Annotated in this window: 54 protein-coding genes, 1 tRNA gene and 2 pseudogenes (1 of these 57 cut by a window edge); 29 read left to right on the top strand and 28 right to left on the bottom strand. The window is 61.1% G+C overall.

Annotated features, from left to right (window positions below; translation table 11 throughout):
- A protein-coding gene (gene pepT / locus BN1800_RS31280) for a peptidase T (protein WP_027509961.1) crosses the window boundary here: on the bottom strand, nt 1-83 show its 5' end (the start). Its footprint begins 1,150 nt before the window's first position; the window shows 83 of its 1,233 coding nt (coding positions 1-83); its start codon is at nt 81-83; its stop codon lies off the left edge, out of view.
- Nucleotides 84-554: 471 nt separating this feature from the next.
- Between pepT and BN1800_RS31275 the strand changes: the two genes are divergently transcribed.
- The 3 genes and pseudogenes from BN1800_RS31275 to BN1800_RS31265 form a co-directional block, all read left to right on the top strand.
- A complete protein-coding gene (locus tag BN1800_RS31275) occupies nt 555-1,931 on the top strand; it encodes an alpha/beta hydrolase (protein ID WP_087003131.1) in 1,377 nt (458 codons plus the stop codon).
- A 45-nt stretch (nt 1,932-1,976) separates the two neighbouring features.
- Nucleotides 1,977-2,771, top strand: a complete 795-nt coding sequence (locus tag BN1800_RS31270; RefSeq protein ID WP_143534184.1) for a hypothetical protein — start codon at nt 1,977-1,979, stop codon at nt 2,769-2,771.
- 89 nt (nt 2,772-2,860) lie between these two features.
- A pseudogene (locus tag BN1800_RS31265) lies at nt 2,861-3,257 on the top strand (transporter); the annotation flags it as partial.
- A 434-nt stretch (nt 3,258-3,691) separates the two neighbouring features.
- On the opposite strand, the gene BN1800_RS31260 reads toward BN1800_RS31265, so the two are convergent.
- From BN1800_RS31260 to BN1800_RS31230, 7 genes are all read right to left on the bottom strand, one after another.
- Complete coding sequence (locus BN1800_RS31260; RefSeq protein WP_087003128.1) at nt 3,692-4,711, bottom strand: HupE/UreJ family protein; 1,020 nt, start codon at nt 4,709-4,711, stop codon at nt 3,692-3,694.
- The gene (locus BN1800_RS31255; RefSeq protein ID WP_179213935.1) at nt 4,708-5,562 is read right to left on the bottom strand and encodes a peptidyl-prolyl cis-trans isomerase; all 855 of its coding nucleotides are present in this window, start codon (nt 5,560-5,562) and stop codon (nt 4,708-4,710) included. The genes BN1800_RS31260 and BN1800_RS31255 overlap by 4 nt, the downstream gene beginning before the upstream one ends.
- 8 nt (nt 5,563-5,570) lie before the next feature.
- The gene (locus tag BN1800_RS31250; RefSeq protein WP_087003122.1) at nt 5,571-6,323 is read right to left on the bottom strand and encodes a hypothetical protein; all 753 of its coding nucleotides are present in this window, start codon (nt 6,321-6,323) and stop codon (nt 5,571-5,573) included.
- Between the two features lie 16 nt (nt 6,324-6,339).
- Nucleotides 6,340-8,298, bottom strand: coding sequence for a DUF3604 domain-containing protein (locus tag BN1800_RS31245; RefSeq protein WP_087003165.1), 1,959 nt, complete (start codon nt 8,296-8,298; stop codon nt 6,340-6,342).
- A 195-nt stretch (nt 8,299-8,493) separates the two neighbouring features.
- Nucleotides 8,494-8,829 carry a hypothetical protein gene (locus tag BN1800_RS31240; protein WP_087003119.1) on the bottom strand — a complete coding sequence of 112 codons (336 nt, stop codon included), beginning with the start codon at nt 8,827-8,829 and terminating at the stop codon, nt 8,494-8,496.
- A complete protein-coding gene (locus BN1800_RS31235; RefSeq protein ID WP_087003117.1) occupies nt 8,826-9,638 on the bottom strand; it encodes a DUF2092 domain-containing protein in 813 nt (270 codons plus the stop codon). Before BN1800_RS31235 ends, BN1800_RS31240 begins: the two co-directional genes overlap by 4 nt.
- Nucleotides 9,639-9,741: 103 nt before the next feature.
- Entirely contained in the window at nt 9,742-10,035 is a 294-nt protein-coding gene (locus tag BN1800_RS31230; RefSeq protein WP_027509969.1) for a hypothetical protein, read from the bottom strand.
- A gap of 249 nt (nt 10,036-10,284) precedes the next feature.
- Here BN1800_RS31230 and BN1800_RS31225 point away from each other — a divergent pair, with 249 nt between their 5' ends.
- From BN1800_RS31225 to BN1800_RS31215, 3 genes are all read left to right on the top strand, one after another.
- On the top strand, nt 10,285-12,474 hold the full coding sequence (locus tag BN1800_RS31225) for an adenylate cyclase (protein ID WP_244564720.1): 2,190 nt from the start codon (nt 10,285-10,287) through the stop codon (nt 12,472-12,474).
- Nucleotides 12,475-12,675: 201 nt separating this feature from the next.
- On the top strand, nt 12,676-13,188 hold the full coding sequence (locus tag BN1800_RS31220) for a hypothetical protein (protein WP_179213934.1): 513 nt from the start codon (nt 12,676-12,678) through the stop codon (nt 13,186-13,188).
- A gap of 57 nt (nt 13,189-13,245) precedes the next feature.
- Entirely contained in the window at nt 13,246-15,411 is a 2,166-nt protein-coding gene (locus BN1800_RS31215; protein WP_087003159.1) for a mechanosensitive ion channel family protein, read from the top strand.
- Between the two features lie 643 nt (nt 15,412-16,054).
- Here BN1800_RS31215 and BN1800_RS31210 read toward each other — a convergent pair.
- A complete protein-coding gene (locus BN1800_RS31210) occupies nt 16,055-16,387 on the bottom strand; it encodes a transposase (protein WP_143534182.1) in 333 nt (110 codons plus the stop codon).
- A gap of 73 nt (nt 16,388-16,460) precedes the next feature.
- Here BN1800_RS31210 and BN1800_RS41665 point away from each other — a divergent pair, with 73 nt between their 5' ends.
- A complete protein-coding gene (locus BN1800_RS41665; RefSeq protein WP_179213932.1) occupies nt 16,461-16,598 on the top strand; it encodes a hypothetical protein in 138 nt (45 codons plus the stop codon).
- A gap of 266 nt (nt 16,599-16,864) precedes the next feature.
- On the opposite strand, the gene BN1800_RS31200 is transcribed toward BN1800_RS41665, so the two are convergent.
- A tRNA-Gln gene (locus BN1800_RS31200) sits at nt 16,865-16,938 on the bottom strand.
- Nucleotides 16,939-17,186: 248 nt separating this feature from the next.
- Here BN1800_RS31200 and BN1800_RS31195 point away from each other — a divergent pair.
- From BN1800_RS31195 to BN1800_RS31185, 3 genes are read left to right on the top strand one after another with little or no spacing between them, the layout of a single operon-like run.
- On the top strand, nt 17,187-18,782 hold the full coding sequence (locus tag BN1800_RS31195; protein WP_087003108.1) for a Ppx/GppA phosphatase family protein: 1,596 nt from the start codon (nt 17,187-17,189) through the stop codon (nt 18,780-18,782).
- 6 nt (nt 18,783-18,788) lie between these two features.
- A complete protein-coding gene (locus BN1800_RS31190) occupies nt 18,789-19,508 on the top strand; it encodes an RlmE family RNA methyltransferase (protein ID WP_087003105.1) in 720 nt (239 codons plus the stop codon).
- 58 nt (nt 19,509-19,566) lie between these two features.
- Nucleotides 19,567-19,950, top strand: coding sequence for a VOC family protein (locus BN1800_RS31185; protein WP_027509975.1), 384 nt, complete (start codon nt 19,567-19,569; stop codon nt 19,948-19,950).
- Nucleotides 19,951-19,953: 3 nt separating this feature from the next.
- Here BN1800_RS31185 and BN1800_RS31180 read toward each other — a convergent pair whose 3' ends face one another.
- Nucleotides 19,954-21,375, bottom strand: a complete 1,422-nt coding sequence (locus tag BN1800_RS31180; RefSeq protein ID WP_087003102.1) for an MFS transporter — start codon at nt 21,373-21,375, stop codon at nt 19,954-19,956.
- Nucleotides 21,376-21,620: 245 nt separating this feature from the next.
- On the opposite strand from BN1800_RS31180, the gene BN1800_RS31175 reads away from it, so the two are divergent.
- From BN1800_RS31175 to BN1800_RS31155, 5 genes are all read left to right on the top strand, one after another.
- Nucleotides 21,621-22,613, top strand: a complete 993-nt coding sequence (locus BN1800_RS31175; RefSeq protein ID WP_027509977.1) for an MBL fold metallo-hydrolase — start codon at nt 21,621-21,623, stop codon at nt 22,611-22,613.
- A gap of 178 nt (nt 22,614-22,791) precedes the next feature.
- The gene (guaB, locus tag BN1800_RS31170; RefSeq protein WP_027509978.1) at nt 22,792-24,273 is read left to right on the top strand and encodes an IMP dehydrogenase; all 1,482 of its coding nucleotides are present in this window, start codon (nt 22,792-22,794) and stop codon (nt 24,271-24,273) included.
- A gap of 2 nt (nt 24,274-24,275) precedes the next feature.
- Nucleotides 24,276-24,836 carry a hypothetical protein gene (locus tag BN1800_RS31165; RefSeq protein WP_087003099.1) on the top strand — a complete coding sequence of 187 codons (561 nt, stop codon included), beginning with the start codon at nt 24,276-24,278 and terminating at the stop codon, nt 24,834-24,836.
- A gap of 67 nt (nt 24,837-24,903) precedes the next feature.
- The gene (locus BN1800_RS31160; protein ID WP_027509980.1) at nt 24,904-25,323 is read left to right on the top strand and encodes an MAPEG family protein; all 420 of its coding nucleotides are present in this window, start codon (nt 24,904-24,906) and stop codon (nt 25,321-25,323) included.
- A gap of 83 nt (nt 25,324-25,406) precedes the next feature.
- Nucleotides 25,407-26,282: a dienelactone hydrolase family protein gene (locus BN1800_RS31155; protein WP_087003096.1), complete on the top strand. Its 876-nt coding sequence runs from the start codon at nt 25,407-25,409 to the stop codon at nt 26,280-26,282.
- Here BN1800_RS31155 and BN1800_RS31150 read toward each other — a convergent pair whose 3' ends face one another.
- Nucleotides 26,283-27,188, bottom strand: coding sequence for a hydrogen peroxide-inducible genes activator (locus tag BN1800_RS31150; protein WP_087003093.1), 906 nt, complete (start codon nt 27,186-27,188; stop codon nt 26,283-26,285).
- Nucleotides 27,189-27,514: 326 nt separating this feature from the next.
- Here BN1800_RS31150 and BN1800_RS31145 point away from each other — a divergent pair.
- A pseudogene (locus tag BN1800_RS31145) lies at nt 27,515-28,220 on the top strand (TetR/AcrR family transcriptional regulator).
- Nucleotides 28,221-28,223: 3 nt separating this feature from the next.
- Here BN1800_RS31145 and BN1800_RS31140 read toward each other — a convergent pair.
- On the bottom strand, nt 28,224-29,180 hold the full coding sequence (locus BN1800_RS31140) for a LysR substrate-binding domain-containing protein (protein WP_037141876.1): 957 nt from the start codon (nt 29,178-29,180) through the stop codon (nt 28,224-28,226).
- 204 nt (nt 29,181-29,384) lie between these two features.
- Here BN1800_RS31140 and BN1800_RS31135 point away from each other — a divergent pair, with 204 nt between their 5' ends.
- Nucleotides 29,385-29,684: a DUF1127 domain-containing protein gene (locus tag BN1800_RS31135; protein ID WP_087003090.1), complete on the top strand. Its 300-nt coding sequence runs from the start codon at nt 29,385-29,387 to the stop codon at nt 29,682-29,684.
- An 88-nt stretch (nt 29,685-29,772) separates the two neighbouring features.
- Here the strand turns inward: BN1800_RS31135 and BN1800_RS31130 are convergent, their stop codons facing one another.
- The 6 genes from BN1800_RS31130 to BN1800_RS31105 all read right to left on the bottom strand — a co-directional run bounded on the left by BN1800_RS31130 (nt 29,773) and on the right by BN1800_RS31105 (nt 36,260).
- Nucleotides 29,773-30,633 carry a DUF937 domain-containing protein gene (locus tag BN1800_RS31130; protein WP_027509986.1) on the bottom strand — a complete coding sequence of 287 codons (861 nt, stop codon included), beginning with the start codon at nt 30,631-30,633 and terminating at the stop codon, nt 29,773-29,775.
- Nucleotides 30,634-30,718: 85 nt separating this feature from the next.
- A complete protein-coding gene (locus BN1800_RS31125) occupies nt 30,719-32,092 on the bottom strand; it encodes a glutamate--cysteine ligase (protein WP_087003088.1) in 1,374 nt (457 codons plus the stop codon).
- A 148-nt stretch (nt 32,093-32,240) separates the two neighbouring features.
- Complete coding sequence (locus tag BN1800_RS31120; protein WP_027509988.1) at nt 32,241-32,978, bottom strand: 16S rRNA (uracil(1498)-N(3))-methyltransferase; 738 nt, start codon at nt 32,976-32,978, stop codon at nt 32,241-32,243.
- Between the two features lie 15 nt (nt 32,979-32,993).
- Nucleotides 32,994-34,493, bottom strand: coding sequence for an inorganic phosphate transporter (locus BN1800_RS31115; RefSeq protein ID WP_087003085.1), 1,500 nt, complete (start codon nt 34,491-34,493; stop codon nt 32,994-32,996).
- A gap of 62 nt (nt 34,494-34,555) precedes the next feature.
- Nucleotides 34,556-35,068 carry an NUDIX hydrolase gene (locus tag BN1800_RS31110; RefSeq protein WP_087003082.1) on the bottom strand — a complete coding sequence of 171 codons (513 nt, stop codon included), beginning with the start codon at nt 35,066-35,068 and terminating at the stop codon, nt 34,556-34,558.
- A 295-nt stretch (nt 35,069-35,363) separates the two neighbouring features.
- Complete coding sequence (locus BN1800_RS31105) at nt 35,364-36,260, bottom strand: LysR family transcriptional regulator (RefSeq protein ID WP_087003079.1); 897 nt, start codon at nt 36,258-36,260, stop codon at nt 35,364-35,366.
- Between the two features lie 136 nt (nt 36,261-36,396).
- On the opposite strand from BN1800_RS31105, the gene BN1800_RS31100 reads away from it, so the two are divergent.
- From BN1800_RS31100 to BN1800_RS31080, 4 genes are all read left to right on the top strand, one after another.
- A complete protein-coding gene (locus tag BN1800_RS31100) occupies nt 36,397-37,836 on the top strand; it encodes an FAD-linked oxidase C-terminal domain-containing protein (protein ID WP_087003077.1) in 1,440 nt (479 codons plus the stop codon).
- Nucleotides 37,833-39,032 carry an FAD-binding protein gene (locus BN1800_RS31095; protein ID WP_087003074.1) on the top strand — a complete coding sequence of 400 codons (1,200 nt, stop codon included), beginning with the start codon at nt 37,833-37,835 and terminating at the stop codon, nt 39,030-39,032. Before BN1800_RS31100 ends, BN1800_RS31095 begins: the two co-directional genes overlap by 4 nt.
- A 216-nt stretch (nt 39,033-39,248) precedes the next feature.
- A complete protein-coding gene (gene glcF, locus BN1800_RS31085) occupies nt 39,249-40,559 on the top strand; it encodes a glycolate oxidase subunit GlcF (RefSeq protein WP_087003070.1) in 1,311 nt (436 codons plus the stop codon).
- A gap of 38 nt (nt 40,560-40,597) precedes the next feature.
- Nucleotides 40,598-41,029 carry a hypothetical protein gene (locus tag BN1800_RS31080; protein WP_087003067.1) on the top strand — a complete coding sequence of 144 codons (432 nt, stop codon included), beginning with the start codon at nt 40,598-40,600 and terminating at the stop codon, nt 41,027-41,029.
- A gap of 96 nt (nt 41,030-41,125) precedes the next feature.
- On the opposite strand, the gene BN1800_RS31075 is transcribed toward BN1800_RS31080, so the two are convergent.
- Complete coding sequence (locus BN1800_RS31075; RefSeq protein WP_027509996.1) at nt 41,126-41,797, bottom strand: L,D-transpeptidase; 672 nt, start codon at nt 41,795-41,797, stop codon at nt 41,126-41,128.
- A gap of 137 nt (nt 41,798-41,934) precedes the next feature.
- Nucleotides 41,935-42,678, bottom strand: coding sequence for a L,D-transpeptidase (locus tag BN1800_RS31070; RefSeq protein WP_087003064.1), 744 nt, complete (start codon nt 42,676-42,678; stop codon nt 41,935-41,937).
- A 213-nt stretch (nt 42,679-42,891) separates the two neighbouring features.
- On the opposite strand from BN1800_RS31070, the gene BN1800_RS31065 reads away from it, so the two are divergent.
- On the top strand, nt 42,892-43,521 hold the full coding sequence (locus BN1800_RS31065; RefSeq protein WP_087003061.1) for a DNA-3-methyladenine glycosylase I: 630 nt from the start codon (nt 42,892-42,894) through the stop codon (nt 43,519-43,521).
- Nucleotides 43,518-44,021: a hypothetical protein gene (locus BN1800_RS31060; RefSeq protein ID WP_087003058.1), complete on the top strand. Its 504-nt coding sequence runs from the start codon at nt 43,518-43,520 to the stop codon at nt 44,019-44,021. The genes BN1800_RS31065 and BN1800_RS31060 overlap by 4 nt, the downstream gene beginning before the upstream one ends.
- A gap of 1 nt (nt 44,022) precedes the next feature.
- Here the strand turns inward: BN1800_RS31060 and BN1800_RS31055 are convergent, their stop codons facing one another.
- On the bottom strand, nt 44,023-44,727 hold the full coding sequence (locus BN1800_RS31055; RefSeq protein ID WP_087003055.1) for an HAD family hydrolase: 705 nt from the start codon (nt 44,725-44,727) through the stop codon (nt 44,023-44,025).
- Nucleotides 44,728-44,967: 240 nt separating this feature from the next.
- Between BN1800_RS31055 and BN1800_RS31050 the strand changes: the two genes are divergently transcribed.
- Nucleotides 44,968-46,017, top strand: a complete 1,050-nt coding sequence (locus BN1800_RS31050; protein WP_087003052.1) for an aldo/keto reductase — start codon at nt 44,968-44,970, stop codon at nt 46,015-46,017.
- A 63-nt stretch (nt 46,018-46,080) separates the two neighbouring features.
- On the opposite strand, the gene copM is transcribed toward BN1800_RS31050, so the two are convergent.
- The 3 genes from copM to BN1800_RS31025 form a co-directional block, all read right to left on the bottom strand.
- Nucleotides 46,081-46,455, bottom strand: a complete 375-nt coding sequence (gene copM, locus BN1800_RS31045; RefSeq protein WP_087003049.1) for a CopM family metallochaperone — start codon at nt 46,453-46,455, stop codon at nt 46,081-46,083.
- A 74-nt stretch (nt 46,456-46,529) separates the two neighbouring features.
- Nucleotides 46,530-46,886, bottom strand: coding sequence for a hypothetical protein (locus BN1800_RS31040; RefSeq protein ID WP_087003152.1), 357 nt, complete (start codon nt 46,884-46,886; stop codon nt 46,530-46,532).
- A 452-nt stretch (nt 46,887-47,338) separates the two neighbouring features.
- Nucleotides 47,339-48,097, bottom strand: a complete 759-nt coding sequence (locus BN1800_RS31025; RefSeq protein ID WP_087003046.1) for a hypothetical protein — start codon at nt 48,095-48,097, stop codon at nt 47,339-47,341.
- Nucleotides 48,098-48,233: 136 nt separating this feature from the next.
- Between BN1800_RS31025 and hisS the strand changes: the two genes are divergently transcribed.
- From hisS to hisG, 3 genes are all read left to right on the top strand, one after another.
- Nucleotides 48,234-49,835, top strand: a complete 1,602-nt coding sequence (hisS, locus tag BN1800_RS31020) for a histidine--tRNA ligase (RefSeq protein WP_087003044.1) — start codon at nt 48,234-48,236, stop codon at nt 49,833-49,835.
- Nucleotides 49,836-50,051: 216 nt separating this feature from the next.
- A complete protein-coding gene (locus BN1800_RS31015; RefSeq protein ID WP_087003041.1) occupies nt 50,052-51,173 on the top strand; it encodes an ATP phosphoribosyltransferase regulatory subunit in 1,122 nt (373 codons plus the stop codon).
- On the top strand, nt 51,170-51,865 hold the full coding sequence (gene hisG / locus BN1800_RS31010; protein ID WP_027510007.1) for an ATP phosphoribosyltransferase: 696 nt from the start codon (nt 51,170-51,172) through the stop codon (nt 51,863-51,865). The genes BN1800_RS31015 and hisG overlap by 4 nt, the downstream gene beginning before the upstream one ends.
- Before the next feature lie 75 nt (nt 51,866-51,940).
- On the opposite strand, the gene BN1800_RS31005 is transcribed toward hisG, so the two are convergent.
- Nucleotides 51,941-52,387 carry a DoxX family protein gene (locus tag BN1800_RS31005; protein WP_087003038.1) on the bottom strand — a complete coding sequence of 149 codons (447 nt, stop codon included), beginning with the start codon at nt 52,385-52,387 and terminating at the stop codon, nt 51,941-51,943.
- Between the two features lie 217 nt (nt 52,388-52,604).
- Between BN1800_RS31005 and BN1800_RS31000 the strand changes: the two genes are divergently transcribed.
- On the top strand, nt 52,605-53,318 hold the full coding sequence (locus BN1800_RS31000; protein WP_027510009.1) for a glutathione binding-like protein: 714 nt from the start codon (nt 52,605-52,607) through the stop codon (nt 53,316-53,318).
- Nucleotides 53,319-53,467: 149 nt separating this feature from the next.
- A complete protein-coding gene (locus BN1800_RS30995) occupies nt 53,468-54,292 on the top strand; it encodes an isocitrate lyase/PEP mutase family protein (protein ID WP_087003035.1) in 825 nt (274 codons plus the stop codon).
- A 102-nt stretch (nt 54,293-54,394) separates the two neighbouring features.
- Here the strand turns inward: BN1800_RS30995 and BN1800_RS30990 are convergent, their stop codons facing one another.
- Together BN1800_RS30990 and BN1800_RS30985 are read right to left on the bottom strand one after the other, a co-directional pair.
- Nucleotides 54,395-54,847: a hypothetical protein gene (locus BN1800_RS30990; RefSeq protein WP_027510010.1), complete on the bottom strand. Its 453-nt coding sequence runs from the start codon at nt 54,845-54,847 to the stop codon at nt 54,395-54,397.
- A 643-nt stretch (nt 54,848-55,490) separates the two neighbouring features.
- Nucleotides 55,491-55,813, bottom strand: a 323-nt coding sequence (locus BN1800_RS30985) for a TCP-1/cpn60 chaperonin family protein (RefSeq protein ID WP_280173980.1), incomplete at its 5' end; no start/stop codon positions are given.

The raw sequence follows: 55,813 nt of genomic DNA, 5'->3' as shown, positions 1-55,813 counted from the left end.
GAAGGCTGCGTCGACGATGCGGGATCCGATTGCGTGTCGATAACGACATAGCGGAGGAAGCGATCGGTAACAGTGTCGGTCATGGGCGAGGTCCAATGCATGATCGTCAGCGATGGATTGCTGTAACCTTCATCCGCGTCGTGGTGAAGGAATTTTTGATTTCCAGCGCGCTTTGCAAGAGAAAGGACCAGCTTGTAAGTCTTTTAAAATTAAATCTGAGATTGTAGATTTACATAATACCCGTGCGAATATGAACTCAACCTTGGAGAGCCGGACGGCGATCTGCTCTGTACCGCGGTCAGGTATGGACTGAAGCTCAGACGCTTTCCGGAGAGACTGGAATATGCCGAGGCGCTTGCCAGCCTGCGGCTAGGCGGTCCACAGATTGCAGAGGTGGTCAGGCAATTGCGGGAAGTAACCGGCACGAAATGATGACAAAGAAATACGGCGGGGCCGGTCGCCTCAGCACGAGCAAGTATTGCTGTGCTTCTGCCGCAATACTTGCTATTTGAAGAGAGCTGATTTGTCTTTGCGAATGCGCAGACGGCTTGGGGATGCTTGCTGCGCTCAATGAACATGACTTAGGCTCGGGGGGAAGCGTGAGCAGTCTACGCAGTGGTGGCATCCGCGTCACCGTATCATCGTCTCTCCGTTGTCTTCGGCGGCTGTCGCTTTGCGTTGCGCTCATCGTCCCTGCGGGATGTGGCGGGCATCCAAAGCACGTGTTGGCGCCCGTTGCCGACGCGTCGCCTGGTTCGAGCCGGGTCAGCATGCTGATCACCACCACGCGTGGCCGCTCGGAGCATGCCGGAGAGATGTTCACAGGCGAGCGGGCGCGGGCGCCTGCGTTCGCAGACATCACGGTGTCGATTCCTCCGATCCGCAAGGTGGGCGATGTCGCCTGGCCAAAGAGGCTTCCTTCCAATCCAGCGACTGATTTCGCGACGCTCAAGGCGGAAGAGATCAGCCAAGAGGAGGCAAAGACCTGGCTCAATGCCGCGGTGAAGAAGAGCCCCGATCGCAGCGTGCTCGTCTTCATCCACGGGTTCAACAACCGCTTCGAGGACTCCGTCTACCGCTTCGCGCAGATCGTTCATGACTCAGGCGTCAAGAGTGCGCCTGTGCTGGTGACGTGGCCATCGCGGGGTAGCTTGCTTGCCTATGGCTACGACCGCGAAAGCACCAATTACACGCGCAACGCCCTGGAGAAATTGTTTCAGTATCTGGCCGCCGATCCGGAAGTGAAGGAGGTCTCTATCCTCGCGCATTCGATGGGCAACTGGCTGGCCCTCGAAGGGTTACGCCAAATGGCGATCCGCAACGGTGGTCTGCCCCCGAAGTTCAAGAATGTGATGCTTGCTGCTCCGGACGTCGATGTCGACGTGTTCCGCTCGCAGATCGAAGACATGGGCAAGCGGCAGCCACGATTCACATTGTTCGTATCCCGCGATGACCGCGCGCTCGCCTTTTCGCGCAGGGTCTGGGGCGACATCCCGCGGCTGGGCTCGATCGATCCTGAATCCGATCCGTACAAGCAGGAACTGGCCGACAACAGCATCACCGTCATCGATCTGACGAAGGTGGAGGCCGGCGACGGTCTCCACCACAGCAAGTTCGCAGAATCGCCGCAGGTGGTCCAGCTCATCGGCGCACGCATCTCCGAGGGCCAGACGCTGACCGACAGCCGGATGGGCCTTGGGGATCATCTCATTGCGGGAACGACGGGGGTAGCGACAGCGGCCGGCAACGCCGCAGGTCTGATCCTTGCCGCCCCGGTCGCCGCGGTGGATCCGGATACCCGAGACAACTACGCCCACCACGTACCCGGGATGGCTGGACACGTCGGTGGAGAGCAGAAGATTGCGGTGAACGATTGCACATCGAAGCAGGCAGCGACACGGGATCCGGCATGCCGCCCGGCGCGGAACTGAGGAAGCAACGGGGCAGCGGCGCCTTCCGACAGAAGGGATAGGACGATGACGAAGTGTTTGAAACTCGGGCTCTGCGCGGCTGTCGCCGCCATGATTTGCGGCGGTGCCCAGGCGGCCGACATAGCGCCTCTCCTGACGCAGGAACCAAAGCCAGCGGAAGCCGCGGATGGCTGGACTTTTTCGATCGCTCCATATTTCTGGATAGCCGGCATCTCGGGTGATACGGCGCAATTCGGGATTCCCACCACGGTGCACATCGATGCCGATTTCGGGGACATCCTGAAAAACCTCGATTTCGCCTTCATGGCGGCGGGCGAAGCCCGGTACGACCGTTTTAGCGTCATCGGCGACGTCATCTACACGAAGCTCTCCGCCGACGGCGAAACACCATTCGGAGTATTGGCGACCGATGTCGAGGTGAATTCGAAGACGTTCGCGGGCCTGCTCGGCGTGGGCTACGCCGTCCTTGACGGCCCGTCGGGACACCTGGACGTCGTCGGTGGCGTGAGGCTCTGGTCGGTCGACACGACGCTGTCGTTCAATGGCGGTCTGCTCGGCGGTGTTGATGTAAGCGACAGCGCCACATGGGCAGATGGCATGGTCGGCTTGCGCGGGAAATACTCCTTCACGCCGGAGATCTATCTGACGGGCTGGGGACTGGTCGGCGGCGGTGGAGCCGACATCGACTGGGATGTCGCCTTGGGCGTCGGCTACGATTTCAACGACAGGATTTCAGCCATCGCCGGATATCGAGCGCTTGGAGTTGATTATAGCGATGACGGTTTCATTTTCGACGTCGTCCAGCAAGGACCGATCCTGGGGCTGGCCATAAAGTTTTAGCCCACCGGTCAAAGCGGATCACCAATGAAAAAGGGTCCACAGATAAAGGGGAAGCAGTGTCGATCACGTCCTTCAAGCACCTCGCCTCTGTGCCGGTATTCATCGCTTGGGCGGGTTCGCTTCATGTCCAGGATTCGAGTACTGAACTCGCAAAGAAGCTTTCAAACCCGATCGCATCGCTGATCAGCGTACCCTTTCAGTTCAACCGCGACCACGGCCACGGCCCCCTCGATGGCGATAAGGCGACGCTCAATATCCAGCCGGTCATTCCATATCGCTGAACGAGACTGGAACGTCCTTTCGCGCACCATCCTTCCTGTGACATGGCAGAATGACATAGCAGGCCCATCCGGCTCGCAGTTCGGCCTGGGCGATCTCGTGCAAAGCTTCTTCCTGTCGCCGGCAAAGCCGACCGGGAGTGGCATCATCTGGGGTGCCGTCCGGTGTTTCTGATTCCGACGGCGACGGACGACTTGCTTGGCGGCGCGATATCAGAAGCACGTTCGTCCAGCCCTGCCTGTCGTACGCCACCGGCGAGGCCACGCATCCGGTTTTCGCGTGGGCATCACTTGTGGGCCACAGTTGGGCATCAGGTCGCTGACCCCGAAACGGATTCAGGCACGTCCGAAAAATCAAGGAAATAACGAGATTTAGCAAGAATTGGCTGGGGAAACCTTGGATTCTCACATGAATTCAAAGGCTTAGTAAAAAAGCCTTTGAATTCCCAATGTTTTTCCGTCGCGAGCGACCGTGGGTGCCCACCTTTGTGCCCTGGCTTTGGGCCTCAGTCAACCAGTGTACAAAACGATAATAATTTCCGCTCTTGAGGCCCAGAGCGGACTCACACGTCAGGGTGTTAAGGTCCGAATCGGTGGAAAGCTGACATCCCTGAAGCAAGAGGCCGCCGAGAGCGCTCCGCTTCATGTCCAAAATCCGTAGACGCGCTCGATCAACCAAAACGAAGCCACGCCACCGATGCAGTAGGCTCCGACAACCAGTGGCATAGAGTGCGACCAGCTTGCGTCCGGACGGACGACGCGAACCCAAGGCCGGCGCAGGATCGCGAACAGAGCCATCACGATCGCGATGAAGAGGAGCTGCCCAAGCTCCACTCCAACATTGAAAAACAGCAGCGCGACCGGGATGGCGTGGTTCGGCAACCCGACCTCGCTCAGCGCGCCGGCGAAGCCAAGGCCGTGAAGCAGGCCGAAAGCAAAGGAGATGAGCCACGGAATGCGAGCACCGAGGCTCTCCTGACCTCTGCTGACATTCACGATCTCGACGGCAACGAGAGCTATGCTGAGCGCGATTGCGGCCTCGACCGGCGGTCCCGGCACATTGAGGTAGCCGAGCGTCGCCGCGCCAAGCGTGATGCTGTGGGCGACGGTGAAGGCGGTCACAGTAAGACATATGCGTTTCCACCCCCGCACCAGCATGATCAGCGCCAGAACAAAAATAAGATGGTCGACGCCAAGGAGGATGTGCTCGACGCCGAGCCCGAGATAGGCGGCGGCCACCTGCCTCAACCCCATCGAAGCCGGAACCTCGAAGGAAGGACTGGCCGGTGTCAGGCGCGCCGTGCTGGTGTCTCCGTTCAGCCTCTCTATGCGCACCAGAACGTCGGTTCGGCTCTCGGGAAGACCGTCGATCGTTATCGTTTCGCCGGCGAAGCCGGTTGGCGCATGAACGGTCCACCGCTCGACATAAGCATCGCTCAGGAAAGCGCCCTCGCGCGGCGTCGTCTCGACCGCGCTTTTGGGCAGCCGCGGATAGATCGCAAGCCGCCGCTCGCCCAGCGCCGGCGCTTTCCAGGTGGCCGCATAGATTTCGGGCGCGCTTTCGGTGATGGCGAGATAGGCTGGGCGCAGGTCATGAGCTTGCGCCTGTCCGGAGATCGCGGCGGCCAAGAGAAGAAGGCCTATCCCCAGCAGGCGGATCATTCCGCCACCCCAACAATTGTCTCTGTAGAGGCGCCTGGCATTTTCTCGACCTTGATGACGTAGCGAGACCGAAGTTTCTTGTAGAGGGCATCGTTGGCCGCGACCTTGCGGGCATGGAGCCATTCCCTGCGCGCGGCGTCGCGGACTTGCTCGAACGGGAGTTCGCGCGCTTCGACACGCTCGCTGACCCGTACCAGATGCGTGCCGTACCCCGAGATTACTGGGCCCTGCCAGGTACCTGGCGTGGCGCGGTCGATCCAAGCTGCGAAATCAGCCCCAAATGTCTGCGCCACTTCCGACTTCGTCAGGTCACGGAAATCGGAACCTGCGAGCAACGGGCTGCCGGCCGTCGAGGCGTCCGCTGTCCCTGCATCCAGGGCCAGGCGCAAACGTTCCACCTCTACTTCGTTTGCTGCTTGCGCGCCTGACGGGAAGTAGACCTGCGTGAAGGATACGCTTGGCTTGCCGCTGAACCGATCCGGATGATCGGCCACAAACGCCCTCAATTCGGCGTCGGTCGGTTGGACATCGGCGGCGAGGTCGGCGACGAACTCCATCTTCTGCCGTATCCGGCGGCGGACAATGGCGTCGTCGCGGTCGAGGCCCATGGCGATGCCCTCGCGATAGAAAACATCGTCGCGGATGTATTCATCCACCAGTGCTTCCGTTTCCTTGGCGGTGGGCCGCCGCTGCCAGGTCTGGCTGAAGATCGCCTGCAGACTGGCGATCTGGCCGGCGCTGACGACGATCTCGTCCGGAGCCGTCTCGTCACCGGTCGCCCATTGGTACACTCCGAAGAGGACCGCGCCGATGACGAGGAAATGCAGCAGCGGTTCGCGCAGCAGCTTCATGACACTCCTCATTTCTGCTCGACCGAAGGCAACGAGTACAGCCGGGCTGGTTCCCCCGCCTGCAGAATCAACACGTCGTGGTCGCCTGGTCCACAGTAGAGCGGGTCGGATTCCTCTGCCTGCAGCGCCGGCATGCCGTGATCGCCCAGCCGGCGTAACGCCGTCGGCGGGGCTGCAAGCGCCGCTCGGACCTGATCCTGGCCGTTCGCCGGACCATAGAACCGAACCAGGCCGTGTCTTTCTGCAGCGGCGGAATCGAACGATCCATCGACAAGCGCGCGGACGACCTTTTCGTCCGTTACGATGACAATATCGCCCTTCGCCGGCCCGTCGGCATGGACGTGGACGGAATAGCCCCCTTCCGTCGGCGTGTAAGTTGTCCACATCACGGCCGGTATCAGCACGACCGAGAAGCTCGGGCTCTTGCCGGTCGCCGAAGCGGCGGCGTTCATCCGCGCGCCGAGTCCGGTCATGCTCTCGGCGGCCCGGCGGAATCCGCTCCCGAACAGATCCTTTTTTGCTGGATTCTCTGGGCGCGGCGGCAGCATGCCGGCCTGCTCTGCCTGGGAGACCGCGGTGCGTACATAGAGCGACTTCGGAAAAACCCAGTTCAGCAGGCCGAGGGCTATATCGTTGGGGTTTTCATAGCCGCAAGCGGCGGCGGAGGGCGGGGCGACGGCGGCGAGAAGAGCCGCCGCCGCGAGCAGCCGGGACCACCGTCGGTGACGTGGGACCGTGCTTGCTGGAGCATTTTTCCACATGGCGTAGCCTCCGCAGTTATCCTTCAGGCGTGTACCAGATCGGCGAAGTGTAGGCCCGTTCCTGCCCGATCATCGGCACTTCGGCAGGCATCTTGATGCCGAAGCGCACCGCGTCATAAGCGGTCCAGCGCGGCGTCGGGATCTCAAGTACGCGGGCGTAATAGACTGCCCGCAGCGCGGCATCGAATTCCGGGTCGGTCCACGTCTTGATCAGTTCGGAAGCGCCGATGGTGTTCGTCCAGGTGGCCCTCGCCACGTCGACCGTATTGCCGACCGCAGGCAGCTTGCCGTCGGCGCCCGGTGCCCGATCATCGGACCAGACAACGTCGTACACCTTCTCCTGGCGTGCGCCGGCGTCGTCGATCCAGCCCTTGACGATCTGGATACGGTCGAGATTGCCGCCAAGCGGATCCTTAAGCGCCGCGACGAGGAAGGTCGGGGACTTGCCGGTCGGCGCCGCACTGAGGTCGCCGCCCATCGGCACGCCCTTGGTATAGCCTGCGAAGGCTGGGCTGCGCGATTGGGCGTCGGCATCTGTAAAGTCCCAGCCGCCGAAGAACCGCACCAGCATGCGCGGACCGGTGGTCGCGTAGACCTCCTTGCGGCGCATGGCGTCCCAGATCGCCTCGCGCGTGTTCTCCGTCGCCCAGACGCCGGCATAGCCGGACGCGACCTGCTGCCAACCCATCAGGAACACGTCGCCGTTGCGCATGAACTCGTGATGCGCGCGATCAGGGCTCGGTTCCGCGCCGGTGTGCTTGCCGAAGAAGTTGTCCTCCTCGGCGGTGGCGAGGGACGTGTGGCTGTCGGTCGAGCCGATCATGCCGAACTTGTAGGGGTTGACGCCAAGCTTCGCCTCGAGCTGAAGGCCGGTCTGCAGCGCCGTGCGCGCATACTCGCTCTGCAGCATTTCCGGCTTCTTCACTTCGCTGAGATTGAGGTTGCCCTTATCCCAGAGTTCGTAGCCGGCGAATTCGTCGGTGGGCGAGAGATAGGGGTGCGCCTCGCCGTCGCCCTTGATCTGCGTTACCTCGTAGAGTGGTTCCCAATGGGCGCGCTTCTCCGCATAGTCCGCCGACAGCGGCTGGCCGGTGGAGGGATTGGTCTCCGTCGGGAACATCCAGCCGTTCGAGAGGTTGCCGTTGTGCGAAATGGCAAGGATCCTCCCACCGGTCTTGTCTTCATAGGCCTGGAGATGTTTCCACAAATCCTCCGGGGTCGTACTGCCGAGCGGAGGATAGGTCGTAAAAGGAAGGGTCTGCGCCGCCTTGTCTCCACCGTCGCGGTAGATCACGACACGATGAAGATTGTTGCCAGGCGGCACCTGCGAGGTCCACTCATAACCGATGAAGGCGGTGAAACGACCCGGCTCGTTGTATTTTTCCGCCGCGGCGATGATCTGATCCCAAGTCGAGCGAAACCCCTCCGAGCCTGGCAAAAACTCCAGCGCCTTCGGAAACTTGCCGCGTGAGAAGCTGTCGATGATCTCGAGGGCCGCGGTAACCCCGTCCTGGCCGCCCGCTTGCACCAGGTCGTACCAGCGCCGGCCCGTCGGGTCTGCGAGCATTTCGGGCTTCCCGGCGAAGAGAGCCGGAAAGAAGCCCATATTGTCGGAGTGGTCGGTGATGGCCAGGAAGTCGAGGGGGCGCGACAGTTTCACCCGCTCGCCGCCGGAAGCGGTCAGCTCCTCGCCGCGGGCTAAGCGGTAGGCGTCCTCGAAGCCGAGCCGGGTGCCGAAGGCGCCTGCGTCCAGCGACGCGCTGGTGTGCAGATGCGTGTCTCCCCAGAACACGCGGCTCGGGAAATTGCGTTGCGCGTAGGGCGAATAGCCCGGCGCCTTACCCGGCGCGGCGGACGAAGGATCGAGGGTGCCGGCATCGGTGTTCGTCGTCTGCGCAGCCGCCGGTGACACGACGAGGACGCTTGCGATAGTCAAAGCGCGATAGAGGCGCGATTGGTTACGGATAGACCTCATGGTGGTGTTCCTTCCCCTATTGAGACCGCGCATCGTCAATTCGCGCGCGGCAGTCACCCCGGCGAAACCACCGCCGACGATCACGGTATCAACTGTTGATCGTCTCAACGGCGGGCGAATGGATTACTCCGCCAGCTCGAAATCGCGCGGCTGCCAGGTCTTGTTGAACCGGTGGGGCCGCAAAATCGCATTCGGTCAGTCCACGTAGACAACGACGTAGCGGCCTCCATAGGACTGATAGTAGGTGCCGCCGCACCGCCAGACGGAGACACCGCTGATGCTCGTCCTAACGCAGGCGGCCGGCAGCGCGGCGACGTAGATCGCCGAGCGACGGACCGTGCGGCGCGTTGTGCGCCTTGCGACGCCCGCCACGCTGCCAGGAGTCAACGGCCGGCCGACCCGAGCCTCCGCCTCGGTGATGATGAAACTGACGTGGCCTGATTGTCCGGCCACCCAGCCGTCGGTCACCACGAGGGCGGCGACGATAGCCGCGGCCGAGACGTACTTTCGGAAGGTTCGCTGCGTGCTCATTCATGTGACTCCAGTACGAGGTCGCCGATCGCGTCGGAGTAGACTGCATCGAGCTTCTTGGCCTCCGCCGGCGGGGTGAAGGAGAACGTCTTGGCATCAACCTTGTTGGTGCTCCAGTCGCGCAGACGAAGCGTGTACTGCGGCGCGCCGGTCACCCATTTCGTGGTGATCACGTATTTCATCGGCAGCTTCTGATCGCCCTTGCTGATCCAGAGCTGCCAGTCGACCACGTCGTTGCGGAACGCCAGATGGTCGCATTCGATGCCTCCGACATAGGAGGTTCCAACAAGCGATCCCGATATTACCCCGTCGGTCAGGGCGGCATAGGGATCGGCAGCCAGCAGGTCGGCGCCGACGGCATCGAGGCCTGTCAGCATTCGGAACTCCTGAACAGCCTCGTCGATTGAAGGTCCGGGGCTGTCAAATTGCGCGTAGACGTTCAAACCTTTCCCATAGAGCGACACGACCTTGCCGTCGAAGGTGACCTGAACGTCTGCATATGGTCCCTTCCGCGTCATCGACAGGCCGCTGGGACGCGAGATGGCCATGGATCCGGAGGCGCTGTACTGGATCTTCTGGCCCTGCCTGTCGACGATCTCGTGATCGGTGTCGTATTCGACATTGAGCTCCTTGAGCGCCTTCAACTGGTCGGCCATGGCACGCAGGACGGAATCCGCGTCGGGATCGATGACGCTCTGGCTCCAGGCCGGCGCAGCCGCCAGGCCCGCAGTGATCACCGCAGCCGCCAGGCCGACGGCTCGACGCCGTGATCGGACACAGACACTGGCACTGATGTTCTCTTGCTTCATGTCATTCAACCTCCGTTTCAGGGTATGTTCACTGACTTGCCCTAGAACTTCCCACGCGTCGGGTGTCGGTTTTCCAGCGCCTCGCCTATGGCGGCATCGGCGGTCATCCTGTCGGGCGCGGCCCCCGACCTTCGCTTTCTCCTATCGCTTCGGCGACTTCGTTGACGAGATGGTCGATCAGCTCCTGCCATTCACGCCGTCGCTCTTCGCAAAGTGCGGCCGTTGTCTCCACGACATTGGCGAGCGCCCGTTCGGCCTCGGCCAGGTCCGCGCAGAGATCGCAGAAGTCCTCGCTCCTGCCCATCAGTCTTCGGATCGACAGTTCCGCCTGCGGAAACCGTCGGGCCGCAGCCGAGAATGCCTGCTCTTTGCGAGTCACTTCGTCATTCGTCGCCATCGCGCCACCGTTGAAGGGAGACTAGGCGCGATTTTGCCGCCAGCGTAGAGAACTGCTGTAGTTTACGTGGTGTATCGGGAGCAGACTCCCCAATCCGGGTCGATGCCCGGCCTCATGAAACCGAACATTAGCTATCGCTATTTGGACCATGCGCGTAGTATATAGCTTGCAATTGGACGATGCGGGCGAACCATCGTGCACGCACTGGGGGGTGCCGTGACTCATGCAGGGGCATTAGAACCGGGTGACATGCGGCCCGCCGAAGGGGCCTGCCGCGAGCAGCTTTCGCGTATCCAGCAAAGCACCGATTTCCGCGCGACGGAACGAGAACATCGATTTCTTGACTATGTGGTCGATGAGAGCCTGTCCGGTCGAGGAGAACGGATAAAGGCATATTCAGTCGCCGTGGAAGTATTCGGGCGGAACAGCACGTTCGACCCCCAAAATGATCCGATCGTACGCATCGCTGCCAGTCACATTCGCCGGTCCTTGGAGCACTACTACCTGACTGGCGGGAGGGCAGATCCTGTTGTCCTCAGCATTCCGAAAGGTAGCTATATACCCGTGTTCTCTGTTCGGGCGCCGACGGAAGACACTGCTTCAGCCATGGCGGTGGACGTGTATAAACCGATGCGGCCATCAACAAGCGAGCAAGCTGGATCGAACATTCCGGCGGGCGCCGTCCCCAGTTCGCAAGACGTCCTCGCTCAGCTTCAGCGGATCGTCTCAAGCCCTGAATTTCGCAGGGTAGGACGCACAGGCGTCTTCCTTAGTTACCTCGTCGAGGAGGCCCTCGCCGGACGTGGACACCGGATCAAGGGCTATTCGATTGCGATCGAGGTGTTCAAGCGACCCGAGAGCTTCACCCAGGACGATCCTGTCGTGCGGATCGAGGCAGGCACGCTGCGCCGGGAACTCGAACGCTACTATCTGGTGGCTGGCCGGAACGATCCAGTCAGGATCGGCCTTCCCAAGGGCGGATACGTTCCGACGTTTGCTTGGAACGAACCTGCCGAACCCATCATCGCCGAGGCTGTGCCACGGCCCAGGCCATCGGATCAGATCGCCGCTCCTTGGTGGCGCATGAGATGGCCGATCCCGACGGCTCTCGCCGTCGTCGCCGGTCTTGTCGGATCTGCCTATTGGATCAACGTCCGACCTATGATTGATTCCGTGAGGATGACCGGCATACCGGTTCGTCCAACCTTGGTGGTCGCACCGTTCGCGAATCTTGGGGATGGACCTAGTGCCGAGCTTTATGCGCGGGGGTTGGCCGAAGAACTCCTTACTGCCCTTCCACGCTTCAAGGAGATCAAGGTGTTCGGACGTGAAACGTCGGCATCTCTCTCGCCAGGCGTTGGTGTGTCGCAAATCCGGAATGAACTCGGCGCGCGCTATCTGCTGGATGGTAGCGTGAGGACGTCTGGCAGCCGCATTCGAGTGACGGCGCGGCTTCTCGACACCTCGGACGGCTCCATCCTATGGTCCGAGGACTACGAGAACGACCTGCAGACACGTGATCTGTTCGCCATCCAGATGGCGGTCGCAAACAAGGTCGCGGCAACTGTCGCCCAACCATACGGCGTCATGGCGCAGGTCGATTCCGCAAAGCCTCCTCCCGACGATCGCGGTGCTTACGAATGCACGCTGAGCTTCTATGCCTATCGTGCCGAGCTGAGCGTCGAGCGTCATGCGGACGTCGGGGCGTGTCTCGAGAAGGCGGTGACACAGTACCCGAGCTATGCAACCGCATGGGCGATGTTGTCCATCGTCTATCTGGATGAGGAGCGGTTCAAGTTCAATTCGCGATCCGAGATGCCTCCGCCTATGCAGCGGGCGCTTCAGGCGGCGCGACGCGCAATCCAGCTCGATCCCGACAACACCCGCGGTCTTCAGGCGTTGATGACCGCATTGTTCTTCAATCAGCAATTTGCCGAGTCCATGCGCATCGGAGAGCTGGCGCTTGCGACGAACCCCAACGACACCGAACTCATGGCGGAGTTCGGAACCCGACTGGCCATGGGTGGGCAATGGCAGCGCGGCGCGGCGCTTCTGGACCAGGCCCTTCCCCTCAATCCAGGTGCTGCCGGTTACTACCATGGAACCCGCGCGCTCGCCGCCTTCATGCTGGGAGATTATCCGGCTGCGGTCGCCGGGATCAGACAGGCGGATCTGCAGAAATTCCCGCTTTTCCATGTGGTGGCGGCGATCATCTACGCCGAGGCTGGGATGCCGGAGGACGCCCGCCGGGAGGGGGAGACGTTCATGCAGATGCGGCCCGACTTCGTTCCGAACATTGCGGCCGAACTCAAGATCAGAAACATCCAGCCGGGGGATCAACTGCGCTTGATCACGGGAATACGCAAGGCGGGAATGCCGGTTCCGGATGGCGTGGAAGCCGTCATCACGGATTCGACCGTGGTGTCGGACGGCCACTGATGCTCGAGCATGGGTTTCGCTGGCCGCTTTGATGCCCAGTCGCGACTGCGGGCGCGCGGGTCGGCAGGGGAAACGCGGCAAGCCACCCCGTAACCTACAGGATGTTACGGGCGTGCGGCTTCGTCGTCGCGTAGTGTTTCAGAGCCCGGCATCGGAACGGGGCGCGGGACAGACACCGCGCGGTCACTACGGGGGAGCTGGGTGAACAGCAAAAATAGCCGCACGATGACGTCGGCACCTGCCCGACATCTTCAACGGATATTCGTATGCGGGATGCTCATCGTCCTGTCGGGTTGCAGATGGCATCCGAAGGGTGTCCTGACGCCGGTCGCAGACACGTCTTTCAAATCCAGTCGCGTCGATATGCTGATCACGACGACGCGCAGCCGGTCTGCGATCCCCGGCGAGATGTTTAGCGGCGAACGCGCCCGCGCTCCGGCCTTCGCCGACATCACCGTGTCCATCCCTCCAGCGAGCGCCCGAAAGGTCGGGGACGTCGCCTGGCCAAACAAGCTGCCTTCCAATCCGGCGACAGATTTCGCGGTGCTGAAGGCGGAAGAGGTGGACGTGAACGCCGCCAAGGCCAGGCTCAGTGCCTCTGTCAGCTCGACGCGCTCGGCGGTAAAAATACTTCGCGGCCGAAGCGGCCGCCAGACTGTCGGCTCGGGTCGGATCCGCACTGCAGGAAATAGACGACAGGCGCAATCGGTCTGACTTGAGGCAAATGCCCGAAAATAGAGAAACACGATGGAAATGTTGCTTTCAAAGGGAATGTTCGCGTTCATCCGAATGGCCGTTGCCGGCGTTGTCATTGCGGTCGGCGTTCTTCTGGTTTCTCCGTCGGCCTTCGCGCAGGCGGTGGCTCCGGACGCGGCGCAGGCGGAGAAAGTTCGGCGCTTTCTCGAACTGGTCGACGATCCGCAGGTGCGATCCTGGTTGCTGAGCGCCAATCCTGCCGCCACGGCTTCGGCCCCTGCAGCAATACCGGAGGGGCCGAGCGTCTCGTATGCCGAATTCGCGACGAGGTTCCGCGCCCACGCCGCCGACCTGCTGGAGGGTGTCCGCTCGTTTCCGTCGGAAACCGGAGGTGCGGCCGCCGTCCTGCAGCGCGAGCTCGACTCGAGCCAGAGCGCGCGACCGATCTTCTTCGTTCTTGCTTTCGTCGCTGCCGGTTTGGCGGCTCAATGGAGCTTCCGGTGGATCAGCAGGGGCTGGCGCGCATGGATCGCATCGGGTCAGCTTCTGACCGTGCGCTGCAGGCTCGCCGCAATCTCCGCAAGACTGCTGTGGTCGACATGCTATGTGCTGGCCTTCGCCCTCGGCAGCATCGGCTTCTTCCTCGCCTTCGAATGGCCGCCGCTCGTCCGTGAGATCGTCGTCGGCTACCTGTTCGCGGTGATGATCTTCCGGCTCGCGGGCGTCGCTTTCGATTTCCTGCTTGCGCCGTCCGGATCGGGTAATTTCGCCGATGCGCAGCGTTTCCGCGTCGTCCCCATCACCGACCAGGCCGCGGCCCATTGGACAAGGCGGCTCGGCTATGCGGTGGGATGGTTCGCCTTCGGTTCGGTGACGGTGCATCTTCTCGTAACTCTCGGCTTTTCGGAACCCGCCCGGCAGGTGGCGGCATACGCGCTCGGGATTGTTCTCCTCGTTCTCGGCATCGAGGCGGTTTGGCGGCGTCCGGTGACGCTCCAACCGACGGATCAGGCAAGTCGCTTCGGCCGCATCGGCCAACATGCGCGCAACTGGCTGTGGACGGTTTACTTCACCGCGCTCTGGCTTCTGTGGGTGGCAGGGGCCATGAAGCTGTTCTGGATCGCCGTCGTCGCCGCGGCACTACCCGGCGCGATTGCCCTGACACGGGCGGCGGTCGACAATTTTCTGCAGGGCAGCATCCCCGATTCGGAGGAGAAGACCAGGCCGGGTGTCGTCTCGGTCATGGTTGAACGGGGAATTCGCGCGGCGCTCATCGTCGGTGCTATCATTCTGCTGGCGGACGTCCTCGACGTTAATCTGACCTCGATCGCCGCCCAGGATACCGGGGCCTTGCGGCTGATGCGCGGAGCGCTGAGTGCCGGCATTATCCTGCTTGTGCTTGACCTTATCTGGAATGTCGTGAAGGTACTGATCGACAGGAAGCTTGGTGAGACGGAATCAGCGCACGAAGCCGGCAGCGAGCGGGAGCGGCGGCGGGCCCGGATCAGAACGCTCCTGCCGATCCTGAAGAATGTCCTGATGATCCTGTTCGTCGCAGTCGCGATCATGATGGCGTTGTCGTCGCTCGGCGTCGAGATCGCGCCCCTGATCGCCGGGGCAGGGGTCGTCGGCGTCGCCATCGGCTTCGGCGCGCAGACCGTTGTCAAGGACATCATCAGCGGCATGTTCTACCTGCTCGATGATGCCTTCCGGGTTGGAGAATACATATCAAGCGGCAGCTACAAGGGCACCGTCGAGTCGTTCAGCCTAAGGTCGGTGAAGTTGCGCCATCATCGCGGCGCGATCTATATCGTTCCGTTCAGCGAGCTTGGCGCGGTCCAGAACCTCAGCCGCGACTGGGTCGTCGAAAAGCTCACGGTCACGGTCGGTTACGATACCGACGTCGACAAGGCGCGCAAGATTATCAAGAAGATCGGACAGGAACTGCTCGTCGATCCGGAACTGGCTCCGATCACCATCGAGCCCCTCAAGATGCAGGGCATCGACAGTCTCGGCGACTCGGGCCTGATCCTGCGGATGAAGTTCACGACTGTTCCTGGCGAGCAGTTCACCCTGAAGCGGCGGGCGCTGATGATGATCAACAAGGCCTTTCACGACAATGATATCAAGCCGGCCTTTCCGACGGTTCAAGTTGCAGGCGACAGGGGACAGGACGTCGCCGCGGCGGCCCAGCAGGCCTTGGCCAAACACAATGAGGCAATCGCGGCTGCGTCGACCTGAGCGCAGGGCGACAGGCGAAGGGTCTGCCATAGGAGGCGCGAAAATCTTTGGGAGTCAGCATTTGGGCGCATTCCGAAAGCGGTTTCGGATGCTCAGGATCGGATCCCCAGCCATCATTTTGTGTGATCGCAGATTGCTACGAACTAGAATGACGTTCGCGCCAGCGCCGCGTGGGAAAATCCAACCAAATAGCTGAAAAAACTGCAGAATTACTGGGAATACTTAGTACAGCGAGAAGAAGCGTTACAGGCCTAAATTGCGCCTGCCTGGGATCTTGGATCCTCACATGATTTCAATGGCCTATCAAAATCGCCTTGAAATTCCCTCTGTTTTCCCATCGCGAGCGACCGTGGATCCCAGCTTTGTGCCTGGCTTTGGGCCTCAGTCAACAGGAGGGATCTTGCGGCAATTATTTTCGCTTTTGGGGTCCCAACTTTCCTCTAGCGATCACCGCGCGTTTCTCCGCCTTGCGTCCCAATCTGCCGTTGCCATGCGATGTTTCATCTCGAGAAGCAGACGTTGTCTTTGTGCGACCAATCCATGCAACCTTCCAGCTTCGCGGTGCGCGCGACGGCAACCGCGAACGGGGCATTGGAAATGCGGCCTGAAATATTCTGCGTGGAGGTCCGTGCTCGGAAGCCGATCATGGCAAGGCTTTGAAATCCGACCTTTGATAGCCATTAACTGGGGTCTGCAGTCCCTTGGGCGCGATCACCTCAACCTTGTCGCCCCATTGATAGAGATGCCAGTCATCTCGAGCCATCCCGATCCCTTGAACCAGCTTGCCCTGCCGCGCCATCGTTCGCCAGGTGGACAAGTGGTTTGGGTTCAAACCATGCCGCTCTGCCACTTCTTTCACCATCGCACCAGGCCGAAGGCTCTCCGAAACGATCTGCGCCTTGACCTCGTCCGGCCATTGCCGGTGAACCTCACGTCCAGACTTTCTGGTCGTGAGAACCTCCAATGTAGTCTCCATGGAGAATCCCCGTCGCTTGTCCATGGAAAGGCGATCACAGATTAGGGCGGCAAGGACAACGTGGGAGCAGAACATGCTCGAAGAGTTTTTGAAGCTGATCCTTCGTCGACATGACTTCCCTCGGATCTGTCTTCAGTTCGGCCAGGCGCAGGTTGAGTTTTCGGCCAATCATCTGCGCCTTTTTATGATCGGAACAATGAAGGCTCAGTGAAAGCCGGCCGCCTAGACGGCACCTGACAAATGAAGTGGGAACACGTGCGCACCAGTAAAAGATATTGCCGCGGCGAATAAGGTTCTCGACGTCGTGGCGGACCGCCATGGGAAAGTTGCCCTTGCCTGCCACCTGCGACGCCGCTACGCAGTTTTCGCGTCGGCATCACCTGTGGGCTACAGTTCTGGGCATCAGGTCGCCAATGATGCCAAAACGATATCCGGCACGACTGGAAAATCAAGGAATTAAAGGGATTTAGAGAGAATTGGCTGGGGAACCTGGATTCGAACCAAGATCGACGGAGTCAGAGTCCGCTGTTCTACCATTGAACTATTCCCCAGCAGCGTGCGGCCGGCAAAGCGGCTCCGCTGGTGTGCGGCGCTTATAAACAAAAGCCGGAGGAATGCAAATACCTGTTTGGAAAAATTTCCACACCCTGATCGGGTGAGGTTGAGCAGGTCTCTATTTTTGAATCCAAAAAGAATTTGGCGATTTTGCATCGCGCTGGTATTCTCGCGGCAACGCAAAAATCTAATGAGCGCCTGCTGCATACCGTCATGGACTTGCGCGGCGCGTGGAAAACGAAACGTGGAAGACCCCGAAGGCGGCGCAAAGCCGCAATTTGACGGGGCGTCAGCGGCAGTGCGCAGGGACGGCAAGAAATCCCGGCGCCGCAAGGGCAAACGGGGCGACCAGCCCCGCAACGCGCCTCATGCCGCTTCGCAGGCCTCCTCCGAGACATCCGGAGAGGCAGCGCGCCCGATGGAAGCTGCGGCCGGGAACCCGGCCCGCAAGCGCAAACGCCGCCGCCGCAGTAACGGCGGCCAGCGCCGTGACGACGCATCCCCAGCGATCCAGCAGCATGAAAAGCCGGCTCCAGTCGCGCGGACAGATGGTGAGGCTTCGTCCAGCCGCCGCAACCGGCGCAAGCACCGCGGAAAACGCGGCCTGCAGGGACGACCACTGGCGCCCGGCAAGGCCGTCGATCAGCCAGCGATCGCGGCCGAGCTTACTGCCACTGCCAAGAATTCCGCCATTGCGAGAGCTCCAGCTATCGCGAAAGCCCCAGTGATCGCAAAAGCCAATGGGCATTCCGAGCCTCGAGACGATGGCTTCAATCGCAGCGGCCGGCCGCCTGAACGCGAGCGCCGCGATCGCGCCGGCGAGCATCCCTGGCCGGACGAACTCTATGCCGCGCTTGACCTCGGCACGAACAACTGCCGCCTGCTCATTGCCCAACCCACCCGGCCGGGCCAGTTCCGCGTCGTCGATGCCTTTTCGCGAATCGTCCGCCTCGGCGAGGGGCTTGCTGCCAGTGGCCGCCTTTCCAGCGAGGCGATGGACCGCGCCGTCGATGCGCTGCGTGTCTGCGCCTCAAAGCTCAAGAGCCGCGAGATCCGCCGCATGCGGCTGATCGCTACCGAAGCCTGCCGTCAGGCCGCAAACGGCGACATCTTCCTTGAGCGCGTCGTGGCGGAAACCGGCCTCGAACTCGAAATCATCGACCGCGAAACCGAAGCGCGCCTTGCCGTATCCGGCTGCTCGTCACTGGTCGGCCGCGAAACACGTTCAGTCGTGCTTTTCGATATCGGCGGCGGTTCCTCGGAAATCGCTGTGATCCGTATCGGCGAGAGCCGCTTCAGCCGCCTTGCCAATCACATCACCCACTGGACCTCGCTGCCGGTCGGCGTCGTCACGCTGTCCGAGCGCCATGGCGGGCAACATGTAACACCCGAGAGCTTCGAGACCATGGTGTCGGAAGTGGGCGGCATGCTTGCGCGCTTCGACTGCCCAGAAATTGAGATCGCACATTCGGGCGACTTTCACCTGATCGGCACGTCCGGCACGGTAACGACGCTGGCTGGCGTCCACCTCGACCTGCCGCGCTACGACCGCCGCAAGGTGGATGGCATCTGGCTTTCGGATGACGAGGTCTCGGCCATGCAGGCGAAGCTCCTCTCCTGGGATTTCGAAAGCCGCGCCGCCAATCCCTGCATCGGGCCGGACCGCGCCGATCTGGTGCTCGCCGGCTGCGCCATTCTGGAGGCGATCCGCCGCCGCTGGCCGAGCCCGCGCATGCGCGTTGCCGATCGCGGCTTGAGGGAAGGCCTCTTGACCGACATGATGGCGGACGACGGCGTCTGGCGGCGTCATCGAAACCGCCGCGGCCAGCGCGCAAGGTAGGAATGAATGACAAAGGCACCGATCGCAGGCAACCGCACCGGCCGCAAGCTCGGCCAGCGCGTCAAGAAAAAGAAGCTCAAGGCCTCATCGCGCCAGTGGCTGCAGCGCCATATCAACGATCCTTACGTGCAGCGCGCGCAGCTCGAAGGCTATCGGGCCCGCGCTGCCTTCAAGCTGCTGGAGATCGACGAGAAGCACAATATCCTCAAAGGCGCCCGCCGCATCATCGATCTCGGGGCCGCACCGGGCAGCTGGTCGCAGATCGCCGCCAAGGTGACCGGCTCGACCGACGAGGATATCCGCGTTGCGGCCATCGATTTCCTGGAAATGGCGCCGCTTCCCGGCGTGAAGATCCTGCAGCTCGATTTTCTTGATCCGGAAGCGCCGGCGAAACTGATGGAAGCGGTCGGCGGCACGCCGGACCTGGTGATGTCCGACATGGCGGCCCCCACCACCGGCCACCACCGCACCGACCATTTGCGCACGATGCATCTCTGCGAAGTGGCGGCGCACTTTGCCGTTGAGGTTCTGGGCGACGGCGGCCATTTCCTCGCCAAGACCTTTCAGGGCGGCACGGAGCGCGAATTGCTGAACATGCTGAAACAGCATTTCCGCCAGGTTGTGCACGTCAAGCCCGCTTCCTCGCGTGCCGAATCGGTCGAGATGTTCCTGCTGGCGAAGGGCTTTAAAGGCCGCAAGTCGGCCACCAACGTTGCGGAAGCTTGATCTTTGGTATCGTCTATGGCGATGATGACGGCTTACAGGATTGGAATGCCGCGACCTCATGCTTCTCTATGTCACTCTCGGAACCAACGACATCGAACGCGCCCGGCGCTTCTATGACGCCGTGCTGCCGGTGCTCGGTTACAAGCTACAACGTCTCTCGGACGAAGAAATCGGTTACTCCGCCGACGGCGACACGCGGTCGCGCCTGTGGATCGTCACGCCATTCAATCGCCGCCGCGCCACCGGCGGCAATGGTTCCATGGTGGCACTCAGCGCCGAAACTCGCGCGGATGTCGATGCATTCTATGCGGCGGCACTTGCGGAAGGCGGTACTGATGACGGTAAGCCCGGCTTGCGCTCCTACCACGCGAATTTCTACGCCGCCTATGTCCGCGATCCAGACGGCAACAAGCTTGCCGCCGTCTGCGAAAGTCCGGAATAGCCGCTACTTCACGGCCTGCTGCTCGGCCTCGATGGCCGGCCCGACCCGCTTGGCGCCACGGCCGGAAACCAGTGCTCCTGCATTCCTGTCCATGAGGATGAAGGGGATCATCGCCACGACCGTCAGTCCGGCGATGACGTAGAAGGCCAGGTGGAAGTCGGCGACTTGCAGCGCCTCGCCGCGGAAATAGATGGACGTCTCGAGGATCGCTGCTGCCAGGGCAACGCCGAGTGCGAGGCTGATCTGCTGCATCGCCGAACTCATCGAGGTTGCCTGGCTTGCCTCCTTGTCGTCAATGTCCGCAAAGGCGAGCGCGTTCACGCCGGTGAACATGAAGGAGCGTGAGAAGCCGCCAACGAGCAGCACCGCGATGATGACGAGATGCGGCGTTGCGGGCGTGAAGAAGCCCGTTGCGATTGTAACGATAGTCGTGACCGCGGCTGCCGAAAGAAGCGTTGTGCGGAAGCCGGTAGCGGCGAAAACGCGCCGCGCCATGAATTTGGTGGTGATTGCGCCGATTGCGCCGGAAAAAGTGATGAGGCCGGACTGGAACGGTGTCAGGCCAAAGCCGAGCTGCAGCATGAGCGGAGTCAGGAAGGGCATGGCGCCGATGCAGATGCGAAACAGGTTGCCGCCCGTCGTCGCAGTGCGGAAGGTCGGGTTACGGAAGAGGTTCAAGTTCAGGATCGGGGCCGGATGGCGCTTGGCGTGACGCACATAGAGATAGCCGCAAAGGAAGCCGATCAAGGTGGACGTGACGCCGATCGCCGGCGGTAGTGCCGGAAGGCTGACGACCGAAAGGCCGAAAACGACACCAGCGGCGGAAAGCGCGGTCAGCATGAAGCCGGTGAAATCCAGTTTCGGCGGCATCGTTACTTCAACCTCCGGCAGAAAGATTGTCGCGAGCCAGACACCGATGATGCCGACCGGCACGTTGATCAGGAAGATCCAGTGCCAGCTGAAATAAGTGGTGATAAAGCCGCCGAGCGGCGGACCGGCGAGCGGACCGACAAGGGCAGGAATCGTCAGCAGCGCCATGGCGGAAACCAGTTCGCTCCGCTGGGTGGTACGCAGGAGAACGAGGCGGCCGACCGGCGTCATCATCGCACCGCCCATGCCTTGCAGGAAGCGGGCGAAGACGAATTCGACCAGGTTTGAGGATGCCGCGCAGAAGATCGAACCGATGACGAAGACGCAAATCGCAAGCCGGAAGATGCGCTTGGCGCCGAACCTGTCCGCCATCCAGCCGCTGACCGGAACGAAGACCGCAAGCGACACCATGTAGGAGGTCAGCGCCAGCTTCAGCGTAATCGGCCCGACATGCAGGTCGTTGGCGATCGCGGGCAGGGCGGTCGAAATGACGGTGGAATCCATCTGCTCCATGAAGAGCGCGACGGCGAGTATCAGCGGAACGATGCGGTTCATAGGCAAAAGCCTTGACGACTCGGAGGTGGCGGGGAGCATGCGCTGTTTAGTCCCGGTTGCCGCCTCTGCCAATCCCCGAAACTGCTGGAGTTACACGTTCGTATCACTAGTGCGTGAGACGGCTTGCCGGACAACTTCTCCTTTCAAAATTGACATATGTTTGAGCCGCCGGGGCGAGAATCCCGGTTGCAAGAATCATCAGCGTCGGTGCGGCGACGCACCGCACACTATTGGAGGATGGATATATGGCAGCTTCTTTGGGGATGAAGCGGCGCACGCTTTTTGCCGCAGGCATCGGCCTGCTCGCTGCGCCGGTTATTTTAAGAGCAACGGCTTCAGCGGCTGTAAGCGGAGAACAAAGCAATATGAATGCAATGGCGCTGCCCGAGATCAACCAGTTCAAGCTCGGCTCCTTCAAGATCGTTGCGATCAGAGACGGCAGCAATGTTCTGGACAAGCCCTTCGAAACTTTCGGGACAAACCAGGATCCCGAAGTGGTCAGGAAGTTGCTCGGCGACAATTTCCTGCCGGCGGAGAAATTCGTGAACAGCTATGCGCCGGCGCTGATCGATACCGGCTCGGACGTCGTTCTGGTCGACACTGGCTTCGGTGCCGCCGGCCGCGAGCGGGGCCTCGGCAAGCTGCAGGACAGCCTCAAGGCTGCGGGCTATTCGGCCGACGACGTTACCGTCGTCGCGCTGACCCATATGCACGGCGATCACATCGGCGGCCTCATGGAAAACGGCGCTCCGGCCTTCAAGAATGCGCGCTACGTGGCAGGTCAGGCGGAATACGATTTCTGGTCCAGCAAGGCGCGTGAGGGAACGCCGGCCGAAGGCGGTCACAAGGCTGTTCTATCCAATGTCGTTCCGCTCGCCGAAAAGACCACCTTCATCAAGGAAGGCGATTCGATCGTGAGCGGCGTGACCGCGATGCTGGCGCCAGGTCATACGCCGGGCCACATGATTTTCCATGCCGAATCGGATGGCAAGCGGATCGTCTTTGCCGGCGACACCGCCAACCACTACATCCTGTCGCTCCTCTATCCCGAATGGGAGGTTCGCTTCGACATGGACAAGGCGCAGGCCGCTGCCTCGCGCAAGAAGGTCTTCGATATGATCGCGACCGACAAGGCGGCCTTCCTCGGCTACCATATGCCGTTCCCTGCCGTCGGCTTCGCGGTGAAGGAGGGAACGGGCTACCGTTTCGTGCCGAAAACCTACCAGTTCGACATCTGATCCCAGGCGCATGGCAGCCATTCCACGCCCGGTGCATGCGCCGGGCGTTTTGCTATTCCCTTCCTCTCACAGACGTGTTACGAGCCCTCGCCAACTTCCAAAGCAACCCTTGCACACCACCGGTGCGGACGATTCGTTCCGGGTGGGTCGCATTTTTCTCGATTGAAGGAAATTGGCCATGGCTCGCATCATAGAAACGGCAACCGGAGCGGACGCGCTCACCTTCGACGACGTGCTCCTGCAGCCCGGTCACTCCGAGGTCATGCCTGGTCAGACGAACATCGCAACGCGCATCGCAACCGATTTCGACCTGAACATCCCGATCCTCTCCTCGGCAATGGACACCGTCACTGAGAGCCGATTGGCGATCGCCATGGCGCAGGCCGGCGGTCTCGGCGTCATTCATCGCAATCTGACCCCGATCGAGCAGGCCGAGCAGGTCCGGCAGGTCAAGAAGTTCGAGAGCGGCATGGTTATCAATCCGGTGACGATCGGCCCGGATGCGACGCTCGCCGAAGCTTTGTCGCTGATGAAGACGCACGGTATTTCCGGCATTCCGGTCGTTGAAAAGTCCGGCCGCCTCGTCGGCATCCTGACGAACCGCGACGTCCGCTTTGCTTCCGAACCGGCGCAGAAGATTCACGAGCTGATGACGCGGGACCTCATCACAGTGAAGGAGAATGTCGACCAGCAGGAGGCCAAGCGCCTGCTGCATTCGCACCGCATCGAAAAGCTGCTCGTCGTGGATCCGGAAGGCCGCTGCGTTGGCCTCATCACCGTCAAGGATATCGAAAAGTCGCAGCTGAACCCGAATGCTTCCAAGGATGCGCAGGGCCGTCTTCGCGCTGCTGCCGCCATCAGCGTCGGCGATGATGGCTTTGAGCGCGCCGAGCGCCTGATCGAAGCCGGTGTCGATCTGCTCGTGGTCGATACCGCGCACGGCCATTCGCAGCGTGTTCTCGACGCCGTCACCCGCGTCAAGAAACTGTCCAACTCGGTCCGCGTCATGGCCGGCAACGTCGCGACCTCGGATGGCACCAAGGCGCTGATCGATGCCGGCGCGGATGCCGTCAAGGTCGGCATCGGCCCGGGCTCCATCTGCACGACGCGCATTGTCGCCGGTGTCGGCGTGCCGCAGCTCGCTGCCATCATGTCGGCTGTCGAAGCCGCACGTGCCCAAGATATTCCGGTGATCGCCGACGGCGGCATCAAGTTCTCCGGCGACCTTGCCAAGGCGATCGCTTGCGGCGCGTCGGCTGTCATGGTCGGCTCGCTGCTCGCCGGCACCGATGAAAGCCCGGGCGAAGTTTACCTCTATCAGGGCCGCTCTTTCAAAGCCTATCGCGGCATGGGTTCCGTCGGTGCCATGGCGCGCGGTTCGGCGGACCGCTATTTCCAGGCGGAAGTCCGCGACACGCTGAAGCTTGTGCCGGAAGGCATCGAAGGCCAAGTGCCGTATAAGGGGCCCGTATCGGGCGTCCTGCACCAGCTCACAGGAGGACTGAGGGCGGCCATGGGTTATGTCGGCGGCAGGGATATCAAGGAGTTCCAGGAACGCGCGACCTTTGTGCGCATCTCCGGCGCCGGCCTTCGCGAAAGCCATGCCCACGATGTGACGATCACCCGCGAGAGCCCAAACTATCCGGGCGTAGGCGCCTGATCATGACTGCGGGTAGCCGGATACCATCTTGGATGATCGGGCTGCTCGCCATTCTCTGCCTTTCAGTATTGGCATGGACGACCTTCGGCTTCGTCCTGCCTTTCCAGCATGAAACCGGCGAAGCGGTTCTCGATACCTATTTCACCGGCTATGATCAGCCCACGGTTGCCGCCATGCAGAAGCTGCTGAGCGAGAACGACGTCGCGCAGGCGCTGCTGCGCGGCATGTATCTCGGCCCGGAGCTCGTCCTTCCTGCGCTGGTGACGATGCTGCTCTTCGCGATTGTCCTGAAGCTCCAGCCAGGCGGCAGCTATTTCGGCAAGCCGATGCATCCAGCCTTGATCAAGGCGATCTATGCCCTGCCGTTCATCTACGGCCTTGCCGATTATGCCGAGAATATCTCCAGCCTGATTGCCTTCGGCGACGACAACGCCGCTTCATCCGCCGCGGCGTTGCTGCCTTGGATGACAAAGCTGAAATTCGCAGCACTCGTCGTCTCGGCAATCGTCATCCTTCGCTTCCTTCTGATCCGTCTCTCACCCGGCGATATCGACCGGCGATAGGCTGGCAAGTGCCGGGATTTTCCTCTACTGCTTTGAAAAATATGAGAGAAGCCGCGAAGGAGACACCATGGCCGGCTACGAGATGTTCTGGCCCATCATCGCCCATGTCGCGCTGGTCTATGGCCTCTTCATACTGCTCAGCGTCCGCCGCCGGAAGGCGGTGCAGGCGGGCAAGGCGCGGCTTTCGGACTATCGCGAAAACCGCAGCGAGCCGCCGGAAAGCCTCTTCGTCAAGAACAGCATCGCCAATCAGTTCGAGCTGCCGGTTCTCTTTTATGTCTGCTGCATCCTGCTTTACATCACCGAGGCCGACAATCTGGCTGCCCTCGTGCTCGCCTGGAGTTTTGTCGCTTTGCGGTACGCCCACGCGTTCGTACATGTGACAAGCAATCGCATGCGTTTCCGCAGTCCACTCTTTGCTGCGGGCTATGTGGTGCTTGCCGTCATGTGGGCGTGGCTCGCCGGCTGGATGGCGTTCAGCGGGTAACGCAGTTTTGTTCCTCGCGTTACCAGGCCCTGACCTATCTTCCCTCACTTGGCACTGAGCTGCGCAGGGAACAGGAGGTTCACATGGACAAGCCGGAAATCACGCAGGCGATGATAAACGCCTACGATGAATATACGCATCTGACGCTCGATCGCCGCAGTTTCATGGACAAGCTGACGAAGCTTGCAGGATCGGCGGGTGCTGCCGCCGTCATTGCGCCGATGCTGGCGGCGAACAAGGCAAGCGCCGAAATGGTCCCGGCCAACGACGAGCGGCTGAAGGCGGAGGACGTCATCTATCCCGGCGGCAGCGGCGAGATGAAAGGCTATCTGGTCGAGCCGAAGGACGCCTCCGGAAAGCTCGGCAGCGTCATCGTCATTCACGAAAATCGCGGCCTCAACCCGCATATCCGCGACGTCGCCCGCCGCATGGCGCTGGAAGGCTTCGTAGCGCTGGCGCCGGATCTCCTTTCGCCGCTCGGCGGCACACCGGAAAACGAAGATCAGGCGCGGGAAATGTTCAGCAAGCTTGAGGCTGCCGCGACTGTCGCGAATGCCGAAGCGAGCCTCAAATACCTGAAGACACTCCCGGTTTCGAACGGCAACGTCGGCGTTGTCGGCTTTTGCTGGGGCGGCGGGGTGGCCAACAATTTTGCGACGAAATCGCCGGAGCTGAAGGCGGCGGTCGCCTATTACGGCGCGCAGCCGAAAGCGGAAGAGGTGCCGAACATCAAGGCGGCGCTGATGCTGCATTATGCCGGTCTCGACGACCGCATCAACGCCGGCATCGATGCCTACAAGAAGGCGTTGGAGGCAAATGGCAAGAGCTTCCAGATCTTCATCTACGACGGCGCCAACCATGCCTTCAACAACGACACGTCTTCAGCACGCTATGACAAGAAAGTGGCCGATCTTGCCTGGGGCCGCACCGTCGAGTTCCTGAAGAAGAACCTTGCCTGATCAGGCGGCGGCATCGCGCGCAACGGGCGAGGCGGCAATGATCGCCCCCGCCAGCGCGTCCATCTCCTTGGCGCGGTGGCTGCTGCGCCGCCAGGCAAGTCCGATCTCGCGCGATGGCTGAGGCTCGGCGAAAGGCACGATACGGATCGAGTTGCGGCTGGTTTCCGTGGCGATCGCCATTTCCGGGATCAGTGTCATGCCCATGTCGTGCGACACCATCTGCAGCAGGGTCGCCATGGAGGTCGCACCGAAATTGACCAGGCTCCGCTTGCTGGCGCTGCAGACGGCAAGCGCCTGATCGCGCAGGCAATGGCCCTCTTCCAGAAGCAGCAACCGGTCGACATTCACCTCGTTCTCGGTGAGCGGCGACAGCAACACATTTTCGCCGTTCTCGGCGACCGCCATATAGAAGCGGTCGGTGAAGAGCGGCCGCGTGTTGATGCCTTCGATGTCGAGGGGCAGGGCGGCGATGACGGCATCTAGCCTGCCTGCCGAAAGATCGGCCATGAGCCGATCGGTCATTGCCTCCTTGAGCTCCACGTCGACGGACGGATAGGTCCGGCGCAGATGCGGAATGAACTGAGGCACGAGATAGGGTGCCACCGTCGGAATGATGCCAATGCGGATCAGCCCCTCCAGCGGGCCGCCGCCCTTCCTAGCCGTCTGCTCGAGCAGATCGACCTGCTGGAGGATTGCGCGCACATGCAGCAGAACCTCCTCGCCCTTTTGGGTAAGCATAGTGTTGGTGCGCATCCGCTCTATCAGCTTGGCGCCGAGATATTCCTCCATTTCCATGATCTGCACCGAAAGCGCCGGCTGGCTGATGTGAACCATCTCGGCGGCCCGCCCGAAATGCCGGGTGGTCGCAAGGGCATCGAAATAGCGCATCTGGCGAAGCGTCAACATGATAAGTTTTTCCGATTGATACCTTCATTAAATACGAATTGAAAATTATCGAATGTCAATGGGAGAACAATGCCGTTGGAACTCGCAGAGGGTTTTCAAAACTCACCGTAAGGAGGATTTCATGTCCGATCGCCGGCTGCCGAATAACTGATTCACAGCTTTGACTGACCAAATCGGGGCTAATCGCCCCGATTTTCACATGCTTCCGGCATCCGTTAAAATGCGAGCTTTTCGATTTACGGCGCATGAATGCCTGCGTGCCATATCGCTCGGATGCGTCGGTTTGAGCCATCTGCCGCCGCTCAACGATAAATTGTGGGAGCGATATGAGCGCGCAGGGTATGGATCGCATCGGCCTCCGCCGGAAGCCGAAGCAGGAACGCAGCATCCAGAGACTCGATCTGATCCTTGCCGCTGCCGCAGAGCTGATCGCCCAAAAAGGCGTCAGCGCCATGCGCATGACCGAGCTTGCCGCCGCCGCCAAGGTTCCGATCGGTTCAGTCTACCAGTACTTCCCGGAAAAGGCGGCGATCGTCAAAGCGCTCTTCGACCGGCATGCGGCCGCAGTCCAAGCGAAAACGGCTGCTATGTTTGCCAACGTCCAGTCCCTCGATGAAGCACTGGATCTGATCTCGGTGATGATCGACTGGTACTACGATGAATACCGCAACGACCCCACCTATCTCGGTGTCTGGATGGGAACGGAGACCGATCAGGACCTTCTGCAGCTCAATATCGACCACAGCAATCGCGTGGCCGAAATCTTCCTCGAGGCGATAAAACGCATCGCCCCGGAGATGCCGGAGGTCGACATGCAGGCGCGCACGTACCTCTTCANTCTTCCTCGAGGCGATAAAACGCATCGCCCCGGAGATGCCGGAGGTCGACATGCAGGCGCGCACGTACCTCTTCAGCCACCTGATCGGCGCGTCGATCCGCCTCGCGGTCAAGAGCGAAGAAAAGCTGGCAAAAAGGATGCTGGACGAATGGAAGCGCGTCATCCGCGCTTCGCTTTTTGCCGAGGCAGTCTGAAGCCTACCAGCTCGGCACCATATTGGCGGCCTTGAGGCGCGGATACTGCCGCGCATAACCCGTCTTCACATCCGGCTCCAGATTGTCGTCGACCACCGCGGGCGTGATGTTGTCGAGGCAGGCGGTGATATGCGCCGTGATCGCATTCATCAGCGAGATAGAAACTCCCGGGCGCTTCATGATGCCGATCTGCACCGGCGGCAGGGCAGGGAAGCCGTCAGCCTGGCTCAGCACCTTCATGCCGGTCCGCAATGCCGATTCCGGCATCACCGAAACCGCCATGCCGGCAAGCACGGCAGCGGCAACCACTGTGCATGACCAGCTTGTGAAGAGAATCTGGTGCTCGCGGCCCACGGCATCGAGCGCAGAGCAGGCGAGCTGCCGCCACTGGCAATCGCGGCGGCCGACAGCGAGCGGGACCGGCGCGTCGTCGCGGATCGGGTGGTTGGCGGAGCCGACCCAGCAGAGCGGTTCGGTTCTGACGACATCGGACATGCGTTCCCGCGGGTTATGCGTTACCAGCGCGATGTCGAGCTCGCCCTTGTGCATGCGCTCGGCCAGATCCACCGAAGGCTCGCAGACGATGTAAAGCTCGACATTCGGATGGGTCTTGGCGAAACGGCCGATGATCTCCGGCATATAGCGGTCGGCGTAGTCGTCCGGCGTACCGATGCGCAGCATGCCTTCGAGGCGGTTGTCGTCGAAAGCAGCGATCGCCTCGTTGTTGAGGCGGATGATACGGCGAGCGTAATTCAGAAGCTTCTCGCCCTCGACCGTCAGCCGGTTGCCGCGGCCGTCCTTGATGAAGAGCTGCTTGCCGAGCCGCTCTTCCAGGCGGCGCATCTGCATCGAGACGGCGGATTGCGTCTTGTAGACGCGATCCGCGGCCTTGGTAAAGCTGCCGGAATCTATGATGGCAATGAAAGTCTGCAACTGGTCAGTATCAAGAGGCGCGGACATGGGGCTCACCTATAACGATCTCTGATAATAATCATTAGAAACATTCGTTGGACTGATCAATAGGTCTTTGGCATCTTCGGGATGCAAATCAAGCAAAGTGACGGACAGACACCCTGCTGTCCCGCCTAGGTTTCAGCCCTCCTTCTTCCCGCTCAGACCTCGCGGGAGGGGCGGGCTGTTGCGCCCGAAAGAAAGGAGAGTTCGATGCGCATGATTGACCAGACAGTAGAACTCGACTGTGCCAGGCAGCCTGCGACGTTTTCCCAACGTCTCGGCGGAACCCTTGCGCCGCTGACGGCTCTCTTTCGCTCATTCCGCAATCGCAGAGCGATCAATGGCCTGAATGATCTCGATGACAATCAGTTGCGGGATATCGGCCTGACACGGGCCGACGTCACCGCCGCACTGTTGACGTCGACCTTCTTCGAGGACCCGTCGGCACATCTGACGAACTCGGCGCGCCGCCGCTGGCGCCTCGCGATATTCCGCTCCTGCGTCGATTAGGAGCGGCCAGTTTTCCCCGCAGGGTGATAGCCAATAGCCCTGCCCCTTGACCCGGTGACCGGCTTTCCCAAGCCGTCTCCGGGTTTTTTTATGTTTTGGGGGAAGGTTGGCCCTTCTTAGGTAGATAGGAGTCGAAAATAGCTTCCATGCTTTTCTGATAATTCTTCTGCACTTCCAGGCCGCTGTCGAACATGGTGTTGAGCATATTCACATAGTTCTCCGCCTGTTCCTTGGCCTCTTCCCTCGGCGGCTCCGACGCCTTTTGCGCCGCCGGCTGGTTGAGGCCGCCCATCATGTCCTGAAAGGCCTTGGCGAAAGGATTGTCGAGGAACGGATTGGCGGGAGCCTTCTTGGATTCCGGCCGCTGCGTGCTGAACATCAGCTGCATCGCCTGCGTGAACGGATTGTCGAAGATGCTCGGCTCGGGTGCCGTTTTCGGTTTCGGCGCAAAACCGGTGCTTTCCAGCCATTTCTGGATCGTCTCGCCCATCGCGGTATTGACGAAGGGGTTGACGGGCGAGGCCATCTGTCCGGTTGTTTGCTTGAAGATCCCGCCCATCAGCGTATCGGCTATCACCGGCAGCATCTGCTTGTAGATCTCCTGGCCGATGCCGGTCATCTGCGCGGCTTGTGCGGCGACGGCGCGCGAGACCTCCTTGGAGCCGAAAAGCTGGCCGAGGACATTGTTACCGTCGGAGATGCCCTCCGGCGTGAAGGCCTTCGTCATATCTTCGAAATATTTGGCATAGTTGCCGGACGCGACCGCCTGCATCAGGCCCATGAAGTCATAGGGATTGCTCGTGCTGCGTTTCAGCCCGGCGGAAAAGGCGGGCATGAGCGCCGCCATCGCCTTGGTTGCCTGTTCTTGGGCAAGATTGAACTGCTTGGAGATGGCATCCATCGCCGCGCCATTCTGTGCCTGCATCATCATGTCGAAGAGTGGCAGCATGACAGTCCTCCCCCGCTTGGTAGTGCTTGTGAATCGCCACTATAAACGGAAATGGGAATGCGCAAACGGCTTTTTGCCGAAGGCTTCAGTACTGATATTCCTCGAAGACCATCTCGACGGAGTGCTGCCAGCGGCCGTTGTAACGCGCCAGCAGGTCCTCCGCGAGCGTGGCTTTCTTCGCCATCACCTCATCGAGCGGCGACAGGAAGATGCTCTCGTCCTGGCCTTCCTTGTTCAGCCGGTTGCGCGACTTCAGACCCGCCTTCGAAATGCCGATGACCTCGCGGGCGGTCTCATAAAGGGCATGGCCGCGGAATTCGGCCCTCAGGCCCGCTGCCGGAACGGCCTCGCGAAGCACACTGACTTCGGCAAAAGTCCAGTCCCTCGTCAGTTGGTCGGCCGCATCGAGCGCCGCTTCGTCGTAAAGCAGGCCCACCCAGAAGGCCGGCAGGGCACAGATGCGGCGCCACGGGCCGCCGTCTGCACCGCGCATCTCGAGGAAGCGCTTCAGGCGAACATCGGGGAAGAGCGTCGAAAGGTGGTTCGTCCAGTCGCCCATCGTCGGCTCCCAAGCGGCAACCTCGCCCTTCAGCGCGCCGTTCATGAACTGGCGGAACGTGACGTGAGTACAGTCGTGATAGTGGCCGTCGCGGACAATGAAATACATCGGCACGTCGAGCGCCCATTCCATATAGTGATGGAAGCCGAAGTCGTCGCGGAAGGTGAAATCGAGTAGACCGGAGCGCTGGTTGTCGGTGTCTCGCCAAATGTCGCCGCGCCAGGAAAGCAGCCCGTTCGGCTTGCCTTCTGTGAAGGGCGAGGAGGCAAAGAGCGCGGTTGCCAACGACTGAAGCTTCATCGACACGCGCATCTTCTTCTGCATGTCGGCTTCGGAGGAGAAGTCGAGGTTCACCTGGATCGTGCAAGTGCGGTACATCATGTCGAGACCCTTGGTGCCAACCTTCGGCATGTAGCGGGTCATGATATCGTAGCGGGATTTTGGCATGCGCGGCGTTTCGGCGAGCGTCCATTTCGGGCTGCCGCCGATGCCGAGGAAGCGGATGCCCATCGGTTCGGCGATTTCGCGCAGCGTCGCGAGGTGCGAATTGGATTCCCTGCAGGTCTCGTGGATCGTTTCCAGCGGCGCGCCGGAAAGCTCGAACTGGCCGCCCGGCTCGATCGAGATCGCGCCCATGCCGTGCTGCTCGGAAAGGCCGATGATATTGTCGCCGTCCATGATCGGCTCCCAGCCGTTCTTCGCCTGCAGGCCCTTCAAAAGAGCTGAGATACCGGCTTCGCCGGCATAGGGAACCGGGTTGTTGCCCGCCCGAAAGAAGGCGAACTTCTCATGCTCGGTGCCGATGCGGAATTTCTCGCTCGGCTTGTTCCCCGCGGCGATATAATCGGTCAGCTCCTGCACCGAAGAAATCGGCGTCTGGTCTGTAGTATCGCGAGCCATTCAACGTAACCTGTATTCTGGGGAACGCCCGGTAGCCCGGACAATTGGAAGGGTGATTAGTGCCGCTCTCACGTATGTTGCAAGTGAAATTCTTTCAACGACGCATCAAAAAAATAGCAGGCTGTTTCAACGGAGCCTGATTTGAAGGTTAATTCCAGTCGCCGACCGCCGCCTGGATCACCGCCATGGCCGCGACCGCAGCCGTGTCGGCGCGCAGGATACGCGGCCCGAGCGGGATGGCCGTCACGAAATCCAAACCGCGCAGCCGGTTACGCTCCTCCTCCGAGAAGCCGCCTTCCGGCCCGACGAGAAGCGCAAGCTGCCTTTCTTTGATCTTTGAAAGCAGCGGCAGCGGGTTCTGCCCGGTATCGCCCTCGTCGCAGTAGACGATCCGCCGCTCCCTCGGCCAGTTGTCGAGCAGGTCGAAGAGCTTCACCGGCTCGGTGATTTCCGGGATGGCGAGGATGCCGCATTGCTCTGCGGCCTCGACGGCGTTGGCCTTCAGCTTGTCGAGATTGGTGATCTTGCCCTGAACATGTTGCGTCATGACCGGCCGCAGCACGCCTGCGCCCATCTCGACCGCCTTCTGCACGAGGTAATCCAGGCGGCCGACCTTCAGCGGCGCAAAGAGGTAGTGGAGGTCGGACGGTGCCGGCTGCGGCCGGGTCTGCTCGGTCGGCATCAGCACGATGCGCTTGCGGGTCGGAAAGGAAAGGCTTGCCTTCCACTCTCCGTCTCGGCCGTTGAACACCAGAATTTCGGCGCCGTCCGTCATGCGCAGCACATTGGCGAGATAATTGTACTGGTCGGAACTAGCCTCCACAGCGGCGCCCGGCGACAAGGAAGCATCGACGAAAAGCCGCTGCATGCGGAAATTGGCGCGCATCTCAAATAATCCCGATCAAACGAAAAGGGCGAACATAACCCAATAGAGCAACGCCGCAAGCGCGCCCGAAGCCGGAACAGTGATGATCCAGGCGGCAATAATGGTCATGAAATGCGAACGCCGCACCAGATAGCGGCGGCGCGCCTCATGAACGTTCGGATCTTCCGGTTCATCGATCGCCCAGGCCTCAGCCTTGCGGTGCATGTATTCGATACGGCGCTTGGAATTGCGCGTGTACCATTCGCGGAAGAAACCGACGCCGAAGACCGCGCCGACCGCGATATGCGTCGTGCTGACCGGCAGCCCGAACCAAGAAGCGACGATGACGGTAAAGGCCGTCGAGAGCGCGACACAATAGGCCCGCATCGGATTGAGCTTGGTGATCTGCTCGCCAACGAGATGGATGAGGCGAGGGCCGAAAAGCAGCAGGCCGACGGAAATACCAAGGGCACCGATCAGCATCACCCAGAGCGGCGCGCTGCTTTCCCCGATCACCGAAAGATCGCTCGTTGCGCGCACGATCGCCGAAAGGGGGCCGATGGCGTTCGAAACGTCGTTGGCGCCGTGCGCGAAGGAAAGCAGCGCCGCAGAGCCGATCAGCGGGAATTTGAAGAGAATGCGCAGCGAACTGTTGCGGTTTTCGAGGCCTTGCGATTGCCGTGCGACGATCGGCATTGCTGCAATCCAGGCAACGAAACAAACAAGTAGCCCCAATGCAAGGATAGTTAGCGCCGAAAATCGGCCCGGAGATGCAAGCTGCAATACCATGTAGGCTGTGAAACCGCCTGCCATCATGGCGATCAGCACTGGAACCCAGCGCCGCGCTGCGGCGACCTTGTCGTCCTGGTAGATAATAAAGGTCTTGACGAGGAAAAGCAGGCCGGCGGCGATCACACCGCCGATCAGGGGCGAGGTCATCCAGCTGGAGGAAATCTCTATCATGACCTGCCAGTTGACGGGCTGAGGCCCGACAGCGGCAATTCCGGCGCCGATCACTGCGCCGACGATCGCATGCGTGGTAGAGACCGGCGCATTCAGCCATGTCGCAAGATTGATCCAGAGCGCGGCGGCCATCAATGCCGCCATCATGATCCAGGCAAGCCGCCCTTCCGGCACCTGCACGGCATCGACGATGCTCGACGAGATCGTGCTGACCACCGCTCCACCGGCAATCGTCGCGCCGAGGACTTCGAAGATGGCCGCAATGACAAGCGCCTGCGCCATCGTCATGGCACGCGCGCCGACGGCAGCGCCGACATTGTTCGTCACGTCGTTCGCGCCGATGTTCATGGCCATGTAGGCCCCGAGCGCGGCGGCTGCAATGATGAGAACGGCACCTGGCCGGTCGAAGACGTAAACGCCCGCAAAAAGCATGGCCAAGCCAAGGAAGATCAGGCCGAGGCCCGGCGCCACCAGCTTCCGCGAGACGAACTTCGCCGCATCCTCGGCATGGGTGATCTTGTCGAGGTCCTTGTCGAGCGTTCGTTTCGTTAAAACGGGAGTGCGGCTGGGCATGCTGTTCCTTGGTCGAAGCCTGCATTAGCGCCGTTATTTCTAGCAGCGCAAGATGGCAGGAATCATTCCGCCGGAATCTGCTTGGGTAAGCTTGCCTGAAGCCGCTCAGCCATTTTACTCTTGAAGAGCAGGAAGAGATCTCGAAGCTCGGGCTCGTTGACGCGCTTGACTGCCTCGTCGCAGGAGACCCACTCGATCTTGCGCTCGCCTTTTTCCTTGAAGTTTTTGGCGATATCGGCGACTTCGAGCACATAGACCTGAACCTTGCAGGTCACCTTCAGCCCGTCCTTCAGTACCTTCGGATAGGTGTAGGAGCCGAGCGGCTCGTGCTCGACAGCGCCGCGGACGCCCCCTTCTTCAAAGGCCTCCCGGGCTGCGACCTCATAGGAGCACTTGCCGCTCATCGGCCAGCCCTTGGGAATGACCCAGCGGCCCGTATCGCGGCTCGTCATCAACAGGACCTCGGCGGCATTGACCTTCTTCTTTACCCGGTAGCAGAGCGCGGCATATTGCAGGCGCGGCGGGCGCCGGAACATCAGCTGCACATCGGAAGCCAGTCGGGCTAGGATCGTCAATTGTCGGGTCACCTTTTTGAGTCTACCTCATGAATCACTAATATAATCATCGCATGGAAAACTTGCGCGATCCATACGCCGTTCGACGGTGCGGAACACGATTGATTTCCAAATAAGGAAATTCATGACCGCTGCGCTTCGGAATCCCGCCGAATCATGTCCTGATTCCGTCGTTGCACAGGTGTTCAATATGCTCCCGGCTGACGTCTCATTCAATGCCGGGGCAATTGTTCCTCCGGATTCTTTCAAGATATGGTGGCTGTGCGTCTTCCACTGCTCAACTCTCATCTGTTGCCTAAAGTTCCCAGTAGGGAACCGGGCCATAGAGCTCGGCCAGATAGTCGATGAAGAGGCGAACCTTGGCCGGCAAAAACTGCCGGCTGGGATAGACCGCAGACAGCGCCACGTTGCGCGATCCTTCATAGGCCGGCAGCACCTGCACGAGCTTGCCGCTCTTGAGTTCCTCGCCGATATCCCAGGTGGAGCGCAGCGCGATGCCCAGCCCGGCAATCACCGCCTCGCGGATCACCTCGCTCGAATTGGTAACAAGCATGCCCTCCGGCCGCAGGGTCATCGCGCCGCCTGGACCTTCGAGCCGCCAGGCATCGTTGTTATGTGCGGGCAGGCAGCGATGGTTCTTCAGGTCCTCAATGCTTTGCAGCATCCCATGCGCTTCGAGATAGGAGGGTGCAGCACAGAGTAGGCGCCGGACCGGCGCAAGCCGTCTGGCGACGAGGCTCGAATCGGTAAGCTCGGCAATGCGGATTGCAAGGTCGAAACCGCCGCCGACGATATCGCTGAATTCATCCGTCAACACGAGGTTGATCGAAAGCTCCGGATGCGCGTCCATGAATGTCTTGAGATGCGGCGCGATATGCATGCGGCCGAACGAGGTTGGTGCCGAGATCTTCAATGTGCCGTGCATCAGCGCCGAGCGGCCGGAGATGTAATATTCCGCTTCCTCCAGACCGGCGAGGATGCCGAGCACGCGATCATAGAAACCCTGGCCGGCCTCCGTCAGCGAAATCTGCCGGGTGGTGCGTTGCAAGAGCCGTGTGCCGAGCCTGTCTTCCAGCCGTTTGATACGCTTCGACACAACGGCCGGCGAAAAGCCGAGCACACGCCCGGCAAGCGACATGCTGCCGGTCGAAACGACCTTGGCAAATATCTCGAGATCACCCAGATTTGTCATATTGGTTTTAGACTTTTTCCCTTTTGGCATAAATGCCTAGCATTTGCGCCAGTTTCGGGAAAGTGCTAAGCCGAACGGGCCGGTTGTCGTGGAGGACGCGCCGGTTTCGCCGCCATTCGTCCGAAGGAAGCGCGCCATGTCCGACGCCATCTCTTTTCTCGCTCCGCGTGCCGATGTGCTCGCCCGCCGCCGCCAGATCGTCGGCGATCTCGTCGACCTGCTGCCGCCCGAATGTCTCGTTCATGAAGCGCGCGAACTCGTGCCCTTCGAAACCGACGCATTCGTTGCCTATCGCCGTGTGCCGCTTGCCGTCGCCTTGCCGCGCACCACCGCCGAAGTCGCGGCCGTGATGAAATATTGCCATCGCTACGGCATTCCGGTCGTGCCGCGCGGGGCAGGCACGTCGCTCTCGGGCGGCGCCATCCCGCAGGAGGATGCGGTCGTGATAGGCCTTTCGAAGATGAATCGCATTCTGGAGGTCGATTATCAAAACCGCGCGGCCGTCGTCCAAGCAGGTGTCACCAACCTCAACATCTCAGAATCCGTCTCCGCGGACGGCTTCTTCTATGCACCCGATCCTAGTTCGCAATTGGCCTGTACCATCGGCGGCAACATTGGCATGAACTCCGGCGGCGCGCACTGCCTGAAATACGGCGTCACGACCAACAACCTGCTCGGCGTGAAGATGGTGCTGACGGATGGAACCGTCATCGAGCTCGGTGGCAAGGCGCTGGATGCCGGAGGTTACGACCTGCTGGGGTTGGTCTGCGGCCACGAGGGCCAACTCGGCATCGTCACCGAAGCGACGGTCCGTCTGATCGCCAAGCCCGAGGGCGCACGGCCGGTGCTCTTCGGTTTCGATACGTCCGAGGAGGCAGGCTCCTGTGTTGCCGATATCATCGCGGCGGGCATCATCCCCGTGGCGATCGAGTTCATGGATAAGCCGGCGATCGAGATATGCGAGGCCTTTGCCCATGCGGGGTACCCACTCGATGCCGGCGCGCTGCTGATCGTCGAGGTCGAGGGCTCGGAGGCGGAAATGGACGACACGCTGAAAAGCATCGTCGAGATTGCCCGCCGCCATGGCGTAAAGACCATCCGCGAAAGCCAGTCAGCGACGGAGGCGGCGCAGATATGGAAGGGCCGCAAGTCCGCATTCGGGGCCACGGGCCGGGTCGCGGACTATATCTGCATGGATGGCACGGTGCCGCTCAGTCAGCTTTCCTACGTGCTGAAAAAGACGTCGGAGATTGTCGATTCCTACGGCCTGCGCGTCGCAAACGTCTTTCACGCCGGCGATGGCAACATGCACCCTTTGATCCTTTTCAATGCCAACGATCCGGAAGACGCAGCGCGCGCGGAGGCCGCGGGCAACGACATCCTGAAGCTCTGCGTCGATGCCGGCGGCTGTCTCACGGGCGAACATGGCGTCGGTATAGAGAAGCGCGATCTGATGCGGCATCAATTCTCCGACGTGGATCTCTCCCAGCAGATGGCGGTGCGCGCCGCCTTCGATCCCGGCTGGCTGCTCAATCCATCCAAGGTCTTTCCGCTAGACGGACGCGGCGCCACATGACCGATTTTCTGCCGGAGACGGAAGAGGACGCAGCCTCGATCATCCGTGAACACGCGACCGCGGGCAGGGCGCTTGCCGTATGTGGCGGCAACACGCGCTCGGGCTTCGGCAATGCCGTGAAGGCGGAGGACCGGTTGTGCTCGACTGGTCTGACCGGGATCGTCTCGTACAATCCCGGCGAGATGGTCATGACCGTGCGTGCCGGAACGCCGCTTGCGGAGGTCGAGGCGGCGCTTGCGGGAAACGGCCAGATGCTGGCTTTCGAGGCGATGGACCACCGCCCAGTCATGGGCACGTCCGGTGAGCCGACCATCGGCGGCGTCTTTGCCGCCAACGTCTCCGGTCCTCGCCGCTTCGTTGCGGGCGCCGCACGCGACAGCCTGCTCGGCATCCGCTTCGTCAACGGCAAGGGCGAGATCGTCAAGGCGGGAGGACGGGTGATGAAGAACGTCACCGGCCTCGATCTCGTCAAGCTTCTCACCGGTTCGCACGGCACGCTCGGTTTATTGACGGAAGTCACCTTCCGCGTGCCGCCGCGGCCGAAAACAGAAGAGACGATCGTCATCTCCAGCCTCAACGACGCGGAAGCGGCGGGCGCGATGGCCGCGGCGATGGCGCAGCCAGTCGAGGTCTCAGGGGCTGCTCACCTTCCCTTGACCGTTACCTGGAAATTCCTTGGCGGCAAGCTGCCGGAGGGCGAGGCGACCATTCTCAGGATCGAAGGTCTGCCTGGCTCCGTCGAAGCGCGCGCGGAAAAGCTGGCCTCGGCGATGTCGGTCTTCGGCACGGTCGCGAGATTGGGTGAGTTCGCCAGCCGCCAGCTCTGGCGCGAAATCCGCGATGTGCTTCCTTATGCTGATGCAACGATGCGTCCGGTCTGGCGCGCGTCCGTCGCCCCGACCATCGGCCATCAGCTCGTCGCCGCCCTCCGCCTCGAAGTCGGCGTCGATGCGTTTTACGACTGGCAGGGCGGCTTGGTCTGGATGCGAATGGAGGCCGATCCGGAGGCGGAGCTGATCCGCCGCTTCGTCAAGGCGCTCGGAGGCGGCCATGTCACGCTGATCCGGGCAAGTGACACGGCGCGCGCTGCCGTGTCGGCGTTCCAGCCGCAGCCTGAAGCCGTCGCGCAGCTTTCGGCGCGGGTGAAGGAGAAATTCGATCCCGCGGGAATACTCAATCCGGGAAAGATGGGGTGATATGATGGCCGTTATCCGATCGTGGCAGCACCCCCCTCTGTCCCTATGGGACATCTCCCCCACAAGGGGGGAGATCGGCACAAGACTGGTTGCCCAACTTCCGCACCCGCGTGCCCTGAAAGACAATGAGCCCGCCTCATTCGATCTCCCCCCTTTTGGGGGAGATGTCCGGCAGGACAGAGGGCGGTATGCCTCCCTACGGCCGGGAGTTGCCTGATGCAAACCAACTTTACCGCCGAGCAGCTAACCGATCCGCACGTCGCCGAATCCGAGAAGATCCTGCGCAAATGCGTGCATTGCGGCTTCTGTACCGCGACTTGTCCCACCTATGTGACGCTCGGCAACGAGCTCGACAGCCCGCGTGGCCGCATCTATCTCATCAAGGACATGCTGGAGAACGGCCGGGCTGCGGATGCCGAAGTGGTCATGCATATCGACCGCTGTCTTTCCTGCCTTGCCTGTGTGACGACCTGTCCATCCGGCGTCGACTACATGCATCTCGTCGATCATGCCCGGGCGCATATCGAGAAGACCTATAAACGTCCGTTCATGAACCGGGTCACGCGCGGCATTCTGGCGGCGGTGCTGCCCTATCCGGGCCGCTTCCGCTTGGCATTGAAGCTTGCGCAGGTCGGTAGACCGCTCAAGGGTCTGATGCGTGCGCCGGCCTTGAAGCCCTTTGCCGCGATGCTGGCGCTTGCGCCGCGGCACATTCCAGCGCCGTCGCCCTTCTCACGGCCTGCGGTCCATGCTCCGAAGGTGGAAATGCGCGGCCGGGTCGCGATCCTGACCGGCTGCGCCCAGCCGGTCCTCGATCCCGCCATCAACGAAGCGGCGATCAGGCTTTTGACGCGCTTCGGCATCGAGGTCGTGACGCCTCTTGGTGAGGTCTGCTGCGGCTCGCTGGTGCATCACATGGGCCGCGAGGAGCAGGCGCTTGCAAGCGCAAGAGCGAATGTCGACGTCTGGATGCGCGAGATCGAAAAGGGCGGTCTGGACGCAATCATCATCACCGCCTCCGGCTGCGGCACGACGATTAAGGACTACGGCCATATGCTCCGCCTCGATCCCGCCTATGCGGAAAAGGCGGCGCGCATCTCGGCACTGGCAAAGGACGTCACGGAATACCTGGCCTCGCTGGACCTGCCTGCCACTATTCCGAAGGGCCTGACGGTCGCCTATCATTCTGCCTGCTCCATGCAGCACGGCCAGAAGATCACCATGGCGCCGAAACAGCTTCTGAAAGCGGCCGGATTCACGGTGCGCGATCCGGCGGAAGGTCATCTCTGTTGCGGCTCAGCCGGAACCTATAACATCATGCAGCCGGATATCTCTGAGGTACTGAAGGCGCGCAAGGTGAAGAATATCGAGGTGACGAAGCCGGATGTGATCGCGACCGGCAATATCGGCTGCATCACGCAGATCGCCACCGGTACGGCGATCCCAATCCTGCATACGGTTGAATTGCTTGATTGGGCCTATGGTGGCGATATACCGCAAAAATTAAGAGGTTTTCCGCTAGCGTGAGACCGGCCGGTTTTCGGCCGGTCACGGAGTTCGGCGCTATGCGGCGTACAGTCACTTTGCTTGCAGGTTTGCTTGGCGCGACAGGTGCCGCTCACGCCGACAGCCGCTTCTTTTGCTCGACGGACGATAATAGCGCCCGGTTCACGATCGAAAGCGGCTTCCAGGACGAGGCAGGCCATAAGCTTAATCATTTCCGCGGCGCGCTGTTGGTCAAGAACGCCTCGGTTCCCGGGGCTTTCAGGAAACGCGTGTTCGATTCCAGCAAACTGACGAACCGCTGGTCGCATGACGGTGAACTCCGCCTCGAGATTTTCGATGATGGCGGCGAAGACGCCAAAGGTCAGTCGCTGAGCCTCGTCATTCTGGCCGCAGGCCGCGGGAAGAACTTTTCAGGTACCTACGGACTGATGATCAGCGGGGACGGAAAGCCGTTCACCGCCAGCGGCAAGGTCAGCTGCGGCTCCAAGTGAGCCGCGCCGGGTTGAACAGGCCGTAACAATTTCACCTGACGTCGATATGAAAGGGCGGCGCAAAGCCGCCCTCGTCATCAGGTCATCAGCGACGTATCAGCCGCCACCGAAGACAGTGCGCAGCACGTCGATGCCCCTGTCCTGGAACGCGACGTTGCCCTGCTTGTTGCCGGGGCCGATGACGATCACCTTCGTGCCGACCGGAGCGCGTGAATAAAGGTGCATGACGTCGTTGTTCATCATGCGGATGCAGCCGGAAGACATATTGAGGCCGATCGTCCAGGGCTGATTGGTGCCGTGGATGCGAAAAATGGTGTCGCGGCCGCCCTTATAGAGATACATGGCGCGTGCACCGAGCGGATTGTCCTCGCCGCCCTCCTGGAAGGCCGGAATGATGTGGCCCTTGCGGGCTTCGCGGACACGCATCTCGGCTGGCGGCGTCCAGCTCGGCCATTCTGCCTTGCGGCCGACCTTGACGACGCCCGACCAGCCGAAGCCGTCGCGGCCGACACCAATGCCGTAGCGCGTGGCGCGGTTCTTCGACTCGACGAAGTAGAGATACTTGTTGTTGGTATCGACGATGATCGTCCCGGGTGCTTCGTCGGTTACGAGCCGCACGAGCTTGCGCTTATATTGCGGCTTGACGAACTTCGATTGCGCGACGCGGACGACCGGCGCTGCATCGCGCGCCGGTTGGGCAACGGCGGGCGTTATTGCGACGGAAAACGCAATGCCGGCGGCCATGAGGCCGGAGGCGACTTTCAGCATGATTGATTCCCCTCAAAAGCACGATCGGGCTGAAGCTACCTGAACTTCAGCCCGATTCAAGATCAGTTGCCGCCACTATGGCAATTTTTGAGTGTGCTGGCCGGCTGTTCTTGCAGAGCGGAACTAAATTCCGGCCGTTACATGACGATGACGCGCGTACCCACGGTGACGCGTTCGTAAAGGTCGACAACGTCTTCGTTGCGCAGGCGGATGCAGCCGGAGGAAACGGCGCTGCCGATCGTCCAGGGCGCGTTGGTGCCGTGGATACGGTAGAGCGTCGAGCCGAGATACATGGCGCGGGAGCCGAGCGGGTTCTCCGGGCCGCCATCCATGCGTGCGGGCAGGTAATGCCCTTTCGCGGCTTCGCGGCTGATCATGTCGGAAGGTGGCGTCCAAATCGGCCATTCCGATTTGCGGGTGATCTTGTGCACGCCGGCCCACTCGAAGCCCGGCTTGCCGACGCCGACGCCATAACGTCGCGCCTTGCCGTTCGCCATCACGAGATAGAGAAAGCGGTTGTTGGTGTCGATGACGATCGTCCCCGGTCTTTCCTTGGTCTGGTATTCGACCATCTGCGGTAGATATTGCGGCTCGATCTGATGGCGGATCACCGGGACTCCGGGATGAACGGACGCGACCTGCTGCGCAGCCGGTGCGCGGCGGAAGAACCGGCGCTGGAAGAAGCCGAAGCCACGCTGCTGTACGGCAGGGCGCTGATAGACGACAGGGCGGACGCTACCGCCGCCGAGTTGGTTGAGCCACGGCGCGGTGAGATCGGGGCTGAGAACGACGGGCGGGCGGCTCGCATAACGATCGTCGCCGAGCGTCGGTGAGGCAAGAAGGCCAATCAGGCCGGCGGCAATCAAGATGGATTTCATCATCGGACGGGCTCTCTACAAAATGGCCGAAAATGCATGAAGGCGGCATTTCCCGCCTGCTGGGATGCTGCCACCATCCCGCGAGCGAATGGTAAAGATCGATTCATTGGAAGCCGGCCGGCGGAATAAACTTTTCGTCAGGGTTACTGTTCGGTTTGGAAACAAGGTTGGCAAATGGTAAAGCCCGATTTTCGAGTGCAGGAGCTGCGGAGAAGAATGAGCGAATCGGGCACTATCACCGGCGAAGACGGCAAGAGCCGCTGCCATTGGCACGCCAATCTCCCCGACTACATGCGTTATCATGATGAGGAATGGGGCCGTCCCGTGACCGATGATATCCGGCTCTTCGAGAAAATATGCCTCGAGGGTTTTCAGTCGGGTCTCTCCTGGCTGACGATTCTGCGCAAGCGCGAGAATTTCCGCGCCGCCTTCGCAGGCTTCGATTTCGAAAAGATCGCGCTCTTCGACGAGCGGGATATCGAGCGCTGCCTCGCCGACCCCGGAATCGTCCGCCACCGCGGCAAGATTGTGTCAACGATCAACAATGCCAGGCGCGCGATCGCGCTACGGACCGAATTCGGCTCGCTCGCGCATTACTTCTGGAGCTACGAGCCGCAACTTCACGAACGTCCGACCCGTGTTGACCGCCAGCATGTGGCGGCCAATCCGACGACGCCGGTTTCTATCAGGATATCGAAGGATTTGAAGAAGCGCGGCTGGACCTTTGTCGGTCCGACCACAGTTTATGCCTTCATGCAGGCAATGGGTCTCGTCAACGATCACATCGAAGGCTGCTTCTGCCGAGCCGAAGTGGAGGCGATGCGCGCGGCATTGCTACGCCCATGAAAGCTTGGATCGGAACTGTTGCGGCAGTCCTTTTGTCCGCTACGGCGGCATTTGCCCAGGCGCCGCAGCTCGATCCCGGCGAGAAGCTGGAGAAGCTCCAGTTTCCGGCCGTTACCATGCAGATCAAAGGCTGGACCAAATTCGGCAACAGCCATGTCTATACCCTGCCGGTGCGCGCCGGCCAGCACGTGAAGATCAGTTTCACGACCAAGAGCCAGTTCGCCTTTCTTGCGATCTTCGACCTTTCGAAGCCGGATGACGAAGCCTTCTTCGGCACCGACGAGGACGGCACGACGCTTGATGTGACCGTAAAGGAAAACACCACGTGGTTTCTGCGGCCTTATTATTCCAAGGCCTCGCCGCGCCGTGGCCTTGGAGCGCCCTATACCCTGCTCGTCGAGCCTCAGCCAGCCGGCGAGCCGCAGCCCGCCCCCCCGCAAGAGCCTGAGCGCCCTTCGCTTTTTCCGCCCGCCCCTTCGAAATCCGGCACCGACGAATAGGTCAGGGTAATCCGTCGAGCAGGCCGCGAAGCTCGCCGAGATGGGCGATCTTGCGAAAGCGCGGCGCATCCTTCGGTTCATCGACGTGCTCGAGAACCCAGGTCAGCTCATGTGGCACGAAGACGCCGTAACTGCCGGCGGCAATTGCCGGCACGATGTCGGATTTCAGTGAATTGCCGACCATCATCGCCCGTTCCGCTCCATCGCCGACCTTCGAGAAAATCCGGCGATAGGTGACCGCGGTCTTCTCTGAGACGATCTCGACGGCATCGAAGAAATCGCCGAGGCCGGATTGGGCGAGCTTGCGTTCCTGGTCGAACAGGTCGCCTTTGGTGATCAGTACCAGCAAATAATTTCCGGCCAGCGCTTCCAGCGTCTCGCGCACATGCGGCATGGTCTCGACCGGATGGGACAGAAGATCGCGGCCCGTATCGAGAATTTGCGCGATCACGCTCGTCGGCACTTTGCCTTCGGTGATTTCGATCGCCGTCTCGATCATCGACAGCGTGAAGCCTTTTATGCCAAAGCCATAGTGGCTGAGGTTGCGCTTTTCGGATTCCAGCAGGCGTTCCGAAATCTTCGGACCCTCGGCGAAATCGGCGAGCAATTCCCTGAAGTGCTCTTCGCTCAGCCGGTAGTATTGTTCGTTCTGCCAGAGCGTGTCATCGGCATCGAAGCCAATCGTCGTCAGCGCATGCTTGCTCATCTCAGGCTCCTGCAACCCATGAAGCCGCAATCTATTGAGCGGCCGCTTCGAGACAAGGGCTCTTGCTTTTTCGTCGCAGCACGCTGCAGCGGCGTTGAAAAGCAAACAATCGGGATTAGGTAAATAACGCCTACCCTGCAGCCAGCCCGGCTGTGCATGATACGTGCAGGCCAATAACCAAAAAATATCGTTCAGCAGTCCGCAAGCGCCCGCCTGCGGCCGACACAAGGAAATTTCTCCATGCGATACAACCAACTCGGAAATACGGGGCTTTTCGTCTCGGAAATCTGCCTCGGCACCATGACATTCGGCGAAGCGGTCGGCGGCACAATGTGGGCCTCCATTGCCGACGTCGACCAGAAGGCGGCGGATCAGATCGTCGCGCGCTCGCTTCAAGCCGGTGTCAATTTCATCGATACCGCTGACGTATACTCCTCTGGCGAGTCCGAAAGGTTGCTCGGCCAAGCGCTGAAGAACCTCGACGTCCCACGCAAGGACGTCGTCATCGCCACCAAGGTTTACGGCGTGATGGGCGACAAGCCGAACGACCGCGGCGCGTCGCGTGGCCACATCATGGATTCCGTCGAAGCCAGCCTGAAGCGGTTGCAGACGGATCACATCGATCTCTATCAGATCCATGCAACCGATCCCGTGACGCCGATCGACGAGACGTTGCGTGCTCTCGACGATCTCATCTCACGCGGTCTGGTGCGCTATATCGGCGTCTCCAACTGGCAGGCATGGCGGATCGCCAAGGCGCTCGGCATTTCCGAACGCCGCGGGTTTGCCCGCTTTGAGACCGTCCAGGCCTACTACTCCATCGCCGGCCGCGATCTCGAACGCGAAATCGTGCCGCTGATGAATGAAGAGAAGATCGGGCTGATGGTCTGGTCGCCGCTCGCCGGCGGACTGCTCTCCGGGAAGTTTGGCCCGGGCGCGCCTGGCAACGGCGAAGGCCGCCGCGCCAGTTTCGACTTCCCGCCGGTGGACAAGGACAGAGCCTGGGCCTGTGTTGCCGTCATGCGCGAGATCGCCGAAAAACACGGCAGCAGCGTTGCGACCGTCGCACTCGCCTATGTTCTCGCCAAGCCCTTCGTCACCAGCGTCATCATCGGCGCCAGACGCATCGATCAACTCGACCAGAACCTCGCCGCCGTCAAGCTGAAGCTCGATGCCGGCGACATGCAAAAGCTCGATGAGGTCAGCGCGCTAGCACCGGAATATCCAGGCTGGATGCTGACCCGCCAGGGTGCCGCCCGCCGTCCGGAACCCTTCGAGCCGAACACCTGAGAATAGAAAACGGAAACGCCGATGCGTGAAGCATCGGCGTTTCCGTTGCCTTCGGCGGTTAGCTTATTTCGCGTGGGCCTTAAGCCAGGCGTTCATGTCTGCGATCTCCGCTTCCTGGGCCTTGATCACCGCTTCGGCGAGTTTGCGGATGTTCGGATCCTTGCCGTACTGCAGCTCGATCTTTGCCATGTCGATCGCACCCTGATGATGCGGGATCATGCTGCGAACGAAATCGGCATCGGCATCGCCGGTCATTTCAATCGCCATATCCTCGTGCATCTTGGCGTTCGCCTCGGCAAAGGCCTGGCTTGAAGGCCCCTGGTCGCCCGTCGGCTTGCTCATGTTCATCTGCATATTCATATGCATCGGCTTATCCTGGGCAAGCGCCGAGACGGCGAAGGCGAAGGCTGCAGTAAAGGCTATAATTTTCAAAGACATGGGATTTCCTTCCTCTGTCTGACAGGAGTGCTGATGCGCGGCAGATACCGCGCTTCGGTACACGGAAAGTATTGTCAGACGAGGCGGGGAGGCGGCGCGTGCGGGGCAGGACGAAGATCGGCGAGCGCATGCGCAACGCCCGGTGAAGGATAGGCGAAAACAGGTTTCGCGCTGGTATCGATCATGAGCGGCGGCGGTACGATAAGACATACAGCGCAAAAGGCCATATGCGCTGCGTCGCCTGTTGTGCAGGGATCCTTGCTCGTGTCAGTCTTTTCATGAGCGGGCATGTCCATACCGGCCATATCGCGATGAGTTTCGGCCACGATAGGCTGTTGCATCGACGCGCACACGGGGCAGCCTGCCAGCGCGGACATCGCGCTGTAGAGCAGCCAGCCGAAAAGCATCGTCGTGATGGCGAAGACACGCATGCCACCAAGATAGGCACGCCCCGTAGCGAAGCCAAGCGGCTCATGTGTGAATTTCAAAGCTTGGCCGCCCCGCGCAGTGCCTCGTTGATGCGGCCCTGCCAGCCTTTGCCGGTCGTCTTGAAGGCATCGATCATATCCGGATCGAGCCGCAGCGAGATCTGCCGCTTCGGTTTTTTCGACCCCCGGCCGCCCGCGCGAACGGCGGATGCCCTCGGCAAGCTCAGGGAAGACTTCGGCAAACGGGCGAGCCTTCTTGAGGTCCTCTTCAGTCCATTCGGGATTGTCGGAGACCTCGTCCCGGTGCTGCTTGGAATAGCCTCTGCCCACCATCAAGATCGGGAAAATCGAGAGCATGCTTGTCGATATTTGCCAGCCGTTTTGGCTCATCCCAGACAATTCTCATCCGCAGAATATACGATAAATCACTGATTGTATCGACGGTGGCCTGCAATTCAGTAGGCGGCAATGACCTTGTGGATGATCTGGTAGTCGGCGCTTTCTTCGCCGAGCGGTGCGACCGGCCATGACCAGTTGGCCCGGGCTGCAGGCGGCGCAATGCGATGCAATAGGTCGGCTTCTTCGTGGGTTTTGCCGTTGCGGTCGATGACGGCATAGGAGACGTCGGTGAGGAGGCAAGTTCGGCAGGGTAGGGCAGCCAAGCCGGATAGATGAGCGCCGAGCAGTCGCGCGACGGTGTCGTCCGGCATCCCGTTCGGCTGCTCCGCCTCGATACGCCGCTTCACGCCGCGGCCGATCTGCGAGAGCAGGTTCGCAGAGACGACGAAATCGAGATAGGGCACAGTCCGCAGGAAGCCGAGCGGGTCGGCGTTCTGCCCTGCCGCAACTTCGTCATAACCGGAGACATCGCGCTCGATCAGCCGGACATTGCGGTAGCCCTTCGCGTGCAGCCAAAGGCGCACCGAAGCAACGTGCAGGAGATCGACAAGAACGACCGTATCGAAACTCTTCGAAAGTGCGTCAATCGGCACGTCGCGGAGCAGGCCGGAGCCGAGCACGACGGCGGTGCGTTTCTGACGAAGGCCGTCCATCGCGGAGAGGATAGCTGTACGGCTGTTCTCCTCATGCGTCGCCCATTCGCGGCTGCAGCGCCGGGCGCGGGACCATAGATTGATAGAATAGCGGATGAACCTGCGGTTCGCCTTGCCGGTAACGGGCAGCGTCGCGAGATAGTGAAGCGCTTCAGTGATCATGGTCGGTCCCGCAATTCGGTGGGCTGCCCTTCGATCTTCGATTCCGGCTCACGCTTCAAGTCCCTTCGCCCTTGCCGCACCCCGCCCAATCCGCTAGGAAACCGCCACTGTCACGATTGAGCGGAATGCGTTGGAAATGAACGACAAGCAGAAGAAACCACAAAAGCTCAAGGCTCGCCTGCCGCGCGGCTTCATCGACCGTTCGGCCGCCGATATCCGCGCCGTCAACGAGATGACCGCGAAGATCCGCGAAGTCTACGAGCATTATGGTTTCGATCCCGTCGAAACGCCGCTCTTCGAATATACCGATGCGCTCGGCAAGTTCCTGCCGGACAGCGACCGCCCGAACGAGGGCGTCTTCTCACTGCAGGACGACGACGACCAGTGGATGAGCCTGCGCTACGACCTGACGGCGCCGCTCGCCCGCCACGTCGCGGAGAATTTCAACGAGATCCAGCTTCCCTACCGCACCTACCGCGCCGGCTACGTCTTCCGCAACGAAAAGCCGGGCCCCGGCCGCTTCCGCCAGTTCATGCAGTTCGACGCCGACACCGTCGGTGCCCCGGGCGTCCAGGCCGATGCCGAAATGTGCATGATGATGGCCGATACGCTGGAAGCGCTTGGCATCAAGCGCGGGGATTATGTGATCCGGGTGAATAACCGCAAGGTTCTTGACGGTCTGATGGAAAAGATCGAAGTGTCGGACCCCCTTCAGAAGCTTGCCGTTCTTCGCGCTCTGGATAAGCACGATAAGTTTGGTGCAGACGGCGTAATCCAGCTGTTGGGGACTGGCCGCAAAGATGAAAGTGGTGATTTCACTAAAGGTGCAGGTCTTGCTCAGACCCAAATCGGCCTGATCATTCCTTTTTTATCCGGCTCTGGCCTCACACCCGCAGATCAGTCTCGAAGCCGGGTCCGTCCGTTGATAGGACGCCCTTCCAAAGAAGACGACATCCTTTGGGTCGACAATTCTTGGAACTCCATCGAGGCTGCTAGGGGGACTGTGGGTGAAACGCCAAGCGGGAACGCCGGGATTGAGGAACTTGAGCTGATGTTGGCGCTGTTCGAACAGGCAGGATACGGGCCAGATCGAATAGCTATCAACACGACGATTATTCGCGGCCTCGAATACTACACCGGCCCGGTCTACGAAGCCGAACTCCTTTTCGACGTCACCAACGAAAAAGGCGAAAAGATCGTGTTCGGCTCCGTCGGCGGCGGCGGGCGTTACGACGGCCTCGTCTCCCGCTTCATGGGCCAGCCGGTTCCGGCGACGGGTTTCTCCATCGGCGTCTCGCGCCTGATGACGGCGCTGAAGAACCTCGGCAACCTCGGCCAGAGCGAGGTCATCGAGCCGGTGCTTGTCACCGTCATGGATGGCGATGTCGAAAGCATGGGCCGCTATCAGCGCATGACGCAAGAGCTGCGCGCCGCCGGCATCCGCGCCGAGATGTACCAGGGCAACTGGAAGAAATTCGGCAACCAACTGAAATATGCCGACCGCCGCGGCTGCCCGATCGCCATCATCCAGGGCGGCGACGAGCGTGCTGAGGGCGTCGTGCAGATCAAGGATCTGATCGAAGGCAAGCGCCTGTCCGGCGAGATCGAGGACAATGCCAGTTGGCGCGAGGCGCGTGTGGCGCAGGAAACCGCCGCCGAGGCAGATCTGGTGGCCAAGGTGAAAGAGATTTTGGCGGCGCAGACGGAGGATCGCGCGAGGGCGGGGTCGAATGCGTAGTTTTCCCCTCCCCAACCCTCCCCACAAAGGGGAGGGGGCATGTTGGCGGTTGGTGCTTGCCGTTCCATCCTTCTTGCGTTGCGGTGTTTTCCGCAGCGACGCAGCAGTTCTAACCCTCCCCCTTGTGGGGATGGTCGGAGCGAGGCGGAGGGGAGGGGTTTTCTCTTTCGGCGATCGCCACGGGTCCGGGAGGGGACTTTATTTGGGAGCCACCCCATGCCCCTGATCAACCTGCCCGACTTCGCCGGTGATCTCCTGGATGAATTTGCCGCCCGCAAGACGGAGCGGATCGATACGCCGGTCATCCAGCGGGCCGAGCCCTTCCTTGACATCGCTGGCGAGGATCTCCGCCGCCGCATCTTCATGACGGAGAGCGAGACGGGCGCTAGCCTCTGCCTGCGCCCGGAATTCACCATTCCCGTTTGCATTCGCCACATCGAGGCGGCGACCGGTACGCCGAAGCGCTATTCCTATCTCGGCGAGGTTTTCCGCCAGCGCCGCGAGGGCGGAAACGAATTCTATCAGGCAGGCATCGAAGACCTCGGCGACATCAATATCGCCAGCGCCGACGCCCGCGCAATCAGCGATGCGACCGATATTCTCGCACGGCTTCTTCCCGGCAAGCGCTTGTCAGTCACGCTTGGCGATCAAGCCGTTTTCGAAGCCGTGGTCCAGGCGCTCGGCCTGCCGCTCGGCTGGCAGAAGCGGCTGATCCACGCCTTCGGCAACATGGGCCAACTTGAAGCGCTGCTCGCAAGCCTCGTCAGCCCGCAATTCGTGACCGGCCTAGATGACGATGTCGCCCGGCTGGTTGCCGCCGACGACGAGGCGGCACTCATCGCCTACATTGACGCGACGATGCAGAGGACGGGTTATTCCTCGAACGCCAGCCGCTCGCCGGCAGAGATCGCCCGCCGCCTGAAGGAGAAACTGGTCCTTTCCGAAACGCGCCTCAATGACGCGGCCTTCCGCGTGCTGGAAGAGTTCCTGTCCCTCAGGGTGCCGCTTGTCAACGCGTCGGCTGCCCTGGCGGGCTTTGCCGATACTGCCGGCCTGAAGCTCGGCAACGCGCTCTCCCGCTTCGATGGCCGGGTGGCCGCCCTCGGCAATGCCGGAATCGACCTTGCCTCCATCGGCTATCGCGCCGCCTTCGGTCGCCCGCTCGATTATTACACCGGCCTTGTCTTCGAGGTGGGCATCCAAGGATCGTCCGCCGTGCTCGCAGGCGGCGGCCGCTTTGACAGGCTGTTGACGCTGCTGGGCGCCAGGGACCGCATTCCGGCCGTCGGCTTCTCGCTCTGGCTCGACCGCATCGAAACGGAAAGGGCGGCCCCATGACTATCACCATCGCGCTGCCCTCCAAGGGTCGGATGAAGGACGATGCCTCGGCGCTCTTCGAACGCGCCGGGATGACGATCGCCTCGGTCGGCAATGACCGCTCCTATCGCGGCCGTGTCGAGGGCTGGGACGACGTCGAGATCGCCTTCCTCTCCGCCTCTGAAATCTCGCGCGAACTCGGCAACGGTACGGTGGACTTCGGCGTGACCGGTGAAGACCTCGTGCGGGAAGGCCTGGCGGAAGCCGACAAACGGGTGGAGATCTGCGCCCGCCTCGGTTTCGGCCGCGCCGACGTGGTGGTGGCCGTTCCGGAGATTTGGCTCGATGTCGATACGATGGCCGATCTCGGCGACGTTGCGGCCGATTTCCGCGCCCGCCATGGCCGGCGTTTGGCGATCGCGACCAAGTACTGGCGGCTGACGCAGCAGTTCTTCTCCAGCCAGCATGGCATCCAGCTTTATCGTATCGTCGAAAGCCTTGGCGCGACGGAGGGGGCTCCCGCCTCCGGCTCGGCCGACATCATCGTCGACATCACCACGACGGGCTCCACCTTGAGGGCAAACCACTTGCGGGTGCTGAACGACGGCGTGATCCTGCGCTCGGAAGCCTGCCTTGTCCGCGCCCGCAAGGACAGTCACGCCAACGAGCCGTCTGTGGCAAGGATTGTCGACGCGGTCCGCAGCGCCCTTTAATTTCAGCGCAGACCAAATGAAAAACCCGCCGTCTTCCGACAGCGGGTTGTCTTATGTTTGGGAGGTGTTGCGCGCTTAGGCGGCGACGGCATATGCGCCGCGGCGTGCGTCGAGCGAATAGGTGCCTGGGCCGAAGGTGGCGAGGAGGATATAGGCGCCAGCCAGTGTCAGGTTCTTCATCAGCATGATCTGGTTGAGCAGGTTGATCCAGCCATTGGCTGCAGCCGGAAAATCCGGAAGGTTGATCGTGCCGCTGTGGAAGACGAACCCAGTGAAGGCGCAGAAGACGGCGAGCGCCCAGCCGGCGATGCGGGTCTGGAACCCAACGAGGACAGCAAGGCCCGCAACAAGCTCAAAGAGGCCAGCGGCAAAGGCCAGAAGCGTCGCGGCAGGAAGGCCGGCGCCGGCAATCATGCCGGCCGTACCGGCCGGATCGGCAAGCTTGCCGAAGCCGGACATGATGAACATGAACGAAAGCAGGATGCGGGCAACGAGAAGGACGATGTTATTGGTATTCGACATGGACGTGATCTCCGTTTGAATTGCTCTGGAGGTCCCCGTGCCCCGGCACCGCTTGAACCCCGATTGGCCGTTGTTGTCGCCTTTTTTACCTGCAGTGAAAAGATAAACAAAAGAGGATGGTTTGTTCACTAATCTGAAACGATCACTCCCGTTGAACGGCTTGTCTTTTGCTCCGCCGGTCTTCTATGTTCGGCCTCCAACCCCCAGGAGAAACCGCATGGCAGACCTTTCCGCATTTCCGATCACCAAGCGCTGGCCGGCGCAGAACCCGAATGTGGTTCAGCTTTATTCGCTGCAAACGCCGAACGGCGTGAAGGTATCGATCGCCCTGGAAGAACTTGGCCTGCCTTACGAGCCTCATTACATCTCCTTCGGAACCAACGATCAGAAGTCCGCCGAATTCCTCTCGCTCAATCCGAACGGCCGCATCCCGGCGATCATCGATCCGAACGGGCCGGGCGGAAAGCCGATCGGCCTTTTCGAATCCGGTGCGATTCTCGTCTATCTCGCGGAAAAGACCGGCCAACTCCTACCGCCGGATGCTGCGGGTCGCTACGAGACCACCCAGTGGGTATTCTTCCAGATGGCGAGCATCGGCCCGATGCTCGGCCAGTTCGGCCACTTCTACAAATTCGCGGCCGACAAGGTCGCCAACAATTCCTATCCGATGGAGCGTTACCGCGACGAAGCCAAGCGGCTGCTGAGCGTGCTGGAAGCTCGCCTGAAGGGACGGCAGTGGATCATGGGCGACGCCTACACCATCGCGGACATCACCACATTCCCATGGATTCGCGGCGCCGATGTCTTCTACGGCGGCCGGGAAGTCCTGGACTACGCGAAGTTCCCGTCCGTCATGGCCTGGCTCGATCGCTGCATCGCGCGCCCGGCCAGCGCCAACGGCCTGAACATCCCCGTGAAGCCGGAGGAGTAGTCCGGCCCAAAGGAAGAGGCCGGCCGCGGGACCGGTCTCTAAAATTTGCGGCTTTGCTTGACACGTAATCTTTTCGTAGCGGTTGTTCTTTATTTGTTCCGCCTCTCGTGCAATGTTCGCCTCTCCGAGGCGAGTCTGGGAGGTAGCAGATGGAAGACAAGCGCACTGCATTTCGCAAACTGCATGAAGCGCCGGGGGCGTTCATCATTCCAAATCCCTGGGATATCGGCACAGCCCGGATTTTAGCTGCCTTGGGTTTTGCCGCGCTCGCCACCACCAGCGCCGGCATGGCGTTTTCTCTGGGCGTCGCGGAGGGAGCCGTCTCACGAGAAGACACCTTGGACCATTGCCGATCCATCGTGGCCGCAACGCTGCTCCCCGTCTCAGCCGACCTCGAAAAAGGCTTCGGCGACAGTCCGGAGAGTGCTGCCGAGACAATACAAGCCGCTGCCAACGTCGGCCTCGCCGGATGTTCGCTTGAAGATCATACTGGCCGGCTCGATGATCCGATCTATGATTTCACACAGGCGGTAGAGCGCATAGAGGCCGCCGTCGAGGCCCGCCGTTCTCTGTCTCACGATTTCGTGCTGACGGCGCGCTGCGAGAATTTTCTATGGGGCCGCGCCGATCTCGATGACACGATCCGGCGACTGCACGCGTTCGAGAAAGCCGGAGCCGACGTGCTCTACGCACCCGGCCTTCATGACCTAGGCACGATCCGATTGGTTTGCGAGGCCGTGACGAAACCCGTCAACGTTGTGATGGGAATGCCCGGCGCAACATTCTGCGTAGCTGAGTTGGCGGAAGCGGGCGTTAAACGGATCAGCGTCGGTTCGGGGCTGGTGAGGCTCGCCTTCGGCACGTTCGTGAATGCGGCGCGGGAAATGCGATCGGCAGGTACCTTCCATTTCTCAGACCAGGCTATGGGCTTTGCGGAGTTGGAGGGGTTTTTCACCGGAGCGACCAAGGCATGAGAATGTCGCAGAACTCCCTGACATTCGCTTCCAATTCCGTTGTCGCTGAAAAGCCTTCTGCATTCTAGTTAAGGCCGGCCACAGGAGCGGCCGTTTCTATTCCTAGGAAGCGTGGCGGCCTGCGGTCTGGTTGGCGCCTTCCAGCTTGAAGCGTGGGAAGAGGAAGACTCCCGCCATGCTACCGCTGAATTTTTCCTCCACTCCGCTCGACTCGCCCATGCAGAAAACCGGCTGGAGCAGGCCGTTCGGCATGATGATCGTGGTGGAAAAACAGAAGGACGATGAAAGCGTTGCAGCTTGCTCGAAAAGCGCGAGGATATGGGCGCGATCTTTCGGATCGTAGCAGCGCAGCAGGCTCAGAAGGCCGCATTCCTGCATCGAAAAGCCATGCAGCATGCTGCTCCAATCGCCGAGGCGGATGATGCCGCTCGAAAATTCTCCGGTCCAGGACTCGGAAACCGAAAACTGCGCAAGCATTTCCTGGTTGTGATGGGCTAATTCCAGCGAGCCAGGCATCAAGGGGGCGGCAACAGTTGCTTTGGCGATCTTAAACAAGGGGTTCCCCGGTTCGGGCGCAGTCTTCGCTGCGCTGTAGTCTGAGCGAAACAGGGTCATACGGCGCCAGGCATCATGCCTGCGGTCTGGAACCTCGATCGCCGGCGGGGGCACTGAGGCTTGCTCTTGCTTATCGCGGAGACGTTCGTGGCCGAATGTTCGCGCATGTTACAATCGCGTTGCTGCGTCGCTGGCGGGCGAAAAACGTTCCTCGAACGCGCATCAATTGCAGCGCGGAGTTATAGGAGCTTTTCGCCAAACGGCAACGGCTTTTTCAAGGCCAATTCCCTAGCGCGCCAAGGCCGTGCGGCCGGCAACGCGTCCTGAAACAGCCGACAGAAGGTGAAAAATCCTCAATTTCTGATCGATTATGAGGAACTTCACATCTCAAAGCGGCAGTTTCTGCCTAGGCGAATGCGTCTCGGATCGGAATTTGAGCGCTTACCGAAAATCTGGCGGCGCAAGCTTGGCGCAAGCTCCAGACTGGTGGCGGCAGGAGAGCAGGCCAAGTTAAACGTTTTACCAAGTCGGCGGCTTTGCCCCTGCACATGCGCAGCTGTGGGTCGCGCTCAAAACAAAAAGGGCGGCCCGAAGACCGCCCTTCCTGAACTGAACCGGATGGCTCAGATGCGAGACCTCAGTCTCACATCATGTCCATACCGCCCATGCCGCCCATGCCGCCCGGCATGCCAGCCGGAGCGTCCTTCTTCGGCAGCTCGGCGATCATGGCTTCCGTGGTGATCAGCAGCGAAGCAACCGAAGCTGCGTTCTGCAGAGCCGTGCGGACGACCTTGACCGGGTCGACGATACCCATGGCGATCATATCGCCATATTCGCTCGTCTGGGCGTTGTAGCCGTAGTTGTCGTCATTTTTGTCGAGGATCTTGCCAACGACGATCGAAGCTTCGTCACCAGCGTTGTCAGCGATCTGGCGAACCAGCGACTGCAGCGACTTGCGAACGATGT

This window comes from Rhizobium sullae (assembly GCF_900169785.1).
GTDB lineage: Bacteria > Pseudomonadota > Alphaproteobacteria > Rhizobiales > Rhizobiaceae > Rhizobium > Rhizobium sullae.
Note: the sequence above shows the minus strand (reverse complement) of the source record. Positions and strands in the feature narration are given on the sequence as shown.

Bases quoted from the DNA above. Each gene is read 5' to 3' on its own strand.
- BN1800_RS31275 (WP_087003131.1), top strand. From the start codon at position 555: ATGCTTGCTGCGCTCAATGAACATGACTTAGGCTCGGGGGGAAGCGTG.
- BN1800_RS31270 (WP_143534184.1), top strand. From the start codon at position 1,977: ATGACGAAGTGTTTGAAACTCGGGCTCTGCGCGGCTGTCGCCGCCATG.
- BN1800_RS31260 (WP_087003128.1), bottom strand. From the start codon at position 4,711: ATGATCCGCCTGCTGGGGATAGGCCTTCTTCTCTTGGCCGCCGCGATC.
- BN1800_RS31255 (WP_179213935.1), bottom strand. From the start codon at position 5,562: ATGAAGCTGCTGCGCGAACCGCTGCTGCATTTCCTCGTCATCGGCGCG.
- BN1800_RS31250 (WP_087003122.1), bottom strand. From the start codon at position 6,323: ATGTGGAAAAATGCTCCAGCAAGCACGGTCCCACGTCACCGACGGTGG.
- BN1800_RS31245 (WP_087003165.1), bottom strand. From the start codon at position 8,298: ATGAGGTCTATCCGTAACCAATCGCGCCTCTATCGCGCTTTGACTATC.
- BN1800_RS31240 (WP_087003119.1), bottom strand. From the start codon at position 8,829: ATGAGCACGCAGCGAACCTTCCGAAAGTACGTCTCGGCCGCGGCTATC.
- BN1800_RS31235 (WP_087003117.1), bottom strand. From the start codon at position 9,638: ATGAAGCAAGAGAACATCAGTGCCAGTGTCTGTGTCCGATCACGGCGT.
- BN1800_RS31230 (WP_027509969.1), bottom strand. From the start codon at position 10,035: ATGGCGACGAATGACGAAGTGACTCGCAAAGAGCAGGCATTCTCGGCT.
- BN1800_RS31225 (WP_244564720.1), top strand. From the start codon at position 10,285: ATGCGGCCCGCCGAAGGGGCCTGCCGCGAGCAGCTTTCGCGTATCCAG.
- BN1800_RS31215 (WP_087003159.1), top strand. From the start codon at position 13,246: ATGTTCGCGTTCATCCGAATGGCCGTTGCCGGCGTTGTCATTGCGGTC.
- BN1800_RS31210 (WP_143534182.1), bottom strand. From the start codon at position 16,387: ATGGAGACTACATTGGAGGTTCTCACGACCAGAAAGTCTGGACGTGAG.
- BN1800_RS41665 (WP_179213932.1), top strand. From the start codon at position 16,461: ATGCTCGAAGAGTTTTTGAAGCTGATCCTTCGTCGACATGACTTCCCT.
- BN1800_RS31190 (WP_087003105.1), top strand. From the start codon at position 18,789: ATGACAAAGGCACCGATCGCAGGCAACCGCACCGGCCGCAAGCTCGGC.
- BN1800_RS31185 (WP_027509975.1), top strand. From the start codon at position 19,567: ATGCTTCTCTATGTCACTCTCGGAACCAACGACATCGAACGCGCCCGG.
- BN1800_RS31180 (WP_087003102.1), bottom strand. From the start codon at position 21,375: ATGAACCGCATCGTTCCGCTGATACTCGCCGTCGCGCTCTTCATGGAG.
- BN1800_RS31175 (WP_027509977.1), top strand. From the start codon at position 21,621: ATGGCAGCTTCTTTGGGGATGAAGCGGCGCACGCTTTTTGCCGCAGGC.
- guaB (WP_027509978.1), top strand. From the start codon at position 22,792: ATGGCTCGCATCATAGAAACGGCAACCGGAGCGGACGCGCTCACCTTC.
- BN1800_RS31165 (WP_087003099.1), top strand. From the start codon at position 24,276: ATGACTGCGGGTAGCCGGATACCATCTTGGATGATCGGGCTGCTCGCC.
- BN1800_RS31160 (WP_027509980.1), top strand. From the start codon at position 24,904: ATGGCCGGCTACGAGATGTTCTGGCCCATCATCGCCCATGTCGCGCTG.
- BN1800_RS31155 (WP_087003096.1), top strand. From the start codon at position 25,407: ATGGACAAGCCGGAAATCACGCAGGCGATGATAAACGCCTACGATGAA.
- BN1800_RS31150 (WP_087003093.1), bottom strand. From the start codon at position 27,188: ATGTTGACGCTTCGCCAGATGCGCTATTTCGATGCCCTTGCGACCACC.
- BN1800_RS31140 (WP_037141876.1), bottom strand. From the start codon at position 29,180: ATGTCCGCGCCTCTTGATACTGACCAGTTGCAGACTTTCATTGCCATC.
- BN1800_RS31135 (WP_087003090.1), top strand. From the start codon at position 29,385: ATGCGCATGATTGACCAGACAGTAGAACTCGACTGTGCCAGGCAGCCT.
- BN1800_RS31130 (WP_027509986.1), bottom strand. From the start codon at position 30,633: ATGCTGCCACTCTTCGACATGATGATGCAGGCACAGAATGGCGCGGCG.
- BN1800_RS31125 (WP_087003088.1), bottom strand. From the start codon at position 32,092: ATGGCTCGCGATACTACAGACCAGACGCCGATTTCTTCGGTGCAGGAG.
- BN1800_RS31120 (WP_027509988.1), bottom strand. From the start codon at position 32,978: ATGCGCGCCAATTTCCGCATGCAGCGGCTTTTCGTCGATGCTTCCTTG.
- BN1800_RS31115 (WP_087003085.1), bottom strand. From the start codon at position 34,493: ATGCCCAGCCGCACTCCCGTTTTAACGAAACGAACGCTCGACAAGGAC.
- BN1800_RS31105 (WP_087003079.1), bottom strand. From the start codon at position 36,260: ATGACAAATCTGGGTGATCTCGAGATATTTGCCAAGGTCGTTTCGACC.
- BN1800_RS31100 (WP_087003077.1), top strand. From the start codon at position 36,397: ATGTCCGACGCCATCTCTTTTCTCGCTCCGCGTGCCGATGTGCTCGCC.
- BN1800_RS31095 (WP_087003074.1), top strand. From the start codon at position 37,833: ATGACCGATTTTCTGCCGGAGACGGAAGAGGACGCAGCCTCGATCATC.
- glcF (WP_087003070.1), top strand. From the start codon at position 39,249: ATGCAAACCAACTTTACCGCCGAGCAGCTAACCGATCCGCACGTCGCC.
- BN1800_RS31080 (WP_087003067.1), top strand. From the start codon at position 40,598: ATGCGGCGTACAGTCACTTTGCTTGCAGGTTTGCTTGGCGCGACAGGT.
- BN1800_RS31075 (WP_027509996.1), bottom strand. From the start codon at position 41,797: ATGCTGAAAGTCGCCTCCGGCCTCATGGCCGCCGGCATTGCGTTTTCC.
- BN1800_RS31070 (WP_087003064.1), bottom strand. From the start codon at position 42,678: ATGATGAAATCCATCTTGATTGCCGCCGGCCTGATTGGCCTTCTTGCC.
- BN1800_RS31065 (WP_087003061.1), top strand. From the start codon at position 42,892: ATGAGCGAATCGGGCACTATCACCGGCGAAGACGGCAAGAGCCGCTGC.
- BN1800_RS31060 (WP_087003058.1), top strand. From the start codon at position 43,518: ATGAAAGCTTGGATCGGAACTGTTGCGGCAGTCCTTTTGTCCGCTACG.
- BN1800_RS31055 (WP_087003055.1), bottom strand. From the start codon at position 44,727: ATGAGCAAGCATGCGCTGACGACGATTGGCTTCGATGCCGATGACACG.
- BN1800_RS31050 (WP_087003052.1), top strand. From the start codon at position 44,968: ATGCGATACAACCAACTCGGAAATACGGGGCTTTTCGTCTCGGAAATC.
- copM (WP_087003049.1), bottom strand. From the start codon at position 46,455: ATGTCTTTGAAAATTATAGCCTTTACTGCAGCCTTCGCCTTCGCCGTC.
- BN1800_RS31040 (WP_087003152.1), bottom strand. From the start codon at position 46,886: ATGCGTGTCTTCGCCATCACGACGATGCTTTTCGGCTGGCTGCTCTAC.
- BN1800_RS31025 (WP_087003046.1), bottom strand. From the start codon at position 48,097: ATGATCACTGAAGCGCTTCACTATCTCGCGACGCTGCCCGTTACCGGC.
- hisS (WP_087003044.1), top strand. From the start codon at position 48,234: ATGAACGACAAGCAGAAGAAACCACAAAAGCTCAAGGCTCGCCTGCCG.
- BN1800_RS31015 (WP_087003041.1), top strand. From the start codon at position 50,052: ATGCCCCTGATCAACCTGCCCGACTTCGCCGGTGATCTCCTGGATGAA.
- hisG (WP_027510007.1), top strand. From the start codon at position 51,170: ATGACTATCACCATCGCGCTGCCCTCCAAGGGTCGGATGAAGGACGAT.
- BN1800_RS31005 (WP_087003038.1), bottom strand. From the start codon at position 52,387: ATGTCGAATACCAATAACATCGTCCTTCTCGTTGCCCGCATCCTGCTT.
- BN1800_RS31000 (WP_027510009.1), top strand. From the start codon at position 52,605: ATGGCAGACCTTTCCGCATTTCCGATCACCAAGCGCTGGCCGGCGCAG.
- BN1800_RS30995 (WP_087003035.1), top strand. From the start codon at position 53,468: ATGGAAGACAAGCGCACTGCATTTCGCAAACTGCATGAAGCGCCGGGG.